At 73.2% G+C, this 47,602-nt stretch carries 45 protein-coding genes, 3 tRNA genes and 1 pseudogene; 22 read left to right on the forward strand and 27 right to left on the reverse strand.

Features of this window, described 5'->3' with window-relative positions:
• Positions 1-91: 91 nt before the first annotated feature.
• The 4 genes from ACFWB8_RS24610 to ACFWB8_RS24625 form a co-directional block, all read right to left on the reverse strand.
• Positions 92-739 (reverse strand): class F sortase, encoded by a 648-nt coding sequence (locus tag ACFWB8_RS24610; RefSeq protein WP_385230965.1) that lies wholly within the window; start codon positions 737-739, stop codon positions 92-94.
• 131 nt (positions 740-870) lie between these two features.
• Positions 871-1,413: a hypothetical protein gene (locus ACFWB8_RS24615; RefSeq protein ID WP_385230968.1), complete on the reverse strand. Its 543-nt coding sequence runs from the start codon at positions 1,411-1,413 to the stop codon at positions 871-873.
• A 205-nt stretch (positions 1,414-1,618) separates the two neighbouring features.
• On the reverse strand, positions 1,619-2,893 hold the full coding sequence (locus ACFWB8_RS24620; protein ID WP_385230971.1) for an ATP-binding protein: 1,275 nt from the start codon (positions 2,891-2,893) through the stop codon (positions 1,619-1,621).
• Complete coding sequence (locus tag ACFWB8_RS24625; protein WP_385230974.1) at positions 2,890-3,591, reverse strand: hypothetical protein; 702 nt, start codon at positions 3,589-3,591, stop codon at positions 2,890-2,892. Before ACFWB8_RS24625 ends, ACFWB8_RS24620 begins: the two co-directional genes overlap by 4 nt.
• Positions 3,592-3,758: 167 nt before the next feature.
• On the opposite strand from ACFWB8_RS24625, the gene ACFWB8_RS24630 reads away from it, so the two are divergent.
• The gene (locus ACFWB8_RS24630) at positions 3,759-4,211 is read left to right on the forward strand and encodes a gamma-glutamylcyclotransferase family protein (RefSeq protein WP_385230977.1); all 453 of its coding nucleotides are present in this window, start codon (positions 3,759-3,761) and stop codon (positions 4,209-4,211) included.
• Positions 4,212-4,232: 21 nt separating this feature from the next.
• On the opposite strand, the gene dnaG is transcribed toward ACFWB8_RS24630, so the two are convergent.
• From dnaG to ACFWB8_RS24650, 4 genes and pseudogenes are all read right to left on the reverse strand, one after another.
• A complete protein-coding gene (gene dnaG / locus ACFWB8_RS24635; RefSeq protein WP_385230980.1) occupies positions 4,233-6,140 on the reverse strand; it encodes a DNA primase in 1,908 nt (635 codons plus the stop codon).
• Between the two features lie 34 nt (positions 6,141-6,174).
• The gene (locus ACFWB8_RS24640; RefSeq protein ID WP_385230983.1) at positions 6,175-7,449 is read right to left on the reverse strand and encodes an NAD(P)/FAD-dependent oxidoreductase; all 1,275 of its coding nucleotides are present in this window, start codon (positions 7,447-7,449) and stop codon (positions 6,175-6,177) included.
• 93 nt (positions 7,450-7,542) lie between these two features.
• Positions 7,543-8,883: a deoxyguanosinetriphosphate triphosphohydrolase gene (locus ACFWB8_RS24645; RefSeq protein WP_385230986.1), complete on the reverse strand. Its 1,341-nt coding sequence runs from the start codon at positions 8,881-8,883 to the stop codon at positions 7,543-7,545.
• A 56-nt stretch (positions 8,884-8,939) separates the two neighbouring features.
• Positions 8,940-9,814, reverse strand: a pseudogene (locus ACFWB8_RS24650) (sirohydrochlorin chelatase).
• 164 nt (positions 9,815-9,978) lie between these two features.
• Here ACFWB8_RS24650 and ACFWB8_RS24655 point away from each other — a divergent pair.
• Both ACFWB8_RS24655 and ACFWB8_RS24660 read left to right on the forward strand, forming a co-directional pair.
• Positions 9,979-10,716, forward strand: a complete 738-nt coding sequence (locus tag ACFWB8_RS24655) for a vancomycin high temperature exclusion protein (RefSeq protein WP_385230989.1) — start codon at positions 9,979-9,981, stop codon at positions 10,714-10,716.
• 252 nt (positions 10,717-10,968) lie between these two features.
• Positions 10,969-13,047, forward strand: coding sequence for a molybdopterin oxidoreductase family protein (locus ACFWB8_RS24660; protein ID WP_385230992.1), 2,079 nt, complete (start codon positions 10,969-10,971; stop codon positions 13,045-13,047).
• Here ACFWB8_RS24660 and ACFWB8_RS24665 read toward each other — a convergent pair.
• Positions 13,044-13,379 (reverse strand): hypothetical protein, encoded by a 336-nt coding sequence (locus tag ACFWB8_RS24665; RefSeq protein WP_385230995.1) that lies wholly within the window; start codon positions 13,377-13,379, stop codon positions 13,044-13,046. The two genes, ACFWB8_RS24660 and ACFWB8_RS24665, sit on opposite strands and share 4 nt — an antisense overlap.
• Before the next feature lie 40 nt (positions 13,380-13,419).
• Positions 13,420-13,710, reverse strand: a complete 291-nt coding sequence (locus ACFWB8_RS24670; protein WP_385230998.1) for a hypothetical protein — start codon at positions 13,708-13,710, stop codon at positions 13,420-13,422.
• A 112-nt stretch (positions 13,711-13,822) separates the two neighbouring features.
• Between ACFWB8_RS24670 and ACFWB8_RS24675 the strand changes: the two genes are divergently transcribed.
• Entirely contained in the window at positions 13,823-14,965 is a 1,143-nt protein-coding gene (locus tag ACFWB8_RS24675; RefSeq protein WP_385231001.1) for an RNA polymerase sigma factor, read from the forward strand.
• 92 nt (positions 14,966-15,057) lie between these two features.
• Here the strand turns inward: ACFWB8_RS24675 and ACFWB8_RS24680 are convergent, their stop codons facing one another.
• The 4 genes from ACFWB8_RS24680 to ACFWB8_RS24695 all read right to left on the reverse strand — a co-directional run bounded on the left by ACFWB8_RS24680 (position 15,058) and on the right by ACFWB8_RS24695 (position 20,876).
• Positions 15,058-16,980: an ABC transporter ATP-binding protein gene (locus ACFWB8_RS24680; protein ID WP_385231004.1), complete on the reverse strand. Its 1,923-nt coding sequence runs from the start codon at positions 16,978-16,980 to the stop codon at positions 15,058-15,060.
• On the reverse strand, positions 16,977-18,710 hold the full coding sequence (locus ACFWB8_RS24685; RefSeq protein ID WP_385231008.1) for an ABC transporter ATP-binding protein: 1,734 nt from the start codon (positions 18,708-18,710) through the stop codon (positions 16,977-16,979). Before ACFWB8_RS24685 ends, ACFWB8_RS24680 begins: the two co-directional genes overlap by 4 nt.
• Positions 18,711-18,914: 204 nt before the next feature.
• On the reverse strand, positions 18,915-20,369 hold the full coding sequence (locus tag ACFWB8_RS24690) for an FGGY family carbohydrate kinase (protein ID WP_385231011.1): 1,455 nt from the start codon (positions 20,367-20,369) through the stop codon (positions 18,915-18,917).
• A gap of 201 nt (positions 20,370-20,570) precedes the next feature.
• Positions 20,571-20,876, reverse strand: a complete 306-nt coding sequence (locus ACFWB8_RS24695) for a YtxH domain-containing protein (protein WP_385231013.1) — start codon at positions 20,874-20,876, stop codon at positions 20,571-20,573.
• Positions 20,877-21,022: 146 nt separating this feature from the next.
• Here ACFWB8_RS24695 and ACFWB8_RS24700 point away from each other — a divergent pair.
• The 6 genes from ACFWB8_RS24700 (at position 21,023) to ACFWB8_RS24725 (ending at position 24,385) form a co-directional block, all read left to right on the forward strand.
• A tRNA-Asn gene (locus ACFWB8_RS24700) sits at positions 21,023-21,095 on the forward strand.
• Positions 21,096-21,100: 5 nt separating this feature from the next.
• Positions 21,101-21,173, forward strand: a tRNA-Asn gene (locus ACFWB8_RS24705).
• Between the two features lie 185 nt (positions 21,174-21,358).
• A tRNA-Ile gene (locus ACFWB8_RS24710) sits at positions 21,359-21,435 on the forward strand.
• 441 nt (positions 21,436-21,876) lie between these two features.
• On the forward strand, positions 21,877-22,110 hold the full coding sequence (locus ACFWB8_RS24715) for a type II toxin-antitoxin system VapB family antitoxin (RefSeq protein WP_329313467.1): 234 nt from the start codon (positions 21,877-21,879) through the stop codon (positions 22,108-22,110).
• Positions 22,107-22,514: a PIN domain nuclease gene (locus ACFWB8_RS24720; protein WP_385231017.1), complete on the forward strand. Its 408-nt coding sequence runs from the start codon at positions 22,107-22,109 to the stop codon at positions 22,512-22,514. The genes ACFWB8_RS24715 and ACFWB8_RS24720 overlap by 4 nt, the downstream gene beginning before the upstream one ends.
• Before the next feature lie 860 nt (positions 22,515-23,374).
• Positions 23,375-24,385, forward strand: coding sequence for a hypothetical protein (locus ACFWB8_RS24725; protein WP_385231020.1), 1,011 nt, complete (start codon positions 23,375-23,377; stop codon positions 24,383-24,385).
• Between the two features lie 500 nt (positions 24,386-24,885).
• On the opposite strand, the gene ACFWB8_RS24730 is transcribed toward ACFWB8_RS24725, so the two are convergent.
• Positions 24,886-26,043, reverse strand: coding sequence for a glutamate--cysteine ligase (locus tag ACFWB8_RS24730; RefSeq protein ID WP_385231023.1), 1,158 nt, complete (start codon positions 26,041-26,043; stop codon positions 24,886-24,888).
• Between the two features lie 221 nt (positions 26,044-26,264).
• Here ACFWB8_RS24730 and ACFWB8_RS24735 point away from each other — a divergent pair, with 221 nt between their 5' ends.
• On the forward strand, positions 26,265-27,572 hold the full coding sequence (locus tag ACFWB8_RS24735) for an MFS transporter (RefSeq protein WP_385231026.1): 1,308 nt from the start codon (positions 26,265-26,267) through the stop codon (positions 27,570-27,572).
• A gap of 97 nt (positions 27,573-27,669) precedes the next feature.
• Here ACFWB8_RS24735 and ACFWB8_RS24740 read toward each other — a convergent pair whose 3' ends face one another.
• Positions 27,670-28,035, reverse strand: coding sequence for a cupin domain-containing protein (locus ACFWB8_RS24740; RefSeq protein ID WP_385231029.1), 366 nt, complete (start codon positions 28,033-28,035; stop codon positions 27,670-27,672).
• Between the two features lie 48 nt (positions 28,036-28,083).
• Here ACFWB8_RS24740 and ACFWB8_RS24745 point away from each other — a divergent pair, with 48 nt between their 5' ends.
• The gene (locus ACFWB8_RS24745; protein ID WP_385231032.1) at positions 28,084-28,962 is read left to right on the forward strand and encodes a helix-turn-helix domain-containing protein; all 879 of its coding nucleotides are present in this window, start codon (positions 28,084-28,086) and stop codon (positions 28,960-28,962) included.
• Between the two features lie 30 nt (positions 28,963-28,992).
• On the opposite strand, the gene ACFWB8_RS24750 is transcribed toward ACFWB8_RS24745, so the two are convergent.
• Positions 28,993-30,336 carry a carboxyl transferase domain-containing protein gene (locus ACFWB8_RS24750; protein ID WP_385231035.1) on the reverse strand — a complete coding sequence of 448 codons (1,344 nt, stop codon included), beginning with the start codon at positions 30,334-30,336 and terminating at the stop codon, positions 28,993-28,995.
• Between the two features lie 148 nt (positions 30,337-30,484).
• Positions 30,485-31,117, reverse strand: a complete 633-nt coding sequence (locus ACFWB8_RS24755) for a LysE family transporter (RefSeq protein ID WP_385231038.1) — start codon at positions 31,115-31,117, stop codon at positions 30,485-30,487.
• Between the two features lie 70 nt (positions 31,118-31,187).
• Between ACFWB8_RS24755 and ACFWB8_RS24760 the strand changes: the two genes are divergently transcribed.
• The gene (locus ACFWB8_RS24760) at positions 31,188-31,631 is read left to right on the forward strand and encodes an Lrp/AsnC family transcriptional regulator (protein WP_385231041.1); all 444 of its coding nucleotides are present in this window, start codon (positions 31,188-31,190) and stop codon (positions 31,629-31,631) included.
• Here ACFWB8_RS24760 and ACFWB8_RS24765 read toward each other — a convergent pair.
• Positions 31,620-33,167 (reverse strand): GAF domain-containing protein, encoded by a 1,548-nt coding sequence (locus ACFWB8_RS24765; RefSeq protein ID WP_385231044.1) that lies wholly within the window; start codon positions 33,165-33,167, stop codon positions 31,620-31,622. The genes ACFWB8_RS24760 and ACFWB8_RS24765 overlap by 12 nt on opposite strands.
• Positions 33,164-34,201 (reverse strand): rod shape-determining protein, encoded by a 1,038-nt coding sequence (locus tag ACFWB8_RS24770; protein ID WP_365927936.1) that lies wholly within the window; start codon positions 34,199-34,201, stop codon positions 33,164-33,166. Before ACFWB8_RS24770 ends, ACFWB8_RS24765 begins: the two co-directional genes overlap by 4 nt.
• A gap of 232 nt (positions 34,202-34,433) precedes the next feature.
• Between ACFWB8_RS24770 and ACFWB8_RS24775 the strand changes: the two genes are divergently transcribed.
• Positions 34,434-35,144: an esterase/lipase family protein gene (locus ACFWB8_RS24775; RefSeq protein WP_385231047.1), complete on the forward strand. Its 711-nt coding sequence runs from the start codon at positions 34,434-34,436 to the stop codon at positions 35,142-35,144.
• Here ACFWB8_RS24775 and ACFWB8_RS24780 read toward each other — a convergent pair.
• The gene (locus ACFWB8_RS24780; RefSeq protein ID WP_385231050.1) at positions 35,141-35,803 is read right to left on the reverse strand and encodes a hypothetical protein; all 663 of its coding nucleotides are present in this window, start codon (positions 35,801-35,803) and stop codon (positions 35,141-35,143) included. The two genes, ACFWB8_RS24775 and ACFWB8_RS24780, sit on opposite strands and share 4 nt — an antisense overlap.
• Positions 35,804-35,881: 78 nt before the next feature.
• Between ACFWB8_RS24780 and ACFWB8_RS24785 the strand changes: the two genes are divergently transcribed.
• Positions 35,882-36,616 carry a hypothetical protein gene (locus ACFWB8_RS24785; RefSeq protein ID WP_385231053.1) on the forward strand — a complete coding sequence of 245 codons (735 nt, stop codon included), beginning with the start codon at positions 35,882-35,884 and terminating at the stop codon, positions 36,614-36,616.
• Between the two features lie 43 nt (positions 36,617-36,659).
• Here the strand turns inward: ACFWB8_RS24785 and ACFWB8_RS24790 are convergent, their stop codons facing one another.
• On the reverse strand, positions 36,660-37,082 hold the full coding sequence (locus ACFWB8_RS24790) for a MarR family winged helix-turn-helix transcriptional regulator (protein WP_385231056.1): 423 nt from the start codon (positions 37,080-37,082) through the stop codon (positions 36,660-36,662).
• Positions 37,083-37,179: 97 nt separating this feature from the next.
• Between ACFWB8_RS24790 and ACFWB8_RS24795 the strand changes: the two genes are divergently transcribed.
• The 3 genes from ACFWB8_RS24795 (at position 37,180) to ACFWB8_RS24805 (ending at position 39,573) form a co-directional block, all read left to right on the forward strand.
• Positions 37,180-38,199, forward strand: a complete 1,020-nt coding sequence (locus ACFWB8_RS24795; RefSeq protein WP_385231059.1) for an NADP-dependent oxidoreductase — start codon at positions 37,180-37,182, stop codon at positions 38,197-38,199.
• Between the two features lie 64 nt (positions 38,200-38,263).
• Positions 38,264-38,686, forward strand: a complete 423-nt coding sequence (locus ACFWB8_RS24800) for an organic hydroperoxide resistance protein (RefSeq protein ID WP_385231062.1) — start codon at positions 38,264-38,266, stop codon at positions 38,684-38,686.
• Positions 38,687-38,763: 77 nt separating this feature from the next.
• Positions 38,764-39,573: an EI24 domain-containing protein gene (locus ACFWB8_RS24805; protein WP_385231065.1), complete on the forward strand. Its 810-nt coding sequence runs from the start codon at positions 38,764-38,766 to the stop codon at positions 39,571-39,573.
• A gap of 7 nt (positions 39,574-39,580) precedes the next feature.
• Here ACFWB8_RS24805 and ACFWB8_RS24810 read toward each other — a convergent pair whose 3' ends face one another.
• Entirely contained in the window at positions 39,581-40,423 is an 843-nt protein-coding gene (locus ACFWB8_RS24810) for a patatin-like phospholipase family protein (RefSeq protein WP_385231069.1), read from the reverse strand.
• Positions 40,424-40,531: 108 nt separating this feature from the next.
• Between ACFWB8_RS24810 and ACFWB8_RS24815 the strand changes: the two genes are divergently transcribed.
• Positions 40,532-41,215 carry a TetR/AcrR family transcriptional regulator gene (locus ACFWB8_RS24815; RefSeq protein ID WP_385231072.1) on the forward strand — a complete coding sequence of 228 codons (684 nt, stop codon included), beginning with the start codon at positions 40,532-40,534 and terminating at the stop codon, positions 41,213-41,215.
• Here the strand turns inward: ACFWB8_RS24815 and ACFWB8_RS24820 are convergent.
• Positions 41,212-41,925: a carbon-nitrogen hydrolase family protein gene (locus ACFWB8_RS24820; RefSeq protein WP_385231075.1), complete on the reverse strand. Its 714-nt coding sequence runs from the start codon at positions 41,923-41,925 to the stop codon at positions 41,212-41,214. The two genes, ACFWB8_RS24815 and ACFWB8_RS24820, sit on opposite strands and share 4 nt — an antisense overlap.
• Entirely contained in the window at positions 41,922-42,443 is a 522-nt protein-coding gene (locus tag ACFWB8_RS24825) for a LysR substrate-binding domain-containing protein (RefSeq protein ID WP_385231078.1), read from the reverse strand. The genes ACFWB8_RS24820 and ACFWB8_RS24825 overlap by 4 nt, the downstream gene beginning before the upstream one ends.
• A 6-nt stretch (positions 42,444-42,449) precedes the next feature.
• Between ACFWB8_RS24825 and ACFWB8_RS24830 the strand changes: the two genes are divergently transcribed.
• Entirely contained in the window at positions 42,450-42,599 is a 150-nt protein-coding gene (locus ACFWB8_RS24830) for a hypothetical protein (RefSeq protein ID WP_385231081.1), read from the forward strand.
• Positions 42,600-42,661: 62 nt separating this feature from the next.
• Here the strand turns inward: ACFWB8_RS24830 and ACFWB8_RS24835 are convergent, their stop codons facing one another.
• The gene (locus tag ACFWB8_RS24835; RefSeq protein WP_385231084.1) at positions 42,662-43,237 is read right to left on the reverse strand and encodes a TetR/AcrR family transcriptional regulator; all 576 of its coding nucleotides are present in this window, start codon (positions 43,235-43,237) and stop codon (positions 42,662-42,664) included.
• Positions 43,238-43,391: 154 nt separating this feature from the next.
• On the opposite strand from ACFWB8_RS24835, the gene ACFWB8_RS24840 reads away from it, so the two are divergent.
• Complete coding sequence (locus tag ACFWB8_RS24840; RefSeq protein WP_385231087.1) at positions 43,392-45,830, forward strand: glycoside hydrolase family 3 protein; 2,439 nt, start codon at positions 43,392-43,394, stop codon at positions 45,828-45,830.
• A gap of 88 nt (positions 45,831-45,918) precedes the next feature.
• On the opposite strand, the gene ACFWB8_RS24845 is transcribed toward ACFWB8_RS24840, so the two are convergent.
• Entirely contained in the window at positions 45,919-46,815 is an 897-nt protein-coding gene (locus ACFWB8_RS24845; protein WP_385231090.1) for an SGNH/GDSL hydrolase family protein, read from the reverse strand.
• 248 nt (positions 46,816-47,063) lie between these two features.
• On the opposite strand from ACFWB8_RS24845, the gene ACFWB8_RS24850 reads away from it, so the two are divergent.
• Positions 47,064-47,558, forward strand: a complete 495-nt coding sequence (locus ACFWB8_RS24850) for a DUF3145 domain-containing protein (RefSeq protein WP_054222907.1) — start codon at positions 47,064-47,066, stop codon at positions 47,556-47,558.
• Positions 47,559-47,602: the final 44 nt, after the last annotated feature.

Genomic DNA, 47,602 nt, shown 5'->3' on the forward strand with positions numbered 1-47,602 from the left:
AATCCACACCGAACCCGGAAGGCCCTCACCCGTTCAAGACTCCTCAGCCGAGACCTCGATCACCCGTCCACAACCTCCCGGGGCAATACAGCTAGTACGTGCCCGTCAGGTGCGCGAAGACGACGACGTTGCCCTTGTAGCCGCTGCGGGGTGAGAAGCCGCCGCCGCAGGTGATGACCCGGAGCTCGGCGCGCGCCGACGGGCCGTACACCCGGGAGTCGGGGAAGGCCTTGGCGTCGTAGACCTCGACCGCGTGCACGGTGAACACGGCCGTACGGCCATCCGCGCGCGGGACCTCGATGGCTGCCCCGCGGCGCAGCGCACCCAGGTGGTAGAAGACCGCCGGGCCGGTGGCGTTGTCCACGTGCCCGGCGATGACGGCGGTGCCGGTGGCACCGGGGGTGGTGCCCTCGCGGTACCAGCCGGCCAGGTCGCCCTGGGCCGGCGGCGGTACCTGGAGGCTGCCGTCGCGCTCCAGGCCGAGCCCGGTCAGCGGGGCGTCGACCCGAATGGACGGGATCCGGATCCGGGTCGGCGGTGAGCCGGGGAGCGGGGCGACGCCGGGGCCCGCCGCCTGGGCGGTCAGGGCGCTGAGCGCCTCGGCGGGGGAGGGCAGCGGCGGCCCGATCCGCTCCTGGGAACCGCTGCTCACGAGCCAGATGCCGACGCAGGCGGAGAGTGCGACGAGCCCCACGTGACGGGCGGTGGGGGTCCGGTCGCCCCGGAATGCGCCACCCATGCGTACCCCCTCGGCTGTATCGGTGCGGGGTGAGTGGCCGTCGCCCGGCCCCGCGAACGGGGGGACCTCGCGGGGCGGGCGACGGGGGACGGTACCGGTCGGACCGCGGCCGGAGCCGCGGTGGGCGTCCGTCAGCTCCGCGTGCCGCTCGCCCGGCGACGCAGGAGCCAGGTACCGCCGACGGCGGTGACGGCCAGCACTGCCGCTCCCGCCGCGATCTTGGCGGGGTTGGTGGTGGTGGTCGTGCCACCGCCCACCCCGGTGTTGACGTGGCCCTGCGGGCCGCGTTCGGTGACGACGAGGTCGCCGGTGGCGAACTTGCCGTTCGCGCAGGTCGCACCGATGCCGTAGGTGCCGGGACGGGTGTCGCGGGCGACCTGGAAGTGCCCCACGACCACCTCCTTGTGGGTGCCCGGGACCAGCTTGAAGCGGCCGCCGCCGACCGTCGTCGCATCGCCGTCGGCATGGCTGGAGTGGCCGCAGGCGGTGGTGTTCACGGTGACGGTCGTGCCGGGGGCGGCCGACTTGGGCCACACCTCCAGGCGGGCGAAGTCGCCGGGCGCGAAGCTCACCATGCCGAGGTCCACGGCGGCGACCGCACCGGCCACCGGGCCGGTGAACGCGACGGCGGTCAGCGCGGCGGCGGTGAGCGCGTGGGCGGTGCTTCGGCGCATGGGGAGCTCTCCTGGGGACACGGGGTCCTGCGGACACGGGGTCGTGTCTCCGAGGTAACCCGGACTGCCGGGAACGCGCCTGCTGATGCCTCGTCAGGTTGGCCCGCGCCCCCACCGCCCCGGAGCTGTTCCCGCAGGTCAGCCCTGGTATTGAGGCCACCCGGGACCACCACCCCGTCCGGGTGACCCCACGCCGCCCGGAGGGTCAGGCCGCAGGCAGCAGTACGGTCGCGCAGGCGCCGGTGGGCCGGGGGTTGGCCAGGGCCACCCGGGCGCCGATGACCTGCGCCTGACCGAACGCGATGGTCAGGCCCAGCCCGGTGCCCCGGCCCCGCTCGGCGGCGCCCGTCAGGAAGCGCTGCGGCCCCTCGCGCAGCAGCTTCTCCGGGAAGCCCGGGCCCTGGTCCCGTACCGTCACGGTCGTCCCCGCCACCGTCACCGTGACCGGACCCCGACCGTGCCGCCGGGCGTTGACCAGCAGGTTCGTCAGGATGCGTTCGAGGCGCCGCGCATCGGTGCTGACGTACGCCGACCCCCGCGCGCCCTCGACCTCGGCCGCCACCCCCGAGCGCCGGGTGATCGACTCGACCAGGGGCCCCAGCAGGTGCGCCTCCCACTGCGCCTCCTCCCGGTTCGCGTCCAGCCGGGCCACCTCCAGCAGGTCCTCGGTCAGCGTGCGCAGCGCCGAGACCCGGTCCCGCACCAGCTCCGTGGGCCGCCCCGGCGGCAGCAGTTCGGCGGCCGTGTGCAACCCGGTCAGCGGGGTGCGCAGCTCGTGCGCCACATCCGCGGTGAACCGCTGCTCCGCTTCCAGCCGCCGCTGGAGGCTGGCCGCCATCGTGTCCACGGCCGAGGACAGCTCGGCGACCTCGTCCCGCGTCCCGGGCAGCCCCGACGGGCCGATCCGCGCGTCCAGTTCGCCCGCGCTGATCCGGCGGGCCGTCTCCGCCGCCGTGCGCAGCTCCCTGCTGAGCCGGCTGGCCAGCACCGCCCCGCCGGCCGCCGCGAGCGCCACGATCACGGCTCCGTACGCCACCAGCTGCCCGTCCAGCTCGGCGAGTTCCTCGCGCTGGGCCGCCAGCGACTGCCGTACGGACAGCACGTGCTCGCCGCCGAGCGGCCGGGCGGCCCAGACCGACGGCTCCGGGCCGTTCATGTCGAGGTAGGTGGTGCGGCTCCCGCCGAGGGCCGCCGCCCGCAGCGGGTCCGGCAGCTCCTTGGAGTCGACCCGGGCATCGGCCTCGCCGACCTTGTCGGCGTCGAGCCGGCCGGTCAGCTCGTACACCTGCCGTACCCGGATCAACTGGTTCGTGGCGCTCTCGCGCGCCGCTTCGCCGATCTGGCGGGCGCGGGCGTCGTGGATCAGCAGGCCGATGGCGACCGCGACGAGCGAGCATCCGACGGCGAGCAGGACGGCGATCTTCCAGCGCAGGCCGAGAGCCCGCAGCAGGTGGCGGAAGCGGATCAGGGCGGGTTTCACGGGGCGCTCCGTCCGTTCTCGGCGGAGCAGCCGGGTGTCGGGGCCGGCTTGACGTCAGTGTCGGCCTCGCAGCCGGGGTCGGACTTGAGGAAACGTTTCTCGTCGTTGACCACCGTCATCCGGTCGCCGTCCCAGTGGTAGCGGACGGCCTGCTCGGCGCCGTCGTCGGAGGCGGTGCGGACCAGCAGGTCGGTGCCGACGGCCTCGACGGCCATCTGCCGGCCGATCGTGTGGAGGACGGCGACGATCTTGCCGTGGACCACCGAGTAGACGGCCAGCACCGTACGGCCGGTCGCGATGTCGGCGGCGACGATCAGCTCCGGCTTCCCGTCCCCGGTCAGGTCCCGGTGGACGGCCGGACGCAGCCCGGCCCGCCCGGGACCGGCGATCCGGCCCTTGCCCGCGTACGGCCGCATCCGCGGGTCCGCGCGCATGACCTCGGCCGGATCCACCGCGTCGAGCCCCTCCGGCCCCACCTCGGGCGCGTCCTTGAGCGGGGTCGGCGGAGCCTCCCGCCGGCCCACCGCGGCGCCGGGCGCATCGGCCCAGGCGGGCCACAGCGACTCGGGGCGCGGCTGGACCGACACCGGGGGGACCCGGGTGCCCGGGTGCAGCCCGCCGGGTGCGGCGCAGCCGCCGGCGGCGAGCGCGCAGGCGCACAGGAGGGCGGCGGTGAAACGGCGGGACGAAGGCGTCATGGAGGCAGAACCGAGGGGCTGGGAGCAGTGATGACCGACGGTAGACGCCGAGGGTCACGGGCACCGGGAGGTTGTGTAACAGGGGTGCGTACGGTGGAGGCCGCAGGCCGATTCGGTACTTTCGGCCAGGCATGCCGACTGCCCCGTCGTATCCGAGGGAGAGCCCCATGACATCGGTCGTTCGGCCGGACGATCCGCACGCTCCGACCGCGCCGCTGCCGTTCTTCGTCTACGGGACGCTGCGCCCGGGCGAGGTCAACCACGCCCTCTTCCTGCGCGGCCGCACCGTCTCGCAGGAGCCCGCCCGCCTCCCGGACGCGGCGCTCTACGCGGGACCCGGATACCCGTACGCGACGGACCGCCCCGGCTCGACCGTGGTCGGGGAGCTGATCACCGCCGCGCCGGGCGCGTACGGGCGGCTGCTGGCCGAACTCGACCTGCTGGAGGAGTACGGGGGCCCGGGCCGCCCTGGCAACGTCTACGACCGGATCGCCCGCGAGGCGCTGCGGCCCGACGGCACGCGGGTACTCGCCTGGGTCTACCTGGCGTCCCCGCTGCTCGCCCGCGACCTGCGGGAGTCCGGCACCGAGATACCGGGCGGCGACTGGTTCAGACGCTGAACCCGGGGCCCCGCCGGGGTCCTACAGGCCCTCGGCCCCGCGGTTGCGCAGGCGCTGCCCGTACTGCTGGAGGACCCACAACTCCTCCTGGACGGCGGCCAGCTGCTCCGGCGGGGCCTGCGGGCCCAGCCGGGACATGGTGCCCTGGATCTCGTGGACCCGGCGGTCGACGGCGCGCAGGCGCACCTGGACCAGCTGGACCCCCGCGTAGATCTCGTCCACCGTCTTCGCGTGGATGGCCTCGACCGCCAGCTCCGTGACGAGCGCGCGGACGGTGTCGTTCGGGGCGGCCTCGCGGACGCGGGCCAGGTAGTCCTCGGTGCCGAGCGAGGCGCCGCCCGCGTCCTGGATGGCCTGGCGCACGGCGGCGTACGGCGGGGCGGTGAACTCGTCCGTCCCGTACGCGTCGAAGGCCGGGGAGACCAGGGCGGGACGCTGGAGCGCGAGCTTGAGCAGTTCGCGCTCGGTGCGGTGGGCGGGGCTGCGCAGGTTCAGGGCGGGGCCGCCGGCCGGCCGGTCGGCGGGCGCGGGGGCGGCCTCGTAGGAACGGCCGCCACCGCCCCTGCCCTGCTGCTGCGGCTGGCCGCCGCGATCGCGGGCCCAGCGGGCCAGCTGTGCCACCCGCTTGACGACGAACTGCTCGTCGCGGATGCCGAGCATCCCCGCCAGCTGCACGGCCGATTCGTGCTGGATGGCGATGTTCTTGATGTTGGCGACGACCGGCGCCGCCTCGTCGAGCGCGGCCGCCCGCCCCGCCGGGTTCTCCAGGTTGTGCCGGGCCACGATGTGCCGCAGCGCGAACTCGAACAGCGGGGTGCGGCACTCCACCAGCCCCGACACGGCCGCGTCGCCCTGGGCGAGGCGCAGGTCGCAGGGGTCCATGCCGCCCGGGGTGATGGCGATCGAGGTCTCGGCGGCGAACTTCTGGTCGTCCTCGAAGGCGCGCAGCGCCGCCTTCTGCCCGGCCGCGTCGCCGTCGAAGGTGAAGATCACCTCGGCGGTGGCGTTGTCCATCAGCAGTCGGCGCAGGATCTTGATGTGGTCGCCGCCGAAGGCGGTGCCGCAGGTGGCGATCGCGGTGGTGACCCCGGCCATGTGGCAGGCCATCACGTCGGTGTAGCCCTCGACCACGACCGCCCGGGAGGTCTTCGCGATCTCCTTCTTCGCCAGGTCGATGCCGTACAGCACCTGGGACTTCTTGTAGATCGCCGTCTCGGGCGTGTTCAGGTACTTGGGGCCGTTGTCGTCGTCGCGCAACTTGCGCGCGCCGAAGCCGACCACCTCGCCGCTGATGTCGCGGATCGGCCACATCAAGCGGCCCCGGAAGCGGTCGATCGGCTTGCCGCTGCGGCTGTCCTGGGCGAGCCCGGAGGTGATCAGTTCCTTGTCGCTGAAGCCCTTGCCGCGCAGGAAGCGGGTCAGGTGGTCCCAGCCGGCCGGGCTGTAGCCGACGCTGAAGTGGGCGGCCGCGGCCTGGTCGAAGCCGCGCTCGGCCAGGAACTTGCGGCCGATCTCGGCCTCGGCGCCGTCGAGCTGTTCGACGTAGAACTGGGCGGCGGCCTTGTGCGCCTCGACCAGCCGGATGCGCTCGCCGCGGCCGCTGGTGCCGGCGGTGTAGCCGCCCTCTTCGTACCGCAGGGTGATGCCGGCCTGGCCGGCCAGGCGCTCCACCGCCTCCGAGAAGGAGAGGTGGTCGATCTTCATGATGAAGTCGAGGGTGTCCCCGCCCGCCTGGCAGCCGAAGCAGTGGTAGAGACCCTTGCTGGGGCTGACCTGGAAGGACGGGGACTTCTCGTCGTGGAAGGGGCACAGGCCCTTGAGGTTGCCGCCGCCCGCATTGCGCAGCTGGAGGTAGTCGGAGATCACGGCGTCGATCGGGACCGCGTCCCGTACCGCCTTCACGTCGTCGTCGTTGATCCGTCCTGCCACGCGTGAAGTCTACGGCCGGACACCGACAAACCCGTCAGGCCCCCTCCGCCGGTACCAGTGCGGAAAGCGGAACCGACGGGTCCGCCAGCTTCTCGCGGTCCACCGACGCCTTTGACCTGATCAGGGACTGGATGTGGTCGGTGACATCCCACACATTCACGTTCATCCCGGCCAGTACCCGCCCGTCCGACAGCCAGAAGGCGATGAACTCCCGCTTGCCCACGTCGCCGCGGATCAGCACCTGGTCGTAGCCGCCCGGCGGGGCGTACCCCGAGTACTCCAGGCCCACGTCGTACTGGTCGGAGAAGAAGTACGGCACCCGGTCGTAGCTGACCTCCTGCCCCAGCATCGCCCGCGCCGCGGCCGGACCGCCGTTGAGCGCGTTGGCCCAGTGCTCGACCCGCAGCCGCGCCCCCAGCACCGGGTGGTGGGCGGCGGCCACGTCGCCGACGGCGAAGACGTCCGGGTCGGAGGTGCGCAGCGAGGCGTCGACGGCGATGCCGCCGCCGTGCTCCCGGTCCACCAGGGCGAGCCCGGAGGTCTCGGCGAGCGCGGTCCGCGGCGCGGCCCCGATCGCCGCGAGGACCGCGTGCGCCGGGTGCTCCTCGCCGTCGTCCGTACGGGCCGCCAGCACCATGCCGTCGTGCCCGACGATCTCGGTCAGCCGGGACCCGAAGTGGAAGCGCACCCCGTGGTCGGTGTGCAGGTCCCCGAAGAGCCGGCCGACCTCCGGACCCAGCACCGCGTGCAGCGGGGTGGCCTCCGGTTCGATCACGGTGACCTCGGCCCCGTACCCGCGGGCCGCCGCGGCCACTTCCAGGCCGATCCACCCGGCGCCCGCGATCAGCAGGTGGCCGTTGTCCCGGCCCAGGCCCGCCAGCGCCTTGCGCAGCCGCTCGGCGTGCGCGAGCCGGCGCAGGTGGTGCACCCCGACCAGCTCCGTGCCGGGGATGTCGAGCCGCCGCGGCTCGGCGCCCGTGGCCAGCAGCAGCTTGTCGTAGTGCAGCGCCGTCCCGTCGCCGAGGACCACCTTCTTGGCGTCCCGGTCCAGCTGCACCGCCGGCTGGCCCAGGTGCAGCTCGATGTCGGAGCGCGCGTACCAGGACGCCTCGTGCACGAAGACGCTGTCGCGCTCCTCCTTCCCCGTCAGGTACCCCTTGGACAGCGGGGGCCGCTCGTAGGGATGGTCGCGCTCGTCACCGATCAGGATCACCCGCCCGGTGAACCCCTCCGACCTCAGCGTTTCGGCCGCCTTTGCCCCGGCGAGCCCTGCGCCGACGATGACGAACGTCCGGTGTGCGTCGACCACCTGATGCCTCCTCATAACCTCTCCGCCACATGCGACCACATGCGAGCGTCCCGCACTGAGCCTGCCGCGTGAAGGGGGAGTGGCCCGATCAGCTCACCCTTCGGCGCGTCGCGTGCGCAGGGTGAGGCGCGCGTGCAGGGAGCGCGCGGAGGCGTCCGTGAGGGCCGCGATCTGGTCGATGACCGCGCGTTTGCGGGCCTTGTCGTCCGGCGCGGCATCGAAGATCGCCCGGAACTGCGGGTCCAGACCCTCCGGCGCGCGGGCACTGAGCGCCTCCGCCAGTTCGGCCAGGACGATGCGCTGGTCGGCGCGGATCCGCTCCTGCTCGTCGCGCTGCATGACGTACAGGTCGGCGACCGCCTTGAGCACCGCGCACTCGTTGCGCGCCTCGCGCGGGACCACCAGCTCGGCCGCGTACCGGGTGAGGCGGCCGGAGCCGTACGCCTCGCGCGTGGCGCCCTCGGCGGCCAGGCAGAAGCGGCCGATCAGCTGGCTGGTGGCGTCCTTCAGCCGGGCCTGGGCCACGGCCGAGCCGTCGTAGCCGTGCGGCCACCACTCCTGCTCCATCAAGCGGTCCAGCGCCTCCCGCAGCTCCTCCGGCTCGGTGTCGGCCGGCACGTAGCGACCGATCGCGACCCGCCAGATGGCGGTGCGCTCGGGCTCGGCGAAGAGCAGGTTGGGGTCGAGGTGGCCGGCGTGCAGGCCGTCCTCGAAGTCGTGGACGGAGTACGCGACGTCGTCGGCCCAGTCCATCACCTGGGCCTCGAAGCACTTGCGGTCCGCCGGCGCGCCGCGGCGCAGCCACTCGAAGACCGGCAGGTCGTCGTCGTACGCCCCGAACTTCACCGAACCGGGGTCGGTGGGGTGGTCCCCGCGGGCCCAGGGGTACTTGGTGGCGGCGTCCAGGCAGGCCCGGGTGAGGTTGAGGCCGACGCTGACCAGCTCGCCGCTCGCGGGATCGGCGACGAACCGCTTGGGCTCCAGCCGGGTCAGCAGCCGCAGCGACTGGGCGTTGCCCTCGAAGCCGCCGCAGTCCTTGGCGAACTCGTTGAGCGCCTCCTCGCCGTTGTGCCCGAACGGCGGGTGGCCCATGTCGTGCGACAGGCAGGCCGCCTCGACCAGGTCGGGGTCGCAGCCCAGCGCCGCGCCGAGCTCGCGGCCGACCTGCGCGCATTCGAGGGAGTGGGTGAGCCGCGTACGGGGACTCGCGTCCCAGTCGTACGAGCGCGTGCCGGGGGTGACGACCTGGGTCTTCCCGGCGAGGCGGCGCAGCGAGGCGGAATGCAGCACGCGGGCGCGGTCGCGCTGGAAGGCGGTGCGCCCGGGGCGCTTGTCGGGCTCGGCGGCCCAGCGCTCGGTGTCGGCCGGGGCGTAGGCCGCCGGTGCGGGATCGGATGCGGGGCCGGATGCGGGGGCGTGCGCTGTGCCTTCCATGCTCAGACGTTAACCGCAGACACCGACAATCCGAGCAATCCGAACCAACGCGGTCGTCACGCGAGCGAGGCGGTGGCCAGTTCCAGCGGGTGGCCCGGGTGCGCCAGCGCCTCCTCGTAGCGCTGTACGACCAGCCGGGCCAGCGCCGGGTGGGCGCCGAGCGGAGCGGCGGCCGGACCGGGCGCGGCGGCCGCGCACTGGGCGGCGAAGCGGCCGGGCGCGATGAAGTACGAGGCGACCGCGACCCGGTGGCGGCCCCGGGCGGCGAGCGCGCGCACGGCTTCGGGCACGGAGGGCGCGGCGGAGGCGTGGGCCGGCACGACGGGCACCCCGCCGAGGCGTTCGCCGAGCAGCGCGGCGGTGCGCCGGCTGTCGGCGGCGGAGTCGGGGTCACGCGACCCGGCACCGGCCAGTACGACCGCCGTGCCCGGGGTCCAGCCGGCCTCCAGGAGCCGCTCGAACAGGGCCTCGACGAGCAGCGGATGCGGCCCGAGCGGGGCGGCGATCCGGGTGCGCAGGTGCCCCGCGCGGGCGGCGGCGGCCGGCAGGTCCCGCTTGACGTGCGTGCCGCGCCCGAGGAGCAGCGGCACCAGGACGGCCGACCCGGTGGCATCCCGCAGGGTGTCGCCGAGCAGCGGCCGGTTCAACTCGATGTGCCCGAGCCGGACGTCGAGACGGGGACGGAGCTCGCGGACCCGCTCCAGGAGCGCGAGGACGGTGTGCGGGGCGCGGGGGTCGCGGCTGCCGTGGGCCACGGCGACGAGGGTGGGCTGCATACGGGGACTCCGTGCTCTCGGGGCCGTGACCGGGGCGGGCGCAGACCGCTGAGCTGCGTGCCGAGTTGGGTGGTGATCCGCGACAGCAGCTCCGCGGTGGTGGCGGGGGGAAGCGGGAGGGGCAGGGACTCGCGAGGGTGCACCGGCTCCGTCATGAACCGATCCTGCGGTGCGGAGGTTGCGTGGGCGTTGCGCGGGGGTGACGGGTGTTTTCCGCCTCCTCACCGGTCCGGGGCGCACCGTGTGCGGCGGCTGAAACCGCGTGCCCGCGGCCGGCGTCCTGAGCAGGTACGACCGGTACTACCAGGGGGGAACCGTCATGCGCAGAACGCGCCTGAGACCGCTCGCGCGCCCGAGACCGCCGCTGAACGGCATCGCGCGCGGAGCCGGGGCGCTGCTGCCGCGCACCGTACGGGCGCGGCGGCGCACGGTGCAGGCCGTCATGGCGGCCTGCATGCTGACGCTGCTCCCCTCGGCCTGGACGCACGCGGCGGCCGCCCCGAGGCTGCGCACCACCGCCGACGCGCCCGCCGCCGAGGTGGCCGTGGTCTTCGGCGCGGGCCTGTGGAACGGCCGGCCCACGCCCTACCTGGCCGACCGGCTCGACGCCGCCGCCGAGCTGTACCGCGCCGGCAAGGTCAAGGTGGTGCTGGTCACCGGGGACAACAGCCGCAGCGAGTACGACGAGCCCGACGCGATGCGCACGTACCTGACGGGGCACGGGGTGCCGGACGGGCGGATCGTCAGCGACTTCGCGGGCTTCGACACGTGGGACTCCTGCGTCCGCGCCCGGGAGATCTTCGGGGTGCGGCGGGCGGTGCTGATCAGCCAGGGCTTCCACATCCGCCGGGCCGTCGCCCTGTGCCAGGCCGCGGGCCTGGACTCGTACGGGGTCGGGGTGGCCGACGTGCACGACGCGACCTGGTACTACGGCGGCGCCCGCGAGGTCTTCGCGGCGGGCAAGGCGGCGCTGGACGCGGTCTTCCAGCCGCAGCCGCGCTTCCTGGGGCCGAAGGAGGAAGGGGTGTCGCGGGCCCTGGCCGCTCCGGCAGACTGACGCGCCGCCCGGCTGTTTCGCAGAGCCGTATCCGGATGCCGGGTCCGTCCGTCCGTACGTCCGTCCGTCCGTACGTCCGTACGTACGCGCATCAGGGGTATGGAGCCGGCCGGTAGCGCCCGGCGCGGGCGTCCGGCCCCAGCGCGGCCCCGCGCCCTCACCGGGACCGCCGGGCGGCGCTGAGGCCGAACACCCCCGGCCGTAACGCGGGGCGGCGGCCGCCCGTAACACCGCCGTCGCACGCTGGGCCGTATGCACACCCCGGAAGCAGCCGCCGCCACCGCCACGCACTGCCCGTACTGCGCGTTGCAGTGCGGCATGAACCTGCGCCCCGAGCCGGGCGGCCGGAGCGTCACGGTGGAGGAGCGGGACTTCCCCGTGAACCAGGGCGCACTGTGCGGGAAGGGCCGCACCGCCCCCGCCGTGCTGTCCTCCCGGGTACGGCTGACCGAACCGCTCGTCCGCAACCGCGCGGGGCAGCTCGCGCCGGCCACCTGGCAGGACGCGCTCGACGCCGTCGCCGGGGGACTCGCCCGCACGCAGCGCGCGTACGGACCGGACGCGGTCGGCGTCTTCGGCGGCGGCGGCCTGACGAACGAGAAGGCCTACGCCCTCGGCAAGTTCGCCCGGGTCGCCCTGCGGACCTCGCAGATCGACTACAACGGCCGCTTCTGCATGTCCTCGGCGGCCGCCGCGCACCAGCGGGCCTTCGGGCTCGACCGGGGCCTGCCCTTCCCGCTGGAGGACATCCCCCGGACCGGCTGCGTGATCCTCGTCGGATCCAACCCCGCCGAGACCATGCCCCCGGCCCTGCGCTACTTCCGGGAGCTGCGCGAGAACGGCGGCACGCTGATCGTGGTGGACCCGCGCCGCACGCGGACCGCCGAGCAGGCCGACCTGCACCTCGCCCCCCGCCCCGGCACGGACCTCGCGCTCGCCCTGGGCCTGCTGCACCTGGTGGTGGCGCAGGGGCGCACCGACGAGGAGTTCATCGCCGCGCGCACCACCGGCTGGGAGGAGGCCCGGGCGGCCGCGATGTCGCACTGGCCGGAGCTGGTGGAGCGGATCACCGGCGTACCCGTGCCCAGGCTCCGCGAAGCCGTCGCGATGTTCTGCGAGCCCTCCGCCGCGATGGTCCTCACCGCCCGGGGCCCCGAGCAGCAGTCCAAGGGCACCGATACCGTCGGCGCCTGGATCAACCTCTGCCTCGCCACCGGCCGCGCCGGCCGCCCGCTCTCCGGATACGGGTGCCTCACGGGCCAGGGCAACGGCCAGGGCGGCCGCGAACACGGCCAGAAGGCCGACCAGCTCCCCGGCTACCGCAAGCTCACCGACCCGGCGGCGCGGGCGCACGTCGCCGGCGTCTGGGGCGTCGACCCCGACACCCTCCCCGGCCCGGGCCGCAGCGCGTACGAACTCCTCGACGCGCTCGGCACGGACGTCAAGGCCCTGCTCCTGATGGGCTCCAACCCGGTGGTCTCCGCCCCGCACGCCGGGCACGTCGAGGAGCGCATCCGCTCCCTGGACTTCCTCGCGGTGGCCGACGTGGTCCTCTCCGAGACCGCCGCCCTCGCCGACGTGGTCCTGCCCGTCACCCAGTGGGCGGAGGAGACCGGCACCACCACCAACCTGGAGGGACGCGTCCTGCTGCGCCGCCGGGCCCTGTCCCCGCCGCCGGGCGTGCGCAGCGACCTGGAGGTCCTGCACGGCCTGGCGGCCCGGCTGGGCGTGGAGAAGGGCTTCCCCACCGCCCCCGAGGAGGTCTTCGAGGAACTGCGGCGCGCCTCGGCCGGCGGCCCGGCGGACTACTCCGGCATCTCCTACGCCCGCATCGAGGCGGAGCAGGGCGTCTTCTGGCCCTGCCCCGAAGGCTCCCCCGGCACGGAGCGGCTCTTCCTGGACGCCTTCGCCACGGACGACGGCCGGGCCCGCTTCACCGCCGCCTGCCACCGCGACGCCGCCGAGGTCCCCGACGCGCAGTACCCGCTCCTGCTGACCACCGGCCGGGTCGTCGCCCAGTACCAGTCGGGCGCGCAGACCCGCCGCGTGGCCGAACTGAACGAGGCGGCGCCGGGCCCCTTCGTGGAACTCCACCCGCGCCTCGCGGCCCGTATCGGCGCGGTCGACGGCACCCCGCTCGCGGTCACCTCCCGCCGCGGCCGCGCGGTGGCCCCGGCCCGCGTCACCGACGCCATCCGCGCGGACACGGTCTTCATGCCGTTCCACTGGCCGGGCGAGGGCCGCGCCAACACCCTCACCAACCCGGCCCTGGACCCGGTCTCCCGCATGCCGGAATTCAAAACCTGCGCGGTCCGCGTCGAGCGGGCCTAAGCCGCCTCGAAGGTGGGCCCCAGGGCCGCCAGCAGGCGTCTCGTGCAGGCGCCGTCGGTGCCGGCCGACGGGTACTCCCTGACGGAGTTCACCCGGTCCACCATCGTGAGCGAGGCGAAGGTGTCCAGGTCGTGCGGCTCGCGCGCGGCCGCCCCGTACCAGCTCGCCATCAGCATGCCGCGGCGCAGCACCAGGGACTCCGCCCCGCCGCGTACGGCCCTGGGGCTGGCCCTGACGGGCGTCGCTTCTTCGGGGCGGCGCTGGCGGGGGCCGGGTACGAAATCCGCTCGGAGGAGCGGGAGTTCGTGCTGTACGCGGCCAGCGCGTCGCACGCGGCCGTCGCCTGCGGGGCAGTACCGCGGCAGCGCTGGGTCACGAAGCGTTCGTGGCGGCCCCCGGCCCCGGCCCCGGGCGGTCCGTGGTCCAGGGGACGGTCTCCGCCTTGACCCGGACCGGGTCGAAGCCGGCCGCCCGCAGCCGGGGCACCAGCGTCTCGTGCCCCGTGCGGTCCGGCAGCGTCAGCATCGGCTGCGACACCATCCGGCCCCGGGCCGGCACGATGTGCGTCACCTTCAACTCCCTTTCCCCGGCCCGCGCTTCGAGTCGTGCCAGCTCCGCCGCGCGGGGGCAGTGCACCGTCACGCGGGTTTCGTGCGCAGCCATGGAATCGATCTTCTCGGACGTGCGTCCGATCCGCATCGGGATTCCCGCCCGGGGGTAACCATCCGGTCACAGCGGGCTCAGAAAGTGCTCGCACGCCCCTCGTGGCAGCGATGTGTCGTACCCCACACTGAGGTGCGGTGCCCCCGTCCTCGGAGCCCTGGAGGTCGCCCCCGTGCAGACCCAGATCCTGACAGTCAACGCGAGCCCGCCCGCCGACGCCGCCCTGGCCGAAGAGCCCGAGGCAGAGGCCGATGCCGTGGACGAGGAGCCCGAGGTCCAGGAGTTGAGCGAGCAGCAGGTGCCGCCGCAGCGAAAACGCGGCACTGACGGCGCGGGCGGAGCGGGACCCTCCGCCGACCTGTTCCGGCAGTACCTGCGCGAGATAGGCAGGATCCCGCTGCTCACCGCCGTCGAGGAGGTCGAGCTCGCGCGGCGCGTGGAAGCCGGCCTGTTCGCCGAGGAGAAGCTCGGCAGCGGGGCCGCCCTCGACCTCCAGCTCACGCTCGACCTGGACAAGCTCGTCGTCATGGGGCGGATGGCCAAGCGCCGCCTCATCGAGTCGAACCTGCGGCTCGTCGTCTCCGTCGCGAAGCGCTACGTCGGCCGCGGCCTCACCATGCTGGACCTCGTCCAGGAGGGGAACCTCGGCCTCATCCGGGCCGTTGAGAAGTTCGACTACGCCCGCGGGTACAAGTTCTCCACCTACGCCACCTGGTGGATCCGCCAGGCGATGTCCCGGGCCCTCGCCGACCAGGCCCGGACCATCCGCGTGCCGGTCCACGTCGTGGAGCTGATCAACCGCGTCATACGCGTCCAGCGCCGCATGCTGCAGGAGCGCGGATACGAGCCCACCGCCGAAGAGGTCGCGGTCCACCTGGAGCTGACCCCCGAGCGGGTCCTCGAAGTGCTGCGCCTCGCCCAGGAGCCCGTCTCCCTCCACGCGCCGGTGGGCGAGGAGGACGACGTCGCGCTCGGGGACCTGATCGAGGACGGGGACGCCGCCTCACCCGTGGAGTCGGCCGCGTTCTTCCTCCTGCGCGAGCACCTGGAAGCCGTGCTGTCCACCCTCGGCGAGCGTGAGCGCAAGGTCGTGCAGCTGCGGTACGGGCTCGCCGACGGGCGGCCGCGCACCCTGGAGGAGATCGGGCGGATCTTCGGCGTGACCCGCGAGCGGATCCGGCAGATCGAGTCCAAGACCCTCAACAAGCTGCGCGACCACGCCTTCGCCGACCAGCTGCGGGGATACCTCGACTGAGACGGACGAGACGGCACGGGAAGACGGGAGGGGGTGCCCCCGGATGAGGGCACCCCCTGCGCCGTGCAACGCTTTGCGCCGCGACGCGACCGTCAGTCGACCTCGGCGACCGCCTGCGCGAACTGCGCCGCGTACAGCCGCGCGTACGCGCCGTCCGAGTCCAGCAGCCCCTCGTGGGTGCCCTGCTCCACGATCGAACCGTTCTCCATCACCAGGATCAGGTCCGCGTCGCGGATGGTGGACAGCCGGTGCGCGATCACGAAGGACGTACGGCCGTGCGCGAGGCGCGCCATCGCCTTCTGGATCAGCACCTCGGTACGGGTGTCCACCGAGCTCGTCGCCTCGTCGAGCACCAGGATCACCGGGTCCGACAGGAAAGCCCGGGCGATGGTGATCAGCTGCTTCTCGCCGGCGCTGACGCCCGCGCCCTCGTCGTCCAGCACGGTGTCGTAGCCGTCCGGCAGGGTGCGGATGAAGCGGTCCGCGTGCGCGGCCCGCGCCGCCTCCTCGATCTCGGCGCGCGTGACCTCGCGCGAGGCACCGTAGGCGATGTTCTCCGCGATGGTGCCGCCGAACAGCCAGGTGTCCTGGAGCACCATGCCGATGCCGCCGCGCAGCTCCTCGCGGGTCATCTTCGCGATGTCCACCCCGTCCAGGGCGATCTCGCCGCCCGTGACCTCGTAGAACCGCATCAGCAGGTTGACGAGCGTGGTCTTGCCGGCGCCCGTCGGGCCGACGATGGCGACCGTCTGACCCGGCTCCACGCTCAGCGAGAGGTTCTCGATGAGCGGCTTGTCGGGCTCGTAGCGGAAGGCCACCTTGTCGAGGGTGACCTGGCCGCGCAGGGTCTGCGGACGCTCCGGAACCTCCGCGTCCGGCTCCTGCTCCTCCGCGTCGAGCAGCTCGTAGACCCGCTCCGCCGAGGCGACGCCGGACTGCACCAGGTTCGCCATCGAGGCGACCTGGGTCAGCGGCATCGAGAACTGGCGCGAGTACTGGATGAAGGCCTGCACGTCACCGATCGACAGGGTGCCCGAGGCGACCCGCAGCCCGCCGACGACCGCGATCAGCACGTAGTTGATGTTCGAGATGAACAACATCACCGGCTGCATGACGCCGCTGACCAGCTGCGCCTTGAAGGAAGCCCGGAACAGCGCCTCGTTCTGCTCGGCGAAGACGGCCGCGGACTCCTTCTGGCGCCCGAAGACCTTGACCAGCGTGTGGCCCGAGTACATCTCCTCCACGTGCGCGTTGAGCGCGCCCGTGGACTTCCACTGCGCCACGAACTGCGGCTGCGACTTCTTGCCGATCTTCGCCGCGACGAAGATCGAGACCGGTACGGACACCAGCGCGACCAGCGCCAGCAGCGGCGAGATCCAGAACATCATCGCCAGCACGCCGACGATCGTCAGCAGCGAGTTGAGCAGCTGCCCCATCGTCTGCTGGAGCGTCTGCCCGATGTTGTCGATGTCGTTCGTGGCCCGGCTGAGCACCTCGCCGCGCTTTTGCTGGTCGAAGTACGACAGCGGCAGCCGCGACAGCTTCGCCTGCAGCTCCTCGCGCATCCGGTACACGGTGCCGTTCATGACGTGGTTCGACAGCCGGGTGGCCACCAGCATCAGCAGGCCCGCCAGGGTGAACACGACGAGCGCCCAGATCGCCACGACCCCGACGGCGCCGAAGTCGATGCCCTTGCCGGGGGTGAAGTCGGTGCCGGACAGCATGTCCGCCATCCCGCCCTGACCCCGGTCGCGCAGCCCCTGGAGCGCCTGCTCCTTGGTGGTCCCGGCCGGCATCTGGCGGCCCACGATCCCCGCGAAGACGAGGTCGGTGGCCTTGCCGAGGATCTTCGGCCCCATCACCGTGAAGGCGACGCTGCCGAAGACGGCGGCGACCATGCCCCAGATCTTGATCCGGTCCTCGGCGAGCTGGCCCAGCAGCCGCTTCCCCGAACCCTTGAAGTCCATGGACCGCTGGGCCGGCCCCATCATCATCCGTCCTCCGGGCCCGCTCATGCGGCCTCCGCCTCCGTCAGCTGGGAGAGCACGATCTCCCGGTAGGTCTCATTGCCGGACATCAGCTCGTGGTGGCGTCCCTCGCCCACGACCTGGCCCTCGTCGAGGACGATGATCCGGTCGGCGTCGCGGATGGTCGACACCCGCTGCGCCACGATGACCACGGTCGCGTCCTCGGTCTCGCGGGCGAGCGCCGCGCGCAGCGCCGCGTCCGTCGCGTAGTCCAGGGCCGAGAAGGAGTCGTCGAAGAGGTATATTTCCGGGCGCTGCACGAGCGTGCGGGCGATGGCCAGCCGCTGGCGCTGGCCGCCGGAGACATTGGTTCCGCCCTGCGAGACGGGCGCGTCGAGCCCGCCTTCCAGCTCGGAGACGAAGTCCTTGGCCTGCGCCACCTCCAGCGCGCGCCACAGCTCTTCGTCGGTGGCCTCCGGGCGGCCGTAGCGCAGGTTGGAAGCGACGGTTCCGGAGAAGAGGTACGGCTTCTGCGGAACCATGCCGACCGTCCTGGCGAGCAGCTCCGGATCGAGGCGGCGCACGTCCACCCCGTCGACGAGCACCTCGCCGCCGGTCGCGTCGAAGAGCCGGGGGACCAGGCCCAGCAGCGTGGACTTGCCGCTGCCGGTGGAGCCGATCACCGCGGTGGTCTCGCCGGCGCGGGCCACCAGGTCCACCCCGCGCAGCACCGGGGCCTCGGCGCCCGGGTAGCGGAAGTCGGCGCCGCGCAGTTCCAGCTGTCCGCGCCGGGAGAGCTCGTACACCGGATCGGTCGGCGGGACGACGCTCGACTCGGTGTCCAGGACCTCCTGGATCCGCTCGGCGCAGACCTCGGCGCGCGGCACCATCATGAACATGAAGGTGGCCATCATCACGGACATGACGATCTGGAGCAGATAGGCGAGGAAGGCCGTCAGCTGGCCGATCTCCATGCCGCCGCTGTCGACGCGCATCGCGCCGAACCAGATGACGGCGACGCTGGAGATGTTCACGACCACGATGACGGTGGGGAACATCAGCGCGAGGAGCTTGCCGGCCGCCAGCGAGACACCGGTGAGGTCGGCGTTCGCGTCGCGGAACCGGTCCTTCTCGTATCCGTCGCGGATGAAGGCGCGGATCACGCGGTTGCCGGTGATCTGCTCGCGCAGCACCCGGTTCACGGTGTCCAGGCGGACCTGCATCTGCCGGAAGAGGGGCCGCGTACGGAAGACGATCGCGCCGACGGACACACCGAGGACGGGCACCACGGCGAGGAGGACGCTCGACAGCTTCACGTCGAGCGAGAGCGCCATGAAGATGCCGCCGACGCACATGATCGGCGCCGAGACCATCAGGGTGAAGGTCATCAGCACGAGCATCTGGACCTGCTGCACGTCGTTCGTCGTGCGGGTGATCAGCGACGGAGCGCCGAAGTGGCCGAGTTCGCGCGCCGAGAAGCTCTGCACGCGGTCGAAGACGGCGGCCCGGACGTCCCGGCCGAGGGCAGCGGCGGTACGGGCGCCGAAGTAGACGGCGCCGGCGTTGCAGATGAGCTGGACGAGCGAGACGCCGAGCATGAGGGCGCCGAAGCGCAGGATGTAGCCCGTGTCGCCGTTGACGACACCGTTGTCAATGATGTCCGCGTTCAGCGTGGGCAGGTAGAGGCTCGCGCTGGTCTGCAACAGCTGCAGCAGGACCAGCACGGAGATCGGTTTCCGGTACGGACCCAGGTGGGTCCGCAGAAGTCGTATGAGCACGCGTAGGCTCCGGTCGGCAAGATCGAGGGGTCAACCCATCTTCGGCCAACAGGGCCCCCGAACCCCAACACTTTTCGCAAAGCCCGGTCAAAAGGAGTAGGCGTCCCGCGCGGGGTCCCAAGTCGCGGGACGTATCCGGCACCGGCGCCCGGGCCGGACCGGCGCCCGGGCTGGACCGGCACCCCGGCCGGACCGGCGCCCCGGCTAGAACGCCCCCTGCTGGAACGCGCCCGGGTGGATCTGCTCCCGCGTCGCGATGTACTGCTGGCGCACCGCCTGCCACGCCGGGAACTCCTCGTCCGGCTCGAAGACCTGCGCCGCCGGGGCCGGCCACACCGGTGGGGTGTGCGGGGCCAGCGTGCCCTGCGCCACACCGAGCGCCCACGCCGCCTGGCGGGCCGCGCCCAGCGCCGCGTAATCGGCCGGCGCCGGTACGACGACCTGCGTACCGAACAGCCCCGGCGCGAAGGCCTGTACGGCGGGCAGCTCGGCCGCCGCGCCCAGCAGGAACACCCGCCGGATCTCCACCCCGCGGCTGCGCAGCACGTCGAGGGCGTCCACCAGCCCGCACAGCATGCCCTCGAAGGAGGCCCGGGCCAGGTGTTCCGGCTTCATCGAGTCCCGCCGCAGCCCGGACAGGGTCCCGGCGGTGTGCGGCAGGTTCGGCGTCCGCTCACCCTCCAGGTACGGCAGGAGTACGAGTCCGTGGGCGCCCGGTGTCGACTTCAGCGCGAGCGCGCTCAGCCCCTCCAGATCGGTGCCCAGCAGCTCGGCGGTGCCGCGCAGGGCCCGTACCGCGTTGGAGGTGTTCACCACCGGCAGGTGCATGCCGGCGGCGTCGGCGAGGGAGGTGATCAGACCGCCCGGCTCCGACAGCGCCTCGTGGTGCACGGCCATCACCGACCCGGAGGCCCCGAGCGAGACCACCGCGTCGCCGGGGCCGAGCCCCAGCCCGAGGGCGGCGGCCATGGTCTCGCCGGTGCCCGCGGAGATCAACAGCCCCTCGGGCGTGGTCCCGGCGGCGTCGGCCGGGCCGAGCACCTCGGGCAGCAGCGCCCGGTGCCCGAGTGCCAGCTCGACCAGGTCGGGGCGCCACGAACCGGTGGCCGCCGACCAGTACCCGGTCCCGGAGGCCCCGCCCCGGTCGGTGGTCCGCCGGGCCGGGCGGCCCAGCAGCTGCCACACCAGCCAATCGTGCGGGGACATCAGCACGGCCGCCCGCCGGGCCGCCTCCGGCTCGGCGCGGGCCAGCCAGGCCAGCTTCGCGACGGGCTGCGCGGAGTGCGGGACGGAGCCCACGGCCTCGGCCCAGGCCTGCCGGCCGCCGAGCCGCTCGATGAGGTCGGCGGCGGCGACCTGCCCGCGCTTGTCGTTGCCGACCAGGGCCGGGCGGACGAGGCCGCCCTGCGCGTCGATGGGGAGCAGGCCGTGCTGCTGCGCGGAGACGCCGATGGCCTGGACCCCTTCGAGGAGCCCGCCGCTCGCGGCCTCGCCGAGCGAGAGCAGCCACGCCTGCGGATCGGTTTCGTGGGGAACGGCCTCGCCGGTGGGCTGCGGATGGGGGGCGTACCCCTGGCGCAGCACGGCGCCCGTCTCGGTGTCACAGACGACTATGCGAGTGAAGGCGGAAGAACTGTCCAGCCCGGCGACTATCCCCATGCGGAAGATTCTGCCGCACGCCCGGCGTACTTCCGCCGCCTCGGGGCCCCGGAAACCTCCGAGGCCCCCCGGGCGCGCAGGAGCCTCAGAGGTTTCGGTGCCGGTCAGTGCCGGTCAGCGCACGCCAAAGCCGGTCACCGCCCGCCAAGCCGGTCACCGCCCGCCAGGCCGGTCACCGCCCGTCAGGCCGGTCAGTGCCCGTCAGGTGTTGCTCGTTCCCCACTCGTCCTCGCCCGCACCGCCCCCGACCCGACCGCGCAGGCTGCGTACCCGCCCGGCCAGCGAGGCCGGCACCGCGTCGCCGACCTTGTCGCCCACGGCGGAGAGGGCCCGGCCCGCGAACTGCCGCCCGCTGTGGCCCGCGGTCTCGGCGGCGTTGCGCACCGCGGGGTTCTGCGCGAGCTCCCGGGCGGACTTCTTCATCTGCTCGTACCGCTCGCGTCCGGCCCGGGTCCCGAGGACGTACCCGAGGGCCAGTCCGACCACGAACGTGACCTTGTACCGCATGCCTGTCACCTTTCGTCGTGTGGTGCCCGGCCTGCTGGCGATACCGATTGGCGGAGCACCCCCCTGCTTGCGCTAATCTATGACTCGCAACGGGCACTCGCCCCCCGGCACAGGCCGGAGGTGGGCTGTTCGGTGCACCGCAGCAATCCCCTGTAGCTCAATTGGCAGAGCAGCCGACTGTTAATCGGCAGGTTACTGGTTCGAGTCCAGTCGGGGGAGCGCGGTCCCCTGTAGCTCAATTGGCAGAGCAGCCGACTGTTAATCGGCAGGTTACTGGTTCGAGTCCAGTCGGGGGAGCAAGAAAGGAAGAGGACCCCCAGTGGGTCCTCTTCTTTTTTGCCCTGCTCATGGAACCGGGCAGCACTCGGCGCGGTCTCTCTGAGCAGGCGAAGCCGATCATGCGAGGCATCCGGAGCAGGAGATCGTATGAGCGGCTATGCTGCGGCAGACGGCGCGCACACGTGTACGCGCCACGCCGTGAAGGGGCGGTAGCTCAGCCGGTTAGAGCAGCGGACTCATAATCCGTCGGCCGTGGGTTCGAGTCCCACCCGCCCCACCATCGCTTGATGGAGCAGAAACGTTCTGACCAGCGTCTTAGCTGGCAGGGCCGGAAGCTCCGGGGACCTTGACGGCCCCGCCGGTCGGTCTTTCATGATCGACAGGGCGCGCTGTGGACGCCGATGTCCGTCATGTCGGAAGCAGTCGGAATGGCCTCAATTGCGGTCCGGTTGAGGCGAGCCACAACTGCAGGATCAGGCCCGCTGTGAGCGGGGCGGCTTAGCCGCCAGGTGTCCGAGTTGGACCCTGTGGTCGGGTGGGCCGGGGCTGCTCTCCTCCTCATTGACCTCTATCTCGAACGCGCCGCTGGTGGCCTGTCGCACATCTGAATCAACCATGCCTCCGTCTTCATCATCGGCGGCGGCGATTCGTCGTTCCCCGCCACAGCGAATGTTGGCGATGTATCGTGGACACATACATTGCCATTAGGGAGGTGGTTACCGTGTCGGTGACCCAGATTGATCTCGATGACGAGGCGCTGGCTGAGGCCATGAGGTTGATGGGCGTCACGACGAAGAAGGAGACGGTCAACGCGGCCTTGAGGGACTACGTGAACCGGGTGCGGCGGCTGGAGGTCGCGGAGAAGCTGGCTGCCCGTGGGGCGCAGGGCGAGTTTGAGCAGGCCGCTGCCGCATACGACGCTGTGAAGCAGGCGCGGCGGGCGGCCTTCGAGTGATCTCCTACCTGCTCGACGCCTCTGCGCTGTGGCATCTGTTCCGTACTCCGGGGGCGCTGCAGCCTTGGGAGGGGCATATCGCCGCCGGGGTGTTCCGTGTCTGCGAGCCCACGAGGACCGAGTTCCTGTACTCGGCCACCAGTCCGTCCCACAGGGATGAGCTGGCCGAGGAGTTGGACGCGCTGTGTCCACTGTCCGCGGTGCCGAAGAACGCGTGGCGCTGGGTGGACACTGCCCAGTACAAACTCACCCAGCGCGGCCAGCACCGCGCCGCCGGGCCGATCGACCTGCTGGTGTGCGCGACCGCGGTCCACCACGGCCACACTGTGCTCCACGTGGACAACGACTTCGCAGCCGTGGCGGGTGTCCTCAAGGACGTGCAGCAGCGGGACATCCGCACCTGAGCCGGTCGCGGGCACCACGCACTTCAGCGTCAATGGCAATCGCCCCGCCGTGCAGAACCACCGGAGGCGGGAGGCTCTGGTTGAGGGCCTGGCAGCGTCTCTGCAGACAGCAGCGGCGCGTGCTTCAGGCCTTCGAGAAGAAGCCCCGGGGCATCCTGGTGCTGATCACGCTGGACGAGTTCAAGCACACCATCCAGGCGTTCCGCCGTGAGGTTGACACCGAGGACGTCGCCTTCGTCCCGCCGCCCGCACCTCTGCCAGCAGGGCGCCGAGCAGGCCGCCACGCGGCTCGGCGCCCGCTTCACCTGGACGATGGTCCACTGCGCCGTGCTCCGCAGCCTTGCCAGTGACTTGTACGGAGACTTCCTGTGCCGCTCGGAATAAGGCCGAGCGTATGGCCAGTTCTACCGCGCCGCCCGGGCCGCAGCCCGCCGTGAGTTCCCCTCCTTGCCGCAGGGTCACTGGGCGGCAGGCGAGGCAGAGCCTCGCGGACAGACTGCGGGCCGAACATCAGCTGTCCCACGTCGGCTACCGCACGGGGCCCGCGTGCCCCTTCGCGTCTGATCGGACGCGGCGTGCCTGGCGAGAAGAGCACCGTCGCCAACAATGCGGGCGCAGCGCCGGGACGCAAGTCCCGCTGAGGTAGCGGCCGGCTGATAGAGGGGGTGCAGTGACCGCTGTGCCTCCTTGGCGACCGTCGCAGGGGGGGTGCAAAGCGGGTTGGAGTTGCCTCCGACTGAAGAAGGTGGGGCTGAGCCAATGGATCGGCACTTCGGGCGTGCACACCTCCTCTGGCGACGGCCCCGGTACGCTCCGCCTCGGCACGACACGAGCAAGAGGGGGACGCGTTGGACGTAGACATGGACCGCATAGTCAGGGCGTCGACATTAGTGGTCTTCGCCGTGCTGGCGGTGGTTCTCGTCGTCACGGCCTATCGGGTCCTGCGATGGGTCGCCTTGCGCATCCCGCCGTTGAGTAGGGCGTGGACCAGATGGAACGCGAGCACCGCCGAAAGTCACTTCTCGGCCATGTCTGATGCTCTGCGGCATTTTGATCTGGCGGGTATGCCCGCCGAGGCTCTGCGCTCGGCAGGAAAGGGCATTGCTGGGGAAGTCCGGTTGCTGTACCAGGTGCTGACCTTCTTCATCGGGTGGGGGGCGGCCGACCTGTGCGTGCAAGGGCTCAAGTCGCTCTACGCAGGACATCCGACGGAGGGCATGAGGCCGTCTGCACTCCTCACCGCGGCGGTACTTCTGCCCATTCTGATTTGGGCGGCGCACTACAACCCCACGCTGACAAGGTACCGATTCCTACTGCTGGTCATGTCGGCCATCAGGTCATGTGAAGCCGTTGCGTCATCGACATCCGACGAACGTCATGCGAACCTGCGCCGTCTCGACGGTGTGTGCGCGAACGTGAGCCGTTCCATTTCGCGTGTTCACCGCATCCACGGCAGCTTGGGACTCTTCTCCCACCGGCGCCGCGCCGTCAAGGCCAGTGCGGCCTTGGTGATTACTAAGCTGCGGCAGGCCGAGGAGCAGGTGGACACCAGGGGCGACACGGCCCTGACGGACCTGGCCACCCTCTTGGTGACCGTCGCGAACAACTATGCGGAGGGGAAGATCGGACAGCTCCTGCCGCAAGAACAACTCGAGGGCGTGGTCGCCCCTCCGAACCGTGAAGGGCTCCGCTTGGCGGTAGTGGTCACGGCTACTGCTGGTGCGGTCATCGCGGGATCCCTGCTCGGTCTTTCGGACCTGGCGGTTGCGGTTCTTGGCTGTGCTGTGGCGGTGCTGGTGTCCATCGTGGCGTACGGGGCGAAGTCCGCTATGGCCCGCGCGGCCGAGCTGAAAAGCTTGCTCGGGTTCTAGCTCCATCAAGCAGCGGTTGTTTCCGGGCTGTGGGAGGGTTCCGAGATCATGGATGCCCTCCCTGTTGGATCAGAATCGCAGCAGACGCCCCGGCCGCTGCGGGTACAAGAGGCTCCGCGCCCGCTCCGGGGGGCGGAGCCTCTGTGCGTTGGAAGGGGAATCCGCTGCGCATGGGTTCCGTGAGCCGGAGCTGCCTGAGACTCTCCGCTCGGGCCGCTTGCTGAGCGGTGTCCTGTCGGACGCGTTGAGGACGGCGTGAGGACACAAGGACAGGAACGGATCGGCAAGGACTAGTAGAGCCCTTAAGTAGACCCCGATGTTGACGTGGGAAAACGTGGAGAATCGGCAGGGATGATCAAGGGCCGTCAAGATTCCCAAAGGACTCATAATCCGTCGGCCGTGGGTTCGAGTCCCACCCGCCCCACTGCGAGCCGCAGGCGAAGAAACGTTTTCGCCTGCGGCTTTGGCGTTCCCTGGAACTGCTCCGGCGCTCGGCGCCGTTAGAAGTTCTCCGTTTCGTCCGCCAAGTGGCGCAGGACGTCCGTCAGGTCGCCGCGGCGGGCGAAGGCCGTGCGTTGGCGGTGGGCGCCCGAGCCGTCGCGGAGCAGGGCCGTCAGGGTTCTGGCCGCGTGGTCGAGGTCGCCCGTGGAGGCCAGTTCCGGAGCCAGCAGGTCCAGCAGGGCCTCCGCCAGGTCCGCCGCCGGGAGTTCCGCGCCCGTGTACGGGTCGAGACCGAAGCCCTCCAGGCCGTCGTGGGCCGCACGCCACCGTGCGAGGCGCAGTACGTCCTCCCGCAGGGCCGGCTCGGGACGCTGCTCCGCGATGTCGCGCAGCACCGTGGCCACCAGGGCGCGGGCCAGTTCGGCCTGCAGGATGGCCGTGTCGATGTACGGGGACATGTCCGGCGCCCGGATCTCGAGCGTCGGCCAGTTCCCCGACGGGCGCAGGTCCCAGTAGACCATCTTGGTGTCCAGGGCCGCCCCGGAGCCGAGCAGGGTCTCCACCGAGCGTCGGAAGTGGGCCGTGGACGTGAAGTGCGGGGGCAGTCCCGCGGAGGGCCAGCCCGACCAGGCCATCGCCCGCCAGCTGGCGTGGCCGGTGTCGCGGCCGTTCCAGAAGGGGGAGTTGGCCGCCAGCGCGATCAGCGTGGGCAGCCAGGGTCTGACCCGGTTCGACACCGCGACCGCCGTGTCCACGTCGAGCGTGCCGATGTGGATGTGCCGGCCGCAGCTGACGAGGGTGTCGGTGAGCGCACCGAAGCGGCGGTGCTGCTCGCGCTGGCGCGGCTCGTCGTCGGTCAGGTGCAGCGGCCCGTCCACGGCCAGGACGGGCGAGGGCGCGGCCAGCAGTCGGCAGCCGTGGGCGCGGGCCGCCTGGGCGAGGGTGCGCCGCAGGCCCGCGAGCTCCCGCCGCAGGGTCACCGCCGAGTCGGCCACCGGGGTGGAGATCTCCACTTGGTAGCGGGTGCCCTCGGGATGCAGTTCGTGGGGGAGTCCGGCGGCCGTGGCGAGGACGAGCGGCGCGGCCGGGACCACCCGCAGGGTGCGGGCGTCGACGAGGAGGAACTCCTCCTCGACCCCCAGGGTGAGCGGGGCCGTGCCGGTCGTCGGACTCGTGCCGGAACTCGTGCTCGTGGTGCTGGTGCCAGGTTCGATCACTACGCCTCCCTGGACATACGAGTCTTTTCATCATGAGCTGAACACCGGGGGAGGAGCGCACGTCGATTCGGTCAAATGTCCGGTGATAGTGGCGGGTTAGCGGCAAGAGTGAACCCGGTCTGGGGCCGCCGGTCCGCGTGGGGCGGCTGTGGCGCGGAGGGTGAACGCGGGACCGGACTCCGCTCCGCCGGGGCCCCAGGAGCCGCTGGTTATCATCCGCTGTGACCCGTACGATCGCGCCCACCCGCCCCCGGCGGCGAATATTCGCCGACATCACGCCGCTGAAGTCCTCCCCGGACTTCCGCCGGCTGTGGGTCGGTTCCACCATCTCCCGGCTCGGCCAGGCGATGACCGCCCTCGCGATCTCGCTCCAGGTCTACGCCATCACGGGGTCCAGCTTCTCCGTCGGACTCGTCGGTCTCTTCTCCCTCGTCCCGCTCGTCAGCTTCGGCCTGTACGGCGGTGCGATCGCCGACACCGTGGACCGCCGCACGCTCGGGCTCTACAGCTCCCTCGGCCTGGCCGCCCTGTCGATCGCGCTGGCCGCCGCCGCGGTGCTGGACTACCACCGGGTCTGGCTCCTGTACGGGGTCGTCGCGCTCCAGTCGGCGTGCGGGGCGCTCAACGGTCCGGCCCGGTCAGCGATGATCCCGAGGCTGCTGCCGGCCGAGCAGCTGCCCGCCGCCAATGCGCTGAACTCGGCGGCCATGACCTTCGGGATGATGACCGGTCCGGCGCTCGGCGGCATCATCGTCGGCTGGTGGGGCTACCAGGCGGCGTACCTGATCGACGCGGTGACCTTCTGCGCCGCCCTCTACGCGATGTGGCGGCTGCCGTCGATGCGGCCCGAGCGGGGGGAGGGCTCGCCCGGCGGGCCCGGGAAGGCAGGCGAGCCCGCCAAGCCCGGCAAGCCCGGTCGGGCGTCCGTGATCGACGGCCTGCGCTTCCTCGGGACCCGCCCCAACATCCGGATGAACTTCTTCTCCGACCTGGCCGCCATGGTGCTGGCCCAGCCGAAGGCGCTGTTCCCGGCCATCGCGGTGCTCTGGTACGACGGCGACGCCAAGACCGTCGGCCTGCTGGTCACCGCGCCCGCCGTCGGGGCGCTGCTGGGCGGGCTGCTCTCCGGCTGGCAGGGGCGGATCCGCCGGCACGGGCTGGCGATCCTGCTCTCCGTCGCCGCGTGGGGGCTGGCCATCGCCGCCTTCGGGCTCACCCGCAACCTCTGGCTCGGGCTGTTCTTCCTGGCCCTGGCCGGGTGCGCCGACAGCGTCTCGATGGTGTTCCGCTCCACGATGATGCAGGCCGCGACCCCCGACGACATGCGCGGCCGGCTCCAGGGCGTCTTCATCGTGGTCGTCGCGGGCGGGCCCCGGCTCGGGGACTTCCTCGCCGGGACCACCGCCGACCTCTTCTCCCCGGCCGTGGCGATCACGGGCGGGGGGCTCGGCTGCGTACTGGTGCTGGGGCTGCTGGCCGCGCGGTGGCGGGCCTTCGCCCGGTACGACGCGCGGTCGCCGCAGCCCTGAGCCGGCGGTCCTGAGCCGGCAGCCCTGAGCCCGCCGCCCTGAGCCCGCCGCCCCGAGCCCGCCGCCCCGCGCGCCCGGGCTCAGGCGTCGACCGGGCTCAGGCGTCGACCGGCTCCCGGGTGCGGTCGCCGCCCGCGTCGCCGGTGTTGACGGTGCCGGTCGGCTCGAACAGCAGGATCGCCGCCTCCGCGCCGGCCCGCGGGCAGTGCTCCACCCCGCGCGGGACCACGTACATCTCCCCGGCACCGAGCACGACGTCCCCGTCCCGGAGCTGGATGGTGAGGGTCCCGCTGATCACGAGGAAGAGCTCGTCGGTGTCCTCGTGCGTGTGCCAGACGAACTCGCCCTGGAGCTTGGCGATCTTGACCTCGTAGTCGTTGACGCGGGCGATGCGTCGAGGGGCCCACTGCTCGTCGAACTCGGACAGCTTCCGCGCGATGTTCACTGCCTGCTGTGTGGTCATGGGCCAAGGCTCCCGGCCGGCCGTCCCGCGGTCTTGTACGTTCCTGACATGGCCGCGATACGTCCGCCCAGCACCGTCTCCGCCTGGCAGCCACCGGTGCCGGGCATCGCCGAGGTCTTCCACGCCCGCTTCACCGAGCACGCGTACCCGTCCCACGTGCACGACACCTGGGCGCTGATGATCCTGGACGGCGGCCGGGTGGACTTCGCCCTCGACCGGGAGCGGCACGGCACGGGCGTCTGCGACACGGTGGTGCTGCTGCCGCCCGGGGTGGTGCACGACGGGCGCACCGTCACCGAGGCGGGCTTTCGCAAGCGGGTGCTCTACCTCGACACCTCCGTGCTGCCCGAGGCGCTGACCGGGGCCGCCGTCGACGCGCCGCTGCTGGCCGACGCCGCGCTGCGCGACGGCGTCCACCGGCTGCACCGGGCGCTGGGCTCGCCGGAACTGCCCGCCGGGGCGGTGGACGTGCTGGAGGCGCAGTCGCGACTCGCCCTGGTGCAGGAGCGGCTGCGCGGCCGACTGGAGGCGGCCGGGCGCGGGCCGGGGCGGGGGGACCTTTCGTACGGGGCTCCGAGCACGGGGACCGCCGTCCGACTGCGCGAGCTGCTCGATGCGCGGGTCATCGGCGGGATCACCCTCCAGGAGGCTTCCGCGCTACTGGGACACGCCCATCCCACCCACCTGATCCGGAGCTTCCGGCAGGCGTTCGGGCTGCCGCCGCACGCGTACCTGGTCGGGCGCCGGGTGGCGGTGGCGCGGCGGCTGCTGCTGGCGGGGATGCCGCCGGCGCAGGCGGCGACGGCGGCCGGGTTCCACGACCAGGCGCACCTGACGCGGCACTTCGGGCGGCACGTGGGGACCAGCCCGGCCCGGTTCGCCCGCTCCGGCCGGTCCGCCCCCTCCGCCCGGTCCGGCCGGTCGTGAAGGGTTCGGCTGGCACGCGACCGCGGCGGCTCAGCCCTTGCGGTGCACCACGCCGCGGGCCACGCCCAGCGCCACCAGGTCCTGGGGGCGGATGCGCAGCTGGTCCGCCGTCGCGGGGGCTTCCTGCGCGGGGCGCTTGAGGATCGCCGCCGCCAACTCCGGGGCGATGACCGAGAAGTAGCTGTCCGGGGTGACCCACGTGTTCCCCGGCGCGGCCAGGGCGAGGGCCCCGCCCGAGCCGCCCTCGCCGATGAGGAGGGTGGTGACGGGGACCCCGGCCGCCGCCACCGCCGCGAAGGTGTCCGCGATGGCGGCGCCCGCGCCCGCGTGTTCGGCGGCGGCGTCGTTGGCCGCGCCGGGGGTGTCGACCAGGGTGAGGACGGGGACGCCGAGCCGGTCCGCGAGGCGGATGACCCGGGCCGCCGTACGGTAGCCCGCCGGGCGGGTCGCGGTGCCGCACTGGGCGGCGTACGCCACGGCCCGGCCCTCCCGCAGCCCGAAGCCGCACAGCATCCCGGGGTCGGTGGCGCCCGCGCGGTCGCCGGACAGGGGCAGGCGCAGCTCGAAGTACGCGTCCAGGTACGCCTCGGCGTGCGGCCGCCCGGGGTGCCGGGCCTGCCGGACGGCGTCCCAGCCGGTCAGGGGCGGCGTGACGTCGGCCAGTGCGGCCGGGGGCTCGACGGGCTCGGCGGCGCGCGGCGCGGCCAGTACGCGGAGCCAGTCGGCGAGGGCCGCGGGCATGTCGGCGGCGGGCACGACGGCGTCCACGTGCCCGGCCGCGTACTGCCCTTCGGCGGTGTAGGCCGCCGGGTCCGCGTCGGCCGGCCGCACCCGGGAGCCCGCGAAGCCGACCTGGGCGCCGGGCAGCGCGAGGATCACGTCGGCCCCGGCGCCGAGGGTGGCCCAGCCGCCGCCGGTGGTGGGATCGCGGAGCACGGCGATCTGCGGGAGCCCGGCGGCGCGGGTGAGGACGCACTGGCGGGCCACGCGCTGGAGTTGGGTCAGCGCGAGCATGCCCTCCTGCATGCGGGAGCCGCCGGTGGCGATCAGGGAGACGAGGGGAAGGCGGTGCTCGCGGGCATGGGCGTACGCGGCTTCGAGCCGGTCGCCGGTGCGTTCGCCGAGGGAGCCGCCGAGGAAGCCGAACTCGAAGGAGATCACGGTGGCCCGGAAGCCGCCGAGCAGGGCCGTGCCGGTGATCACGGACTCCCGCTCGCCGGTCCGCGCGGCGGCGCGTTCGCGGGAGTCGTCGTACCCGCTCCAGCCGAGGGGCCCGTCCGGGGCGGACTCCCTCTGCGGCGCGGGGAGTTCGGCGAAGGTGCCGGGGTCGGTCACGGAGGCGATGGCCGCGCGGGCCGAGAGGCGGGTCGTCACGCAGTCACCCTAGGCGGTGCCGGGGGCCCGGGCCTGTCGACTGGATCACACCTGGCCCGCAAGTCGACTGGCCCCGGCGGGACTTGTCGGAGCCGCGCCGCGCCGATCCGACGGGTGCCGTGCCGTGCCGAGCCAGGCCGGGCGCGGTCTACGGCAGCGGGAAGGCGATCTTCAGGGCGTAGGCGGCGACGAGGCCGTAGCCGAGGCGGAAGGTCCAGGTGCGGGCGGTGGCGGAGATCCGGCCGGCCGCGACGGCGCCGAGGGCGACGAGCGCCTGCTGCCAGAGCAGGGAGGCGAGCCCGACACCGACGAGGAAGGCGGCCCCGGCGCCGCCGCCGCGCAGGCTCGCGCCCTGGGCAGTGGTGAGCGCGGCGAAGTAGAGCGCGGTGGTGGGGTTCACGACCGTCAGCCCGACGTACTTGCCGTACGCCCGCAACGCCCCGACCCCGACCCCGGCCCCGTCCGGAGCGTCCTCCCCGGCCGGCGCCCCGCCGCGGGAGGAGAGGAGGCCGTGGGCGGCGATGGCGATGAGGATCGCCGCCGAGGTGAGGCGGACCCAGGCTTCGACCGGGGAGACGTGGGAGGCGACCCAGGGGCCGAGGGCGGTGGCCAGGGCCGCGTAGCCGAGGTCCACGGTCGCGATGCCGGCCGCCGCGGCCACCGCCGCGCGGCGGTCGCGCAGTGCCTCCTGGAGCAGCAGCACGCTCATCGCACCCATCGGCATCGCCACGCCCAGGCCCGCGGCGGCCCCGGCCAGGGCCGGTGTCAGCAGTTCGTTCATGGGGGCGAGGGTCCCCGCCCGGAGCCGGGGAACGGGCGCGATTAACGGCGTCGGCTGCGAGAATCGCGGTATGGACGGCCTCGACAGGGAAATCCTCGGCATCTTGCAGGAGGATGCGCGGATCTCGTACCGCGACCTCGGCGTCCGCGTCGGGCTCAGCGCGAACGCCACCGCGGACCGGGTGCGCCGCATGCGCCGCGACGGCGTGATCAGGGGATTCACCGTCGTGGTGGATCCGGCGGCCGACACCAGGGGCGGGCTGGTGGTCTTCATCGACCTCACCCTGCGCCAGGACACCACCAACGAGGAGTTCGAGCAGCGGGTGGCCAAGCTGCCCGGGATCACCGAGGTGGTGCACGTCACGGGGGAGCACGACTACCTCGTACGGGCCCGGGCCGCCGACCCCGCGGCGCTCGACTCCCTGCTGCGGCGGCTCAAGCGGGAGGCCGGCGTCGCCCATTCCAGCACCCGGATCGCGCTGCGCGCCGCCACCCGGCCTCCCCTACAGCGCTGACTCCCACGTCACGGTCGTCCCCCGGGTCCCGGTCTCCGTGCGGCCGTCGTCCGACACCGTGAGGTGGACCCGGGCCGGGGACGCGTCCACGTCCACCTCGATGGACGTCACCTCGCTGCGCCGGTGCGCCGCGGCCAGCGCACCGCGCAGCGCCGCCAGCAGGTCACCCGCCACCGGCTCGGACAGCAGCGCGTCCACCGCGCCCGCGAAGCGCACCGACGGCTGGAAGCCGAACAGGACCGCCGCCCCGCCGGTTTCCCGCAGGACCCGGCCCCGGAAGGTCGTCGGGGCGTCCGTCGGCGGCTGCTGGAGGGCGAAGATGGCCGTGCGGACCTCCTGGATGGTGGAGTCCAGCTCGTCGACCGCCCGGCTGAGCTCCTCGCCCACGGTGTCCCCGGTCGGCGCGTTCGCGGCCCGGCGCCGGGTGCTCTCCAGCATCATCTCGGTGGCGAACAGCCGCTGCACCACCAGGTCGTGCAGGTCCCGCGCGATCCGGTCGCGGTCCTCGTAGACGGCGAGCTGCTCCCGGTCGTGCTGGGCGTCCGCCAGTACGAGGGCCAGCGCGGCCTGCGAGGCGAACTGCGAGGCCAGCAGCCGGTCGACCGCGTCGTACGGCGGGCCGCCCCGGGCCCGCGGCAGGGCCAGGGTGCCGATCAGCTGGCCGCCGCTCTGCAGCGGAAGCATCATGCTGGGCCCGAAGCGCTCCCGTACGTGCGTGGTCATCCGGGGGTCGGTGGCGGAATCCTCTATGAAGACCGGCTCGCCGCCGAGGAGCTGTTCCAGCACGGGAGAACCGGGCGCGATGGCCGTGCCCACCAGGTCCCCGGGGTCGCCGTGCGTGGAGGCGGCCACGATCTCCATCCCGCCCTCCGGGGTCGGCTGGAGGACCACGCCGGCCGCGGCGTCCGCGAGCAGCCGCGCCCGTTCGGCCACGCACATCAGCGCGTCCGCGGCCGGGCGGCCGGCCAGCAGGGTGGTGGTCACCGCGGCGGCGCCCTCGATCCAGCGCTCCCGGCGGCGCGCGGTCTCGTACAGACGGGCGTTGCCGATCGCTATGCCCGCCTGGGAGGCCAGGACGCGCATCAGCGCGAGGTCCTCGTCCGTGAAGGGGCCGCCGCCCCGCTTCTCGGTGAGGTAGAGGTTGCCGAACACCTCGGTGTGCACCCGGATCGGGACGCCGAGGAAGCTGCGCATGGGGGGATGGCCGGGTGGGAATCCCGCCGAGCGGGGGTCCTCGGCGAGGTCCGCCAGCATGAGCGGGCGGGGGTCGCTGACGAGCGTGCCGAGCAGGCCGCGGCGGCCGTCCGGCAGCCGGGGGATCGCGGCCCGTTCGGCTTCGGTCAGGCCGGTCGTGAACAGCTCGGTCAGCCGGACGCGCTCGGGGTCGACGACCCCGAGCGCGCCGTAGCGTGCCGCGCAGAGCTCGGCCGCCGAGTCCACGATGTGCTGGAGGGTGGCGTGCAGCTCGACTTCGGAGCCGACGCTCAGAACCGCCTCCAGCAGGACCGGGAGGCTCGACGGCTCGTGGTGCGTCATTCGGCCAGCGGGTTGAGGACCATGGGGGCGATCTTTCCCTCGAGCATCATGCCGAGACCGAGGACGGCGCACACGTCCGGCCGCTCGGCGATGGCCACGGGCATCCCGGTGGCGTCGCGCAGCATCTGGTCCAGGCCCGGCAGCAGGGCGCTGCCGCCCACCATCATGATCCCCCGGTCGGTCAGGTCGGCGACCAGGTCCGGGGGGCAGTCCCGGAGCACCTTGCCGATGCCGTCGAGCACGGCGGTCAGCGGGGTGTGGATGGCGTCGCGGACGGCGGCGGTGTCCACGTGCACGGAGCGGGCGAGGCCGGTGGCCACGTCGCGGCCGTGGATCAGGGTGGAGGCCGGGCCCTCGGCGGTGATGCCGTTGCCGTGCAGGGCCAGCTGGAGGGGCCGGACGGCCTGGCTGGGCAGCATCAGCTCGTGGGCGTGGCGCAGGTGCTGGACCACCGCGTGGTCGATGGCCTCGCCGCCGACGGGGATCCGCTCGGCGGTGACGATCGAGCCGAGGGAGAGGACGGCGACCTGGGTGGCCGCGGCCCCGCACACCATGATCATCGTCGCGGTCGGCTGCTCCACGGGCAGGCCGCAGCCGACGGCCGCCGCGATCAGGGTGTCGACCAGTTCGACGCGGCGGGCGCCGAGCCCGACGAGGGTTTCGACGGCCGCGCGCTGGGCCAGCGGGTCGGCGTCGTGCGGGGTGCAGGCGGCGGCCCGCAGCCGCGGCTTGCGGCGCAGGGCGCGCCGGAGCTTCTCGCCGAGGAGGTGGCGCAGCATGCGCTGGGCCATCTCGATGTCCACGACGGTGCCGCCGGAGACGGGGCGTACGACCCGGATGTAGTCGGGCGTGCGGCCGGTCATCCGCTCGGCGAAGGTGCCGACGGCGATGAGTGCGCCGGTCCGCGTGTTCACCGCGGCGACGCTGGGCTCGTCCACGACCAGGCCGGCGCCCTTGACGTACACGCGGGTCCGGGCCGCTCCGAGGTCGACGGCGACGTGGCAGCGGCGCAACTGCTCAAGACTGACGGTCACGGCAGATCCTCCCGAGAGCGCTGACGCAAGACGGCCGGCGGGGTGCCGGTCACCTTCGTATCTTGTCGGGTCCGATAGGCGTATTGCCCGATTTGATGCTCCGGCTGGGGGATGCCGTCAGGTGCCGGAATGCCTCTCGGGGTGCTGCAGGGGGGTGGATTTCTGTACCGACAGGCACGACGATGCGCGCACCGCACACGCTACTCACGCGTAACAAGGTAAAGGGGACCCGATGCTGACGGCCCGCCAGAGACCGCTCGCGCTCCTGACGCTCTGCCTGGCGCTGCTCGCGCCCTTCCCGGCCCACTCCGCCGAACGGGTGACAGCCAAGGCCGCTGACCAGGCGTCATCGCGCAATCCGGTGGTCTTCGTGCACGGCTACAACGCCGATCCGGGCGTCTGGGGCGCACTGCGCGAGGACCTGCGGGCCGACGGGTACGGCGACTCCGAGCTCTTCTCGTGGGCGTACGACACCCACCAGTCCGTCAACGAGGTCCTGGCCGGGCGGCTCGGCGCGTACGCCGACCAGGTCCGCCGGCAGACCGGCGCCGCCAAGGTGGACGTGGTCGCGCACTCCTTCGGCTCGCTCGTCAGCCGCTGGTACGTGAAGTTCGGCGGCGGCGACCGGGCCGTGGGCCACTGGGTCTCGCTGGCCGGGCCCAACCGGGGCACCTCCACGGCGTGGGCCTGCGCCCTGTGGGACCAGGCGTGCCGGGACATGACACCCGGGTCGTACGTCGTGAAGAACCTGAACTCCGGCGACGAGACCCCCGGTGCGGTCGCGTACGCGACCTTCTGGTCGAACTGCGACGAGGTCGTCAACCCCGACGACAGCGTCCCGCTGGCCGGGGCGGCCAACACGCCGGTCGGCTGCCTCAAGCACAACGACCTGCTGGGCGACGACGCCACCTCGGCGGCCGTGCGCGCCTTCCTTCGCTCCTAGGCCGACCCGTCCGCGTCGCTCTCGTCCGCGCTCTCGTCCCCGCTCTCGTCCGCGCCCGCGATCGAGACCTCCTGGAGCAGGCCGTACGTGAACTCCGCCACGCACGGCCTGCCCCGCGCGGTGAACGCGAGGCGCCAGCGGGTCGGGGCGGTGCCCTCCATCGGGCGCGCCGGGGCGAAGGCCCGCGCCACCTCGTCCACCGTCGCCGACCAGGGCCGCAGGTCCTGCGCCGATTCCAGTACGGGCCCCCGCGCGCCCGGGGCCCGTACCAGCCACTCGTTCCACACCGCCCCGTCGGGCGCGGCCAGCACCTCGAAGCGCAGGTCCGGCCAGAGCGGCAGCGGCCACAGCAGGGCCTCGCACTCCAGATCGCCGATCGTGCGGGGTTCGGCGGACTCGGGCGGGCCCAGCACGGACCGGTAGCGGGCCAGCGCCCCGCGGGAGCGGGAGCGGGGCCCCCTCCCGGACGGAGTCCGGGCGAATGCCATCGCCTGCCAGCGCTTGTTGGCCTCCCGCTGCTCGGCGAGCGTGGCGCCGAGCCGGCGGCGGGCCTCTTCGGCGAGGCCGGGCTGGAAATCCGCCATCCGACGCAGCAGCACCAGTTGGAAGGAGGCCGGCCCGAAGGGGCCCCGGGTGCCCGGTGTCGGGTTCGCTGTCATGGAGTCAACGATTCCACACAGGATCCTTACGTATCCGGGATACGGATGTTGCCGCGGACCACGTAGCCTGCGGGCCCTATGAACTACTGCCCCGCCTGCCGGAGGCACCTCAACGGCGCGCTGGCGTGCGCCGGGTGCGGGACCCCGGCCGAGTACCTGATACCCGCCGCGCCTGTGCCGCCCGCCGCGGTGGCGGGGGAGTCCGTGCCGCAGCCCGCGCTGGCCGACGTGTACGCCGACTCGCTCGTCGTGCTGTCCGTGCCGAACGAGCGCAGGGCGGGTGCGCGCCGCCGTGTCACGCACCGCAGGCGCCGCCGGACCGTGCTGACCATGGGGCTCGGGCTGCTGCTCGCCACCGCGGGCTCGCTCGCGGTGGCCCGGATGGCCATGGACGGGCAGCGCTCCGACCGGGCGGCCACGGTGGTGCTGACCGACGACGCCGGTCCGAAGGCGCCGGACGCCCTGCCGAGCCAGGAGGGCGCGCCCGCCGCGCCGTCGGCGCTGCCTTCGGGGAAGGCCGCCGGGGCCGCGAAGGCCACCGCCGGTGCCACGAAGTCGGCCGGGCCGGGGGCGAGTGCCGGGGGCAGCCGCGCTCCCGGACCGGCGACGTCGGCCTCCGCGTCGGGCAAGGCGGGCCCGGGGCAGGGGACTCCCGGGCCGGGGGGAACCGTACGTCCCACGACGTCGGGGCAGCCCGCACCCAGCACCTCCGGCACCGCGCAGCCGCCCGGGACGCCCCCGCAGCCCCCGGCGCCGCAGCCCACGCCGAAGCCGACGAGGTCGTGCGTGTTCTGGATCTTCGGCTGCTCCTGAGCTTCCGGTGCTCCTGAGCTTCCGGTGCTGCTGAGCCTCCGGGTCAGCCCAGCATCCGCCTGAGCAGGTCCCGCAGGACCGCCCGCTCGGCCGTGGAGAGCCCGGCCAGCGGTTCGCGCGCGAAGTCCAGCGACTCGCGCAGCCGGTCGGCGGTCCGCAGACCCTCCTCGGTGGGGGCGGCCAGCTTCACCCGGCGGTCGGCCGGGTCCGGGCGGCGCTCGACCAGCCCACGGCTCTCCAGGCGGTCCACGATGCCGGTGATGTTCGAGGGCTCGCACTTCAGCTTCTGCGCGATCTTGCGCATCGCCGTCGGCTCGTAGGACAGCAGGTTCAGCACGCGCGCCTGCGCGCCGGTGAGCTGGTGGCTGGCGGCCGCGTGCTCGTACTCCTCGTGGTAGCGGGCCACGACGTCGCCGATGAGCTCGACGACCTCAAGGGTCAGGGGGTCTGCGCGACGAGTGGGCATGGATCCAGCGTACCCATTTACTTGACAACATGAAATATGCAGGCGCATGGTTGTTTCACCTACTGAAGCATTCCCTCCACCACCCCAGGAGCGCCGCATGTCCGAGATCCCCGCCGTCAGCCGCGAGTGGCACCTCGTCCGCCGCCCGCAGGGCTGGCCCGTCGCCGAGGACTTCGCCCTGCGCGAGGTGCCCGTCGCGGCCCCGGCCCCCGGCCGGATCCTCGTGCGCAACCTGCACATGTCCGTGGACCCGTACATGCGCGGCCGGATGAACGACGTGAAGTCCTACGTCCCGCCCTTCCAGCTCGACAAGCCCATGGACGGCGGCGCGGTCGGCGAGGTCGTGGCCTCCGCCGACGAGCGCTTCGCGGTCGGCGACCACGTCCTGCACGGGCTGGGCTGGCGCGAGTACGCGGACGTGGACGCCAAGCACGCCACCAAGGTGGACGGCTCGCTGGCCCCGCTCTCCACCTACCTCGGCGTGCTCGGCATGCCCGGTCTGACCGCCTACGCCGGCCTCTTCGAGGTCGCCTCCTTCAAGGAGGGCGACTCCGTCTTCGTCTCCGGCGCGGCGGGCGCGGTGGGCAGCCTCGTCGGGCAGTTCGCCAAGATCAAGGGCGCCTCCGCGGTGATCGGCTCCGCCGGCTCCGACGAGAAGGTGACGCTGCTCACGGAGAAGTACGGCTTCGACGCCGCCTTCAACTACAAGAACGGCCCCGTCGGCGAGCAGCTGAAGTCCGCCGCCCCCGAGGGCATCGACGTCTACTTCGACAACGTCGGCGGCGACCACCTCGAGGCCGCCATCTCCTCCCTGAAGGTGCACGGCCGCGCCACCCTGTGCGGGGCCATCGCCCAGTACAACGCCACCGAGCCCACCCCGGGTCCGCGCAACCTCGCCCTGGTCATCGGCAAGCGGCTGCGCCTGCAGGGCGTGCTGGTCGGCGACCACACCGGGCTGCAGCAGCAGTTCGTCCAGGACGTGGCCGGCTGGCTGCGCTCCGGCGAGCTGCGGTACGACGAGACGGTCTTCGAGGGCATCGAGAACGCGACCGACGCCTTCCTCGGAATGCTGCGCGGCGAGAACACCGGAAAGATGATCGTTTCTTTCACCGGTTAGGCTCACACCACACCGTTGCGATCGTGGGCGCGAGTCGCGGCGAATATCAGGAGGATCTTCTTACATGTCCATCCAGCAGTCCGATGTCGCGTACACCGCTGTCGCCACCGCCGAGAACGGCCGTGACGGCCGCGTCGCCACCAGCGACGGTCAGCTCGACGTGGTCGTGAACCCGCCGAAGGCGCTCGGTGGCAGTGGCGCCGGCACCAACCCGGAGCAGCTGTTCGCCGCCGGTTACAGCGCCTGCTTCCAGGGCGCCCTGGGTGTCGTCGCGAAGAACGTGAACGCCGACATCTCCGGCTCCACCGTGACCGCCGAGGTCGGCATCGGCAAGAACGACGACGGCTTCGGCCTGATCGTCAAGATCTCCGCCGTGATCCCGAACGTGGACGCCGCCACCGCCAAGGACCTCATCGAGAAGGCCCACGAGGTCTGCCCGTACTCCAAGGCGACCCGCGGCAACATCACGGTCGAGCTCGCCGTCTGATCTCGCACCCGCTTCCCGAAGGCCGCACCCGGACACCTGGGTGCGGCCTTCGGCGTTCGCCGTCCTAAGCTGGAACCATGCGTGATCTTGCGGGGGGATTCGGCTATCTGCTGGCCGGCCAGCGATGGGTTTTCAGGCACGGCCGGTGGCTCGGCTTCGGGCTGCTGCCGGGGCTGGTGTCGCTGGTGCTGTACGCCGGCGCGCTGGTCGGGCTCGGCTACGGCGCCGATGACCTGGCCGGCTGGGCCACCCCCTTCGCCGACGGCTGGTCCACGCCGTGGCTGGGGCTCTTCCGCGGGTTCCTGACCGCCCTGGTCTTCTGTCTCGGACTCTTCCTGGCGGTGATCACCTTCACCGCCGTGACCCTGCTGATCGGCCAGCCGTTCTACGAGTCCCTCTCGGAGCAGGTCGACCGGAGCGAGGGCGGCGAGGTGCCCGGGTCCGGGCTCACGCTCTGGCGCGAGCTGTGGATCGCGGCCCGGGACAGCCTGCGGATCCTGGGTCGGGTGCTGCTGTACGGGATCCTGCTCTTCGCCCTCGGCTTCGTCCCGGTGGTCGGGCAGACCGTGGTCCCGGCGCTCGGGTTCTGCGTCTCCGGGTACTTCCTGACCCAGGAGCTCACCTCCGTCGCGCTCCAGCGGCGCCGGATGGACCTGGCCGGGCAGCTCGCGCTGCTGCGGTCGCGGCGGCTGCTGGTGCTCGGCTTCGGGGTCCCGCTGGTGCTGGCGTTCCTGGTGCCGCTGGTGGCGGTCTTCCTGATGCCGGGCGCGGTGGCCGGGGCGACGCTGATGGCGCGGGACCTGGTGCCGGCGCAGGAGCCGGCGGAGCCCGAGCCGGCTGAGGAGACGACCGAGGTCGACGCCGACGCCGACACCGGGGCGCAGTAACGGCGGGTCAGTCCTGCCAGACGGCGGCCACGGCCTGCGCGCAGGCGGCCGCCTGGACGCGGCCCGCGCGGGCGGCCCCGGGGCCGCGCGTCTGGTCCAGCATGTTGCGGCCGAAGGCCTTGCGGGCGGTGCGGTCCGGGGACAGTACGGCCACCAGTGACCCCTCCCGCTCCAGTGCGGCGCCCTGCTCGTGGGCGTTCGGGTGCGGTCCGACCGCCTTGGGGATCGGCGCGATCGCGACGACGCGCCGGTGGCCCCGGGCGAGGTGGACGTTGGAGGTCGAGCGGGAGCCGCCGTCCATCCAGCGGCTGCCCGCGATCGACAGGGGCGGCCACACCACCGGCACCGCGCAGCTCGCCGCGAGCGCCTCGCGCAGGGTGATGCCCGAGCCCGCGTCGAAGGCCTTCAGCTCCCCCGTCCGCGCGTCGACCGCCGTCAGGCGCAGGTCGCGCTCGGGCCACCGGGGCACCTCGCCGCCCAGCAGGGTGGCGATCGCGTCGAAGACGGCCGCCTCCGGGACCGTGCGGGAGGCCAGTGCGGCCCGTCCGAGCCGCCGGACCGAGCGCTCCGGGTCGCGCGAGCCGAGTGCCGCCCGCAGGAACGCGGCGGTCTGGCGCAAGGTGACCGTGACGTCGACCGTGCGTTCCCCGGCGCGGTTCTCCGCGTAGAGCTCCTCGATCGGGACGCCCGAGGCGATCCGGGTGCCGATGAGCGCTCCCGCGGAGGTGCCGATGATCACGTCGGCGCGGGAGAGGTCGAGTCCGGCCTCGGCCAGGCCGGCCAGCATGCCGACCGCCCAGGCCCCGCCCACGGCTCCGCCGCCGCCCAGCACCAACGCCGTGTCCGCCATGGCCCTCGCCCCTTCGGGTCCGCCTGAAACGGGGAGTGCTCCCCGGTTGTGCTTCCGACGATAGCATCGGTACCGGGGAATGCTCCCCGGTACCTCCGAGGAGTGGTGATGGCAGCAGTCGGCGAAGAGCGGCCCGAGAAGCGGGCCGTACCGGTACGGCGCGATGCGCGGCGCAACCGTGAACTGCTGGTCGAGGCGGCGCGCGAGGCCTTCGCGGCCCACGGTCTGGACGCCCCGCTCGACGACATCGCCCGCCGGGCCGGGGTCGGCAACGCCACCCTGTACCGGCACTTCCCGAGCCGCGCGGCGCTCGTGGACGAGGTCTTCCGCGGCGCCCTCGCCCACACGGTGGCCGCCGGGGAGCAGGCGCGGGCGGCGGCGGACGCCTGGCAGGGGCTCACCGGCTACCTCGACGTCGTGTTCGCCGGACTGGCCGCGGACCGGGGCACCAACGACCTGATGACGACGGGAGTGGAGGGCGTGCGCTCCCTGGACGCCGTCCACGCGCACAACCGGGAGACGGTGGACCTGCTGATCGGGCGCGCGCAGCGGCAGGGGTCGGTGCGGCCCGACATCGCGGTGGAGGACCTGCTCCTCGCGCTCGCCGCGCTCGGCCGCGCCGTCCCGGCCCTGGCGGCCACGGCCCCCGACGGCTGGCGCCGCCCTCTGGCGCTGTTCCTCGACGGGCTGCGGGCGACCGCTCCGGCGGCCCCGCTGCCCGGGCCGGCCCTGACCGCGGAGGAACTCGGTTCCGTGCTACGGGATCTGGGCCCGCACCGCGGCAAGTCCTAGGCGACCTCCGCCGTCACGACCGACGGCGTACGGTCGTCCGCCGCGGCCAGCAGGGCTCCGCCCGGGGCCCAAACGGCGGCGCCGCCGCAGCCCGTCCACGGTCCGGCCGGGCCGACGTGGTTGGCCAGCGCCACGTACAGGCCGTGGTCCCGCGCGATCCCGGGGTGGACGGTGGCACGCTCGTGGATCCCCTCGCCCGTCCCGTACAGGGAGGAGGCCAGATGGACCCGGCAGCCGGCCGCCACGCCCGCGCCGGGCACGTCCGGGAAGTGGTTGTCGTAGCAGATGCCCAAGGAGAAGCGGATCCCGCCGAGTTCGAAGTGCCCGGGGTGCTCGCCCGCCGCGAAGACGTCCTGCTCGTGGCGGTACAGGTGCCGTTTGGCGTACGTCGTCACGTGCGCGCCGTCCGCGTCGTGGACCAGGGTCGCGAGGACGGGGCGCCGCGGGTCGGCGGAGCGCAGGGCGACATTGACGGCGGTGGCGATCCCGCCGCCGCGGATCCCGTCGAGCCGGGGGTCGTCCGCGTCGGCCAGGCACAGCCCCGGATCGGCGGCGATGGCCGCCAACTCGTAGCCGGTGAGGGTCAACTCGGGGAACACCACCAGCGCGGCCCCCTGCTCCCGGGCCCGCCGGGCCAGTTCCGCGGCCTGCGCGGCATTCGCGGCCGGGTCGGCGGGAACACAGGTCATCTGCGCGGCAGCGATCTTCACGCGTCCCAGGATGCCAGCCCGGCCGCGGTCTCCCGCAGCAGGGCGAGGAAGGCCGCCACGGCGGGGGAGGGGGCGAGCCCGCGCGGGGTGGCCGCGTAGACCCGGCGGCGCGGGGCGTCCTCGGGGTGCAGGGAGACCAGCGCCAGATCCGGCCGGGCGGCGCAGGCGGCGAGCGCCGGGACCAGGGTGACGCCGAGCCCGGCGGCGACGAAGCCCTGTTTGGCCGTCCAGTCGGCGACGGCGAAGCCCATGCGCGGGCGGAAACCGTCCGCGACGGCGCTCTCCAGCAGGGTCTCCTCGGGGCGGGGGCCGGCCGCGATCCACTCCTCGTCGGCGAGTTCGGCCAGCCGCACGTCACGGCGGCCGGCGAGGCGGTGCCCGGGCGGCAGGGCCACGTACATCCGCTCGTCGAGCAGGTGGTGCGCGGTGCAGTCCGCGGGCGGCCGGCCGGAGGTGCCGAGCTCGCCAAGGGGCCGCTCGCGGGCGCCGTCGCGAGGACGTTCGCCGATGCCTCGCACTTCCCGGTGGCCCTGGCCGCGAAGGACGTGGCCCTGGCCACCGCCCATGCCCGGCTGCCGATCCTGGAGGCGGTCCGCGCCACGCTGGAGTCCCGCCCGGACCTCGCGGGGCAGGACCTCTCCCGGATCCGCGGTGACCGCCACGTCCGCCCGTAGGGCCGCCGTCTCCCAGCCCGTGCCGGACCGCAGGGGAAAGGACGCCCGGTCGGCCCCCGGGCCTACGCGCCGGGCCCCCGCAGCAGGGTCAGGAAGGAGCGGAACGCGGCCGGCATGTCCACCGATTCCGGGGCCAGCAGCCACTGGTACTGGAGGCCGTCCATCACCGCCGTCAACAGCGGGGCCGCCTGTTCGGGGGTGAGGCCCGACGGGAGGCGTTCGCCGAACTCGGCGCGCAGGACCTCCGCCATCTCGCCGCGCACCTGCGCGTACCGCTCGGTGAAGAACTCCCGCGCCGGGTGCCCGTCGGTGACGCTCTCGCCCAGCAGCGCCGAGAAGGTCTGCACGATGCCCGGCCGCATCGCGTTGTAGTCCACCAGCGACGCGAGCAGGTCCAGGCGCCAAGGGCCGGCCGAGGCGCGCGGGCCGCCGCCGGTGTCCCAGCGGTCGCGCTCCTCCAGGACGGCGACGAGCAGCGCCTCCTTGGTGGGGAAGTAGTGCAGCAGCCCCTGCTGGGTCAGGCCCACGCGCTCGGCGACCGTGCCCAGGGACGCGCCCCGGTAGCCGCGCTCCGCGATCACCTCGACCGCGGCGCGGACGATGTCCTCGCGCCGCTCCTCGCTCCTCGCCCTGACCATCGTGGCCCCCCTTCTCCGTCACCACCTGCCAGCAGGACCGTACGACATCCTCGGATCACGAACAGATTACGAACCCTACCGTTCTACAGGGAACAGGTCCACGATGGGGGCAACCGCACACCGCACGCACCGCATTCGATGAGGAGGCACGGCCGTGACCGATGCCGATCAGGTCCGCGAAGACGCCGCAGAGGCGGCACTGGGCAAGCTGGATCTCGACACCAAGGCCCGGCTGCTGGCCGGCCAGGACATGTGGTCCCTGCCCGCCGTCCCCGAGATCGGGCTGAAGTCCCTCGTCATGTCCGACGGCCCCATCGGGGTGCGCGGCGTGCGCTGGACCGCCGACGACCCGTCCATCGCACTGCCCTCCCCGACCGCGCTCGCCGCCGCCTGGGACCCCGCCCTCGCCCGCCGCGCCGGCCGGCTCCTCGCCCAGGAGGCCCGCCGCAAGGGCGTCCACGTCCTCCTCGCGCCGACCGTCAACCTGCACCGCTCCCCGCTCGGCGGCCGCCACTTCGAGTGCTACTCCGAGGACCCGTACCTCACCGGCGCCATCGGCAGCGGATACGTGAACGGCGTCCAGGAGGGCGGGGTCGCCACCACCGTCAAGCACTTCGTCGGCAACGACGCCGAGACCGAGCGCTTCACCGTCGACAGCGTCATCGCCCCGCGCCCGCTGCGCGAGCTGTACCTGGCGCCCTTCGAGGCCATCGTCGCCAATGCCCACCCGTGGGGCATCATGACCGCCTACAACCAGGTCAACGGCACGACGATGACCGAGCACCGGTACCTGGTCAACGAAGTCCTGCGCGGCGAATGGGGCTTCGACGGCTACAACGTCTCCGACTGGATGGCCGCCCGCTCCACCACCGGCGACATCCTCGGCGGCCTCGACGTGGCCATGCCCGGCCCGACCACCGTCTACGGCGCCCCGCTCGCCGAGGCCGTCCGCGCCGGCGAGGTCCCCGAAGCCGCCGTGGACGACGCCGTACGCAACGTCCTGCGCCTCGCCGCCCGCGTCGGCGTCCTGGAGGGCGCGCCCGCCGTCGTCGCCGAGCCCCCGGCCCCGATCGACGGCCAGGCGCTGGCCCGCGAGATCGCCGCCCGCGGCTTCGTCCTGGTCAGGAACGAGGGCGCGCTGCCCCTCGACCCCGCCGGCGGCGGCACCGTCGCCCTGTTCGGCGCCGCCGCCCGCGACGCCCGGGTCCTCGGCGGCGGCTCGGCCACCGTCTTCCCCGAGCGCGTCGTCTCCCCGCTCGACGGCCTCACCGCGGCCCTCCCCGACGGCGCGCTGACCTTCGCCGTCGGGGCCGACCCCGCCGAGGAACTAGGCGCCGCCGACAAGGGCTTCGACCTCCGCGCGATCTGCCGCGACGCCTCCGGCGCGGTCCTCGGCGAGGGCAGCCTCCCGTCCGGCCAGGTCCAGTGGATCGGCGACGACCTGCCCGAGGGGGCCGCGTACGAGACCATGGCGAGCATCGAGGTCACCGGTACGTTCCTGCCGCGCGAGAGCGGCGAGCACGCCTTCGGCACCCGCGGACTCGGCGCCTTCGCCCTCGCCGTCGGCGGGCAGCCCCTCTGGGACGGCGTCCAGGAGATGGGCGACGAGGCCGACCCCTTCGAGGCCTTCTTCGGAGCCCCCAGCGAGCGCGCCCGCATCGCCCTCACCGAGGGGGAGCCGGTCGAGGTCTCGCTGACCTACCAGGTCCCCGACACGAGCGAGCTGCCGCTCAAGGCGATCATGTTCTCCCTGCTCCACCTCGGCCCGCGGCGCGACGCCGACGAGCTCATCGCCGAGGCCGTGGAGGCGGCCCGCGCCGCCGACACCGCCATCGTGGTCGTCGCCACCACCGAGCGCGTGGAGTCCGAGGGCTTCGACCGGCGCGACCTCACTCTGCCGGGCCGGCAGAACGACCTGGTCCGGGCCGTCGCCGCCGCGAACCCGAACACCGTCGTCGTCGTCAACGCCGGCTCGCCGGTGGAACTCCCGTGGCGCGAGGACGTGGCCGCCGTCCTGCTGACCTGGTTCCCCGGGCAGGAGGGCGGGGCCGCGCTGGCCGACGTACTCCTCGGCGCCGCGGAGCCGGGCGGGCGACTGCCCACCACCTGGCCCGCGGAGTTCGCCGACGCCCCCGTCACCGAGGTGGTCCCGGCCGAGGGGCGCCTGGAGTACCGCGAGGGGCTCCTCATCGGCTACCGGGCGTACGAGGCCCGGGGCGTGGCCCCCGCCTTCCCCTTCGGGCACGGCTTCGGCTACACCGACTGGGCGTACGAGTCGCTGGAGGTCACCGCCACGGCCGCGCGGGTCCGCCTCACCAACACCGGCGCCCGGCCCGGCCGCGAGGTCGTCCAGGTCTACCTGGCTCCGGCCGGGGACCGCGTGGAGCGCCCGGCGAGCTGGCTCGCCGCCTTCGCCGGGGTCGGGGCCGGGCCCGGCGAGAGCGTCGAGGTGGAGATCCCGCTGCCCGCCCGGGCCTTCGAGATCTGGGACGAGGCCGCGCGCGGCTGGCAGCGCGTCGGCGGCACCTACGAGGTCCGCGCGAGCCACTCGCACGGTGACACCCGGCTGACCGCGACGCTCGACATCGCCTGACACACCGTATGGCCGGAAATCACCCCTGAAAGCCGGTCCGGGGGCGGGCCCTGACACCCGCCCCCGGACCCTTCCGCGCACGGAAACGTCAACGCGGCGGCTCGGCCGCCGTCACCTGGCGGTGCGCCAGTTCCGCGAGCCGCGCCTGCCCGCCCTTGCCCGGGTGGAACCAATCCCAGCGGCTCAACTGCTCCGCCCCGAAGGGGTACTGGAACACCGCGCCGCCGTCGTAGCGGCACAGTGCGTCCTTCGCGCAGACCTCGCGCAGCACCTCGTTGTACTCGACCACCCGCGCCCGCACCTGCTCGCGCCGGGCCGTCGCCCCGGCGGCCGCCGACTGCGGGTCGGCGAGCATCGACTGACAGATGCCCAGGCTCCAGATCTTGCGCACCATCGGGTCGTCCTTGCCCTGCTCCCACAGCCGCTGGAGGTCCGGCACGCTGGAGACGTACACCTGGGAGGCGGGCGAGGCGGCCCGCAGATCGGCCAGGGCCTTCTCGAAGCCCTCCCGGAAGGCGGCCACGGACGTCATCGAGGAAGCCGTCGGCCGGCAGGCGTCATTCGAGCCCACCATCACCGTGACCAGGTCGGGCCTGTGCGCGGCGGCCGCGGTCAGCTGCCCCGGCAGGTCCGCCATCCGGGAGCCGGTGACCGCGAGGTTCCAACTGCGCGCGGGCACCTCGGCGTCACCCAGCAGCCGGGCCGCGAGCGAGCGGACCTCGGGGTCGTTGCCGGTGGCCCAGGAGACCTCCGGGCAGTCGGCCAGCACCGAACAGGCATCGAAACCACGTGTGATGGAGTCGCCCACCGCCGCGATCGAGGCGGGCGCCGTGTTCCACCGCGGCCCGCCCTGCGCCCCGCGCTCACCCCCCGTGGCCGACCCGCCCGACGAACACCCGCCGAGCGCGCCGGCGAGTACGACGACCGCCGCGCCCGCGCCCGCGAGAGTCCGGCGCGCGCGGCGGCGCGGAGCGGTGGTGCGCATCGGGTGGTCCCTCCTCGTCGCCCCGCATCATTCGGGGGCGTCCTGCTGAGTGAATGCTCTGCGTTTACGGGCCTTGGAGCGACCGTACGTCACACCATGACCCCTGGCGCACGGTAGCTTTTTCCCGTGGCGTTTCGGCCGCAGGTCCCGCGACGCGATGTCCGCTCATTTCCGGTAAATTACATCACGTCACATACTGTCCGTTTTCTGGAGTTTATTCCCGACCTCGTCCCACACTGGAGGTCCCGGTGACGACACGTGGAGTTCTGTACGTGCATTCCGCACCGCGCGCGCTCTGCCCGCATGTGGAATGGGCTGTTGCGGGCGTGCTCGGGGTGCGGGTGAACCTCGACTGGATCAGGCAGCCCGCCTCCCCGGGCACCTGGAGAGCCGAGTTCTCCTGGCAGGCCGAAGCGGGCACCGCCTCGAAACTCGCCTCCGCGCTCCGCGGCTGGCACCTGCTCCGCTTCGAGGTGACCGCGGAACCCTGCCCGACGGCCGAGGGCGAGCGCTACAGCTCCACTCCGGAGCTCGGCATCTTCCACGCCGTCACCGGCATGCACGGCGACATCCTGATCCCGGAGGACCGGCTGCGCGCCGCGCTCGCCCGCTCCGCGCTCGGCGAGACCGACCTGGAGGCCGAGATCGCCAAGCTGCTCGGCAAACCCTGGGACGACGAGCTGGAGCCCTTCCGCTACGCGGGCGAGGGCGCCCCGGTGCGCTGGCTCCACCAGGTCGTCTGAGCGGGCCGCACACGTACGAGGGCCCCCGCCCGGCAGCTGCCGGG

The organism is Streptomyces sp. NPDC060031 (genome assembly GCF_042736805.1).
Taxonomy (GTDB): Bacteria; Actinomycetota; Actinomycetes; order Streptomycetales; family Streptomycetaceae; genus Streptomyces.

Excerpts from the sequence above, each read along its gene's own strand:
- ACFWB8_RS24815 (WP_385231072.1), top strand. The coding sequence starts at position 40,532 with ATGGCAGCAGTCGGCGAAGAGCGGCCCGAGAAGCGGGCCGTACCGGTA.
- ACFWB8_RS24810 (WP_385231069.1), bottom strand. The coding sequence starts at position 40,423 with ATGGCGGACACGGCGTTGGTGCTGGGCGGCGGCGGAGCCGTGGGCGGG.
- ACFWB8_RS24690 (WP_385231011.1), bottom strand. The coding sequence starts at position 20,369 with ATGGGGATAGTCGCCGGGCTGGACAGTTCTTCCGCCTTCACTCGCATA.
- ACFWB8_RS24775 (WP_385231047.1), top strand. The coding sequence starts at position 34,434 with ATGCTGACGGCCCGCCAGAGACCGCTCGCGCTCCTGACGCTCTGCCTG.
- ACFWB8_RS24795 (WP_385231059.1), top strand. The coding sequence starts at position 37,180 with ATGTCCGAGATCCCCGCCGTCAGCCGCGAGTGGCACCTCGTCCGCCGC.
- ACFWB8_RS24670 (WP_385230998.1), bottom strand. The coding sequence starts at position 13,710 with ATGGCTGCGCACGAAACCCGCGTGACGGTGCACTGCCCCCGCGCGGCG.
- ACFWB8_RS24745 (WP_385231032.1), top strand. The coding sequence starts at position 28,084 with ATGGCCGCGATACGTCCGCCCAGCACCGTCTCCGCCTGGCAGCCACCG.
- ACFWB8_RS24790 (WP_385231056.1), bottom strand. The coding sequence starts at position 37,082 with ATGCCCACTCGTCGCGCAGACCCCCTGACCCTTGAGGTCGTCGAGCTC.
- ACFWB8_RS24680 (WP_385231004.1), bottom strand. The coding sequence starts at position 16,980 with ATGAGCGGGCCCGGAGGACGGATGATGATGGGGCCGGCCCAGCGGTCC.
- ACFWB8_RS24765 (WP_385231044.1), bottom strand. The coding sequence starts at position 33,167 with ATGACGCACCACGAGCCGTCGAGCCTCCCGGTCCTGCTGGAGGCGGTT.
- ACFWB8_RS24845 (WP_385231090.1), bottom strand. The coding sequence starts at position 46,815 with ATGCGCACCACCGCTCCGCGCCGCCGCGCGCGCCGGACTCTCGCGGGC.
- ACFWB8_RS24785 (WP_385231053.1), top strand. The coding sequence starts at position 35,882 with ATGAACTACTGCCCCGCCTGCCGGAGGCACCTCAACGGCGCGCTGGCG.
- ACFWB8_RS24755 (WP_385231038.1), bottom strand. The coding sequence starts at position 31,117 with ATGAACGAACTGCTGACACCGGCCCTGGCCGGGGCCGCCGCGGGCCTG.
- ACFWB8_RS24630 (WP_385230977.1), top strand. The coding sequence starts at position 3,759 with ATGACATCGGTCGTTCGGCCGGACGATCCGCACGCTCCGACCGCGCCG.
- ACFWB8_RS24800 (WP_385231062.1), top strand. The coding sequence starts at position 38,264 with ATGTCCATCCAGCAGTCCGATGTCGCGTACACCGCTGTCGCCACCGCC.
- ACFWB8_RS24655 (WP_385230989.1), top strand. The coding sequence starts at position 9,979 with ATGCGCAGAACGCGCCTGAGACCGCTCGCGCGCCCGAGACCGCCGCTG.
- ACFWB8_RS24610 (WP_385230965.1), bottom strand. The coding sequence starts at position 739 with ATGGGTGGCGCATTCCGGGGCGACCGGACCCCCACCGCCCGTCACGTG.
- ACFWB8_RS24645 (WP_385230986.1), bottom strand. The coding sequence starts at position 8,883 with ATGGAAGGCACAGCGCACGCCCCCGCATCCGGCCCCGCATCCGATCCC.
- ACFWB8_RS24625 (WP_385230974.1), bottom strand. The coding sequence starts at position 3,591 with ATGACGCCTTCGTCCCGCCGTTTCACCGCCGCCCTCCTGTGCGCCTGC.
- ACFWB8_RS24805 (WP_385231065.1), top strand. The coding sequence starts at position 38,764 with ATGCGTGATCTTGCGGGGGGATTCGGCTATCTGCTGGCCGGCCAGCGA.
- ACFWB8_RS24615 (WP_385230968.1), bottom strand. The coding sequence starts at position 1,413 with ATGCGCCGAAGCACCGCCCACGCGCTCACCGCCGCCGCGCTGACCGCC.
- ACFWB8_RS24780 (WP_385231050.1), bottom strand. The coding sequence starts at position 35,803 with ATGACAGCGAACCCGACACCGGGCACCCGGGGCCCCTTCGGGCCGGCC.
- ACFWB8_RS24725 (WP_385231020.1), top strand. The coding sequence starts at position 23,375 with ATGGACCGCATAGTCAGGGCGTCGACATTAGTGGTCTTCGCCGTGCTG.
- ACFWB8_RS24740 (WP_385231029.1), bottom strand. The coding sequence starts at position 28,035 with ATGACCACACAGCAGGCAGTGAACATCGCGCGGAAGCTGTCCGAGTTC.
- ACFWB8_RS24835 (WP_385231084.1), bottom strand. The coding sequence starts at position 43,237 with ATGGTCAGGGCGAGGAGCGAGGAGCGGCGCGAGGACATCGTCCGCGCC.
- ACFWB8_RS24760 (WP_385231041.1), top strand. The coding sequence starts at position 31,188 with ATGGACGGCCTCGACAGGGAAATCCTCGGCATCTTGCAGGAGGATGCG.
- ACFWB8_RS24660 (WP_385230992.1), top strand. The coding sequence starts at position 10,969 with ATGCACACCCCGGAAGCAGCCGCCGCCACCGCCACGCACTGCCCGTAC.
- ACFWB8_RS24695 (WP_385231013.1), bottom strand. The coding sequence starts at position 20,876 with ATGCGGTACAAGGTCACGTTCGTGGTCGGACTGGCCCTCGGGTACGTC.